The following is a 57,671-nucleotide window of genomic DNA, read 5'->3' as shown; positions in this document are numbered from 1 at the left end:
GCACGATTTTACCTTCGGGTTCTATCTCGTTGTCGCAGGGGACCAGCACATCGTATTTCCCGTTGAAGGAGGCAACTTTGCGGCACTGAAATTCGATAGCATCGGCATCGCCGCTACGCTCTATGGTCAGGCTCTTTTTGGAGTCGGTTTGTATGACGAGCTGTACACTCTCGTATTCGTTGCGCACCACATCCATGTCGTATCGGTTTTCGGGGGTTGTGGTGGTGTAGTTTTCCATGTTGTCGAGGCTGTTGAACAGCCACGTATTGGTTGCGATTGCCGGTATATCGTCGCCCGAGTTGCCCGGTGTTTCCGGTTCTTTGTCTTTGCAGGCGGTCGATAGAAGGGTAATCAGGAGGATAATATACAGTAAATGTGATGATTTCATAAATATTCTATTTGGTCAGTTTCATAAGTTTTACGCCATGAGCCGGGATATTGAACGTAACGGCATTGTTATGTATCTCTACCGGTATGTTTTTCCACAGGTCGGTGATGTGTCCGTCGCCTATGTAGTTGATGGCCTGTAGCGGGAAAGTGTAGTCTTCTATCGCCGTATCGGTTGTGTTGAATACCGCTATGTAATGGGCCGTTTCATCTTCGCTTTGAGCATACCAGGCGATTATCCCGTCAGTCTCGAACAATTCACGGTTCCCCTTTGAGCGTTGGTTGATGTCGATTACTTCCTGGTTGGTGATAAGGCTCAGCGTGAAGTCGTCGATTTCGGGCAGGTTGCATCCCACCATCAGAGGAGAGCGGAACATGGCCCACAAGGTAAACATGGTGTATTGCTCGTCGGGTGTGAAGTGGCTCATGCGTGGAGCACCTCGCATGGCTCGTTGGGCCATCGGACCGACAGGGAGCATGTCGGCATCGGGCCAGTGACCTTTGACAATATACTTTTGCCACTTGCGGCAGAGGGGGAATTGGGCTTTCAATGCTTCCCAGTTGTCCCAGAAATCCTCGGATATGCGCCAGAGTTGTGCCACGCTTTGCAGATGCCTTACGTTTTCGACAGGAGCCGGACCGGGAGAGAGACTCAGGACAATCGGGCGTTTTACCTTTCGGGCAGCTTGGGCAATGGCATCTATTTCGTCGCAAGCATAGACGGGCGACAGCAGATCGTCGGCTTTGACATAATCGATGCCCCACGATTCATAGAGTTCGAAAATCGAGTTGTAATACTCCTGAGCTCCGGGTTTGCTCATGTCTATCCCGTAGAAACCGAAATACCATTTGCACTGCGAGTCGATGTTGGCGATGTCGCGGGCCTTGTACGAAGTCCCTTTGATGGGCGTGTTGGCCTCGACTGCCTGAATGGGGATACCCCGCATGATGTGGATACCCAGTTTCAGCCCTTTGCCGTGCAGATAGTCGGCTATGGGTTTCAACCCTTCGCCGTTTCGGGATGAGGGGAATTTCTCGGGATCGACGATGAGCCGTCCGAATGAATCGATAAGCTGGTGTGGAGCCTTCGATTCGTAATCTTCCAGAGTCAGCATGCCGGGGGCATACCAACCGGCATCAATTACGATATATTCCCAGCCGAGTGGCTTCAAGTGTTCGGCCATGAAGTCGGCGTTGGCTTTGACCTCATTTTCGGTGACCGAGGTCCCGAAACAGATCCAACTGTTCCATCCCATCGGCGGCCGTTCGGCCAGTATGGGCGAGGTCTCGGGCTGTTTGGTCTGTGGGGTGTCGGTACAGCCCGTACCCAGTAGAGGTATAAATAGGCATGTGATAGCCAAAGTTTTGATGTTCATGATATTGTTTTCGAGGTTAATGGTAAAGAGTGCCTGTTATTGCCGGAGACCCCGGCAATAACAGGGATAAAAAGTTTAGTCGAGGACACAGCGTACGCAGTATCCACGAGTACGGTCGTAGGGGTAGAGGGCTGCCCCCGAGTCGTTGCTTGTGAAGCCGTAGGTCACGCCTTGATTGGGGAAGTTGGCGGGATCGGGATTCCACGGATAAACATCACCCTCTTTGGGGGCAGTAGCTGTCCAGTAGTAAGATGTGGCGAAAGCCTCGATAATATCGTTCTCGGGAATGCTCCAGATGTAGCCGGTCCCGGCCAGATTGAATCCGATGGAATTGAGTCCAACATCGCCGGCATTGGGATCCCAATAGTTTTTCTCTTTGAGTATGGTTCCCGGCATGGTGGGGTCGCCACAAGCGTTGATGAGGAAATCCCATTCGGCTTTGGTCGGGATGTGCCAACCTTTGGGAGCCAGACCTTGAATCTTTTCGCCCTCTTCGGCACCACGAGTCCCGCGCATGGTAGCTGTCCACGTGTAGTATCCGCCGAAGATTCTGGTCCACGATTCGTCTTCACCTTCTTGCGGAGTGTAGAACTTCACGTCGTTCTCGGTGAGGGGGGTACCATCGGAGTAGGTGGTAGCCCGCAGGTTGTCGGCCAACCATACGGCATAGTCTTCGGTGAGGGGATCGTAAACGCGGCAAACCCGGTATTCCTGGTTGTCACGTGGGTCGATAAACGGTTTGTAGAAGCGGAAGAGTTTCATGCTACGCACTTCGCTGCGCGACAAGGCGCCGTTGTTGTTGCTTTCGATCGCCCAATACAATTCGCCCCGTTTATATTCACCTACACCCAGTTCGGCCAGCAGGTCGTCAAGATCCTGATGGGTGAGGGTATATTCCATTTCGGTTCCCACTTCGATGCGTTTGAGTTCGTTCATCTCTTCGTCGAGGCTGAAAATGAGCGAATACGAAGCACCGGCTTGGTCACCTTCCCATTCGAAGTCGAGTTTCTTGGTAGGGTTCTCATACAGGAGGTCAAACTCTTCCAAGTCGTCGGGTGCATAAAGCACGATGTTGCTTTCTTGATTTTTACCTCCGCCTTCGTCGTCCTTTTCCGAGCAAGAGGTGCCTGCTACGAGCAGGATGGATGCCAGATAAAAAAGTGTCTTTTTCATTGTGTTATGTTTTTAGGGTTGATGAATTATTTGGTTACATGTAAGGTACCTATCTTCAACCAGCCGTTTGTGAACGAACCGTTTTTTACGGCCAGGTTGAGACCCGGTTTTTTCTCTTGAGTGTCGTCGGTGATGGCCACGGCCAAAATGTATTCGCCGGCGGGCAGGGACACGGTTTCGCTTGTCCTGTAGGTCTTGTCCTTTCCCTTGATCCAGGCCGAAGGCTCGGCATTGTCGTCGGTAATCATCTGTTCGATTTCCTGGCTCTCGGGATTGAGCAGGGCAAACGAGACTTTGTACTTATAGTTCCAGCGACGGTTGTTGTTGGGACATACTCCCACACCACTGTTTCGCCAGGTATGCTTTATCGTCAGCGATTGTCCGCTCTGGACCGACGGCTGAAACTCTATCTGTATCGGAGTGAGGCGATAGCCGCCGTAGCTGATAAAATCTTTTACCAACTCCTTGGCATGAGTTACCCATCCGCGGGTTTCGGTGGCTTCTCGCAAATCGAGGGTATTGGCATGGCCGCGGATAGCGTCTTTGTAGGCCTGAGCATAAAAATCGGCCCAAGACTTGAATTTGTCGGCGTACAGAGGGTCGGTGCTCCAAGGCTGATAGCTGTTTGAATTGCCTCCCCAGTAACAACCTTCGGCGATGAAGGCTTTTTGCGGGAATAGCGAATTGATGATTTCGACCTCGGTATCTTGGAACCAGTAGCTGCCGATTCCGTCGCGGCGGGTCAGGAAGTCGTGCTTGTCGATAGCCAGTTGTTTTTCATAGGCAAAGCCTATTTCGGTACCGAAGTTGACCACGAGCAGTACGTTCTTGAAATTCTCGGCATACAGGTCGGTAATCCATTGATACACGCTGTACTTGTTGCTGTTGTTGAGATATTGCACATGATGGCCTTCGCCCCACCAGCCCAGGTTGTAGGCGTCGATGAAGTCTACTCGTGCGGGGTCGTCGAACTCCTGGGCAAAGGCCCGGATAAAGTTACCGAACTTCTCCTGGAATACAGGGTCATCGGCATAGGGGGTCCAGTTGTTGTTCTCGTCGGCCGGATCCCACAACCGATGCACCGCATACCCCTGAGCTCCTGCTTCTCTTACAAAGTCGGGGGTACCGTTGTAGATATTGTCTTGCCCGTCGACATAGACTCGGAAGGCCAGTTTCAGCCCCCGGTCGAGAGCCCCTTGAATGAGGGCCTTGAAATTTTCGTCGTGCTCCCAGGCATATTTTCCCTCTTCGGGTTCGAGTTCCGACCATCGGGAGCGCCAGTAAAAAATCGAGGCATACTTTTCGGCGGCTGCATCTTGTTGCGACCAGTAGGTTTTGGCGTTGGATACGTAGTCGTTGGCATCGTCGTAGAGAGTCCAACCCGAGGCCGGATTCCGTATGAGCGAGGTCAAATCGGGGTCGAAAGAGACCGTTTGGTCTCCCGACTGTATTCCATCGTTGTCTTTGTCGGTGCATGCGACAAAAAGAGCGAGGGCGACGGGCAGTATCCAAGTGAGGTTTTTGTAGTGTGACATAGTTAGAAACCTTCGTTGTTTTTAAGATTAGGATTTTCGTAGATAACCGATTGAGGTATCGCATACAGAATGTGTTTGGGTTCGGCCATGAGTTTGCCGCGGGCGTGAGCGTTGGAAATGAGTTCGCCATGGCGAATCAGATCGGGACGACGCATGCCTTCCCAGCAGAACTCCCAACCCCTCTCTTTCAAGAGATGGCTGCGGAACGCATCTCTGTCGGTAATGTCGTTTATCTCTTTTTCGTATTTGCTCCCTTCGTAGTTGTCGAATGCCCGGCTCCTGATTTGGTGTACCAGGTCTTTGGCCTCCTGCGTGGGGCCGTGAAGCTCGTTCAAGGCTTCGGCCCGGGCCAGAATCACCTCGGCGTAGCGGTTTATTACATATTCGCTGGCATCCCATTGTCCGGTCGTATTGGGGTTTTCTTGATACTTCATGGGGATGGCTCCCGGTTTGCCGGTGTATTCGGTACGGCGGTCGACCATCTTTTTGCCGTTCCAGTAGGTTGCCAGTAGGGCATTACGGCGTTTGTCGTTGGGGTCGTAGGTGTCGTAGAAATCCCAAGGTACGAGGAATCCGCCCCATTTGGTCAGAGAGATGCCGTTCCGCGATACATAATCGGCGGGCAGGGCATGAGCCAGGAAGCAGTTGCCCAATCCGCCTTGCGGGAAATTGGGAATCGGGAAAATGACCTCTTTGTTTTGTTGGTTCGACGGCGACCATATCGACATGTAGTCTTTCTGCAACATGTATTCGCCGTCGTTGATTATTACGTTGGTAATCGAGTCGACCCGGCTCCACCACATCATGGCCTTGCCTTCGTTGTTGCGGTAATGACGCTCTTGACCGGCTTCGTGCATGTACAGTTTCAGCATGTACATTTGGGCAATGCCTTTGGTCATGCGGCCGTAGTCGCTGGCACTCAGTTCGCTGGCGGTCTGCAGGTTCTCTTCGGCGGTCTTCAGTTCGGTATCGATGAAGTTGACATACCACTCGACCGAGGGTCGCTCGGGCATATAGTCCTGTGCCCTTTCGGGATCGAGCGCAATATCGGGGTCGGTAATCAGGGGAACGGTGCCGTACAAATCGTAGAGGTCGTATGCCCACATGGCCCGGAGGCAACGTACTTCGGCCATGTAACGGCGTTTTACCGGTGCCGAAATCGAGATGGGGCGCATGCGTTCGAGCAGGGCGGTTGCTTTGGTGACAGCCGGAACCATGCCTAAGTAGAATGCACTGAGGTCGGTCGTCTCGGCAGTCCACAGAAAGTCGAGCTGTTTGTCCCAAACCCAGTTGCAGTCGCACTCGTCAGTACATCCTACTTGCATGGTCAGTAGAGATCCCCAAGCGCAGTTATAGCGATCCCAACCGCCACCGCGCAGTTCGTGGTAGATGCCTGTGACAGCAGCTTTTACATCGCTTTCGGTTGTCATTACGTTATCGGCGCTGAGTTGGTCGAAAGTTTCGTTCTCCAGTGAGCACGAACAAGTTGCTATGAGCAGCAACGATGAGAAAAATATATTCCTGGTTTTCATGATTCAAATAGTATTAAAAGGTTATGTCAACACCAAAAGAGTAGGTTCGTTGGTTGGGATACCCGGCTTTGAAATCGGTTTCGGGGTCGTTGCCCGAATAAGGTGTGATGACAAAGGGGTTGGATATGTCGGCAAAGATTCGTGCGCGGGAGAATACCTTGTGTATCCATTTCGAGGGGAGGGTGTATCCCAGCGTGATGTTCTTGCAGCGGATAAACCAGGCATCTTCCCACAGGTAATCCGAGGGTTGAGGATATTGGCTTACGAATCCCGAAGGGTATTTGCTGTGCGGGTTTTCGCTCGACCAGCGTTCCGAAATCTCTTTCATCATGTTTTGCCCGTTCAGGATGAAGCGGATATTGGGAATCGAGAATTTTCCGCGGGTGGCGTTGTTGACGATACGGTCGAACATGCCATAGAAGAAAATATTCAAGTCGAAACCCTTGTATTCGAAGGTATTGCCGAATCCAATCGAGAAGCCCGGGTCGTAGGTGCCCAGCAGCACGATGTCGGCTTCGTCGATAATACCGTCGGGCCCTCCGGTGTATTGTACGTTACCGTTTGCATCGGGAATCAGATTTCCGAACTCGTCGCGCAGATAACCGTTCACATCTTTGATCTTGTACTCGCCGGGCAGGAGGTTCGGCATGGAGGCAGGGGCGGCCTCGTCGATACCCAGCACACCGTCGGAGAGGTAGCCATAATGAGCCCGTATGGGGTCGTCGGCTTTTTGCCAGGGACTCAGTTCGTCTTCGGGATTTCGTTCTTTCCACCTATCGACATAGCGCGTGAAGTTAAACTCGGTATCCCATTTGAACTCGCCGGTGAAGTTGCGGCTCTTCAACGAAATTTCTATACCGGTACTTTGCGTCTTGCCGATATTGGCGGCTACGGTCGATACCTCCATAAACGATTTCAGGGTACGGTATCCCAAAAGGTCTTTTACCTCTTTCTTGAAGAACTCGAAAGTTCCGCTCAACCGTTGGTCGAAGAAGCCGAAATCCAAACCGAGGTTAAACTCGGTTGTCGTTTCCCATTTCAAGTCGGGATTGGCTATTTGCGACTTGGCCGTACCTGTGCTTACCGAGTTGCCGAAGACATATTGTTGCCAGGCTGCCGTATAGTATTCAAAGGCATTGTTGCCTATTTCGCTGTTACCGGTTTGCCCTAAGCTCAATCGCAATTTCAGGTCCGAGAGGAAGGTGACATCTTTCAGAAAATCTTCCTGCTTGATACGCCAGGCAACTGCCCCCGATGGGAATATACCATATCGGTTATTGGCACCGAAACGATTCGAACCGTCGACACGGGCCGTGAGGGTGAACAGGTATTTGTCGAACAAGTTGTAGTTGATACGTCCGAAGTAGGAGATGAACATGGTCTTCGACTTGTTGGAGGCAACCGTGGGACGAGCTGCTTCGCCCGAGGCCAGGGAGTTGTATTTGAATATGTCGGTGAAGAATTGCGAGTTGGCTGCCGAGAATCCTTCGTTGGTAAAGTCCTGATAAGAGTAGCCGGCCAGGATATTGAATTTGTGAGCCTTGGCTATCGAGAAATCGTAGTTGACCGTGGCTTCGAGCAATCGGTCGAATTGTTGAGCCATACTTTTGCTGGCTTTGCCTCCCTCTTGTTTCCCATACAGGGTAGTCGTGGGGATATAGGAGTTGCGCACACCGGTTTGGTCGTCGAATCCGATATTGACTTTGGCCACCAGCCCTTTGATGATTTCGGCCTGGAGATAGGCATTTACCAGTAAGCGTTTGGTTTGAGTGTAGTCGTCGATTTCGAGCATGGAGACGGGGTTGGGTACGGTTGTCATGCGCTCGCTTTGGGCATAGCTCCCGTCTTTGTTGTATACCGGAGTCGTGGGGTCGTACGACATGGCCGAGTTGATGAGGCCCGAGTTTTCGAAATCTTCGGTCCCCAGAGGTACGTTGGTCGATTTGATGTAACTCTGTGTGGCGTTGACACCGTATTTGAAGATTTTGTTGATTTGGTGTTCTACATTCAGACGGCCGGTATAGCGGGTGAAATCGCTGTTGCGTACCACACCGTTTTGGTCGAAGAAGTTGAACGAAGCCATGTATCTCAGGTTGGAGGTTCCGCCCGATACCGAGAGGTTGTGCTGATGGATCATTCCTTCGCGGGTGATGAGGTCGTACCAGTCGGTACCCTCACCGGCGTTGCGAATGGCAGAGTCGGTATAGGGATAGACAATGGGGTCTGTGATGGTCGAAGGGTCGGTATTCCCATAGGGATATATGCGGTTGTTGTAGAGCCATTGCTCTTTGGCAAACTTGTTGGCCTCGGTCATAAATTCCTGGGCATTCATCATTTCGGTCTTGTTGGCAATTTGCTGAACGCCGTAATTGGCACTGTAATTGACTACCGGTTTACCTTCTCGCCCTTTCTTGGTCGTGATGATAATGACACCGTTGGCAGCTCGTGCTCCATAGATAGCCGTCGAAGAGGCATCTTTCAGAATTTCGATAGACTCGATGTCGTTGGGGTTGATCGAGTTCAGCGGGTTACGCGAACCGAAGTCGGTATATCGGTTATCGGCCGCCGGTTCCACCTGAGAGCCGCCGATGGGAAATCCGTCGATAATGTACAGCGGCTCGTTGCCGGCACCGGTAGAGGCTTCGCCACGTATCCGCAGAGTTACGCCGCCTCCCGGTTGGGCGCTGTTTTGGACCGAAGTGATACCGGCGGCTCTACCCGAGAGCATGTGCGAAATCGAAGTGTTTGCCGACATGGGCAGGTCTTCGGTTTTTACGGTAGAGACAGCGCCGGTCAGGTCGCTCTTTTTCATACTGCCGTATCCGATGACTACTACCTCGTCGAGGTCGTTTATCTTTTCTTGCAGCGTGGCGTTGAGAATATCGCTTTTCCCGACTTTCAGTTCTTGCGTGTCGTAGCCGATATACGAGAATTGCAAAATCGATTTGTCGGGTACGCTCAACGAGTAGTATCCGTCGATATTGGTCATGGTACCTTTCTCGTTGGAACCTTTGGCGATAATGCTTACGCCGATAAGCGGTTCGCCCTGACGGTCGGTTACCCGTCCCGATATTTTCCGATTCTCGGTAGCGGTTTGCGATGCTTTCGTATCTCTATCCGATCCTTTGATGATTCGGACCATTTTGCCGTCGATTTCAAAAGATACGGGTTGTCCTTGAAATATGGTACTTAATACTTTTTCGATAGGTTGATTTTGGAGATTGGCATTTACTTTTTTCTGCAAGTTCACATCGTTTGTCTTGACCGAAAACGAGTAGCCTTCTTGATTGCGAAGAATTTCCAAAGCTCTTTCAACCGTTATGTTCGGGAAGTTGACCGAGATGTTTTGTCCATATCCTGTAAAGACAAAGCACAATAAAAACAGCATAATACATTTTTTACATTTCTTGGATATACCGATGAAATGCGGACTTTTGTGTTTTTCCATGGTAAGTGTGTTAGTTTGTTTGTCAATAAATTTCTATGATTTTACCATCGCGCTTGATTGTCAGGTAGCCGTCCAGGTTCATGGCTTGCAAAATATCGTCGAGTGTCTCGTTGTTGACGAAGGCCATGTGATAAGGAATGTTTTTGAGTGAGTCGTTCTTGATGACAATGTTGACGTTGAAGTTGCGTTCGAGTTGTTTCGCAATATCTGCCAAGGTCTCGTTCTTGAAATAGTATTTTCCGTCTTTCCACGACGAGTAGTCCGACAGGATAAAACGGCTCTTTTCCAGTTCGTGAGTCGTGCGGTTGTATTGTATCTGTTCGCCGGGAACCATGTTGCAGCGGTTTTCTCCGTCGGTTTTCCTAGGATAATAGAAAGCTACCGAACCGTCGAGCAATGTTATGTCTATGCGATTGTCGTTGCTGTACGATTTCAGGTTGAACTGGGTACCGAGTACCTCGATACTGCTTTCGTGTGACTTGATGATAAAGGGCTTTTCTTTGTTCCTGGCTACGGTGAAATGCCCCTCTCCGGTGAAAAATATCTGGCGGGTGTTCCCTATGAATTCTTCGGGATAGATAATCGTACTACCTGCATTTAGCCATACGGTGGTCTTGTCGGGGAGGGTAATCCGCTTGATGTCTCCGTAGGGAGTACTTTTTTCTATCCATACCATATTGGCCTCTTTCTGACTTTGGTAGAAGAGGTACCCCGAAACGAGGATGAGCGGCAGTATGAGAATGGCGGCAATACGTTGAACCCGGAAGAGCAATCGACTGGCCCAACTTTCCGATTCGTTCTCTTCCGGTTCGTTGTCGAGGAGCAGTTGCTCTTTGAACCGGATAAATGCCTGTTCGGTTTCCTCGGGCGATATCGTTGTAGTCTCCTCCAGCTCTTCCCATAAGGAGAATAACAGCTCTCGGGCTTCTTGGCTTTTGCCGTGAGCCAGGAACCATTGTTCTATTTTATGGCCCACTTCGGGGGTGCATCGGTTGAAGAAGTAGCCGGACAGTTCTTGTTGGGTAGGAATAGAGTTTTCCATGGGTTTGATTTTATATGGTTAATACGGATAAGCATAGATGTACACGTAATGGCCGGGTATATTTTTCTTAAAAAATACCGGAAACCGACTCTCGGAATAATTGATTGCGTGTGTTTATTGAATGAAAAACAGGAACAACCAGAAGAGAAAATCACCTAAATTTTTCTTGATGGTAGCCAATGCCAGACCGATGTGTTTTTCGACGGTTCGTTTCGACAGTCCCAGGGCCTGGGCAATCTCTTCGTTGCTGAGAAATTGTTCTCGGCTCATTTTGAAGATAGTCCTGCGCTGGGGAGGCATCTCTTTCAATGTACGGTTGACGATAGCCTTGATTTCCTTGATATTGTACTCCGAGTCTATTTCGTACTGCAGATTGGGAATATTTGACCGTATGTTTTGTTGGTATCCGAGTTGATAGTGTTTCTCACGAAAGAAGTCATATACTTCGTTGTGGACTATGGTGAAGATATAGCTGCTCAGAGAGTATGTCGATTTCAGCTTTTCCCGGTTGGTCCACACTTTCAGAAATACGTTTTGGGCTATCTCCTCGGCTTCGTATGGGTTTTTGATCATGCCCAAGGCGAAACTTTTGACCCGGGGATAGAAGGCTTTGAACAAAATCTCGAAGGCTTTGATTTTCCCAGCTTGAATCTCTTCTATTTGTAGATTGGTAATTTGCATGGAGTAATACTGTCGAGGAGCTGCTTGTTTTTTCGACATCAAATTACGGTAAAAAATGATAGAAAAACAATACTTACGAAATGAAAAGATGAGGCTTCGGCAATCTGTAGAGGATTGTAAGTCTTCCCCGGCAAGTTTCGGGAGAAGTATTTCCTTTTGATAGTGTTGGGACTATCTCTTGCGGGCTATATCGGGGACGGATATAGTCTTTTTTATCACTTTTGAATGGCTCGATGGAATATTCTTGGGTGATATTGTTTTTGCAAAGGGAGTTTCGTTCGTCTGCATTCCATTCGAAAAGGTTGGATAGGGCTATAGTGGCTGGCTGTTTCATGGTATTGTCTTTTGTTTAATACGGACAAGAATGCCGTATTACGTAATCGTGACATGCGATTTTTTCTATTCTGAACAAAATCGGAGAGCCGGTTGTATATAGCCTGTGGCTCTCTGTATTTGGATCGAGGGTGAAAAGTATGTGGCAACGGTATCTATTGTTGGGTTGTAGTCTGTGTGTCGTGGTGTGTGCCTGGTGTGCACAGACCTATTCGGTAAAGGGTCGAGTGGTTTCGCGCGAAACGGGTGAGGGGGTACCCTTCGTGAGTGTGGGTATCTGGAACTCCTCGCGGGGGACGACGACCGACTCGGTGGGCGGCTATCGCATCGGCAATCTGCCGCCGGGGGCTTATCGGGTGCAGGTGTCGTCGGTGGGGTACAAGACCTATGTGTCGCCCGAGTTCCGTATTACTTCGTATGACTATACGCTCGACATCGGGCTGGAGGAGTCGCAGGTGGCACTGGGCGAGGTGAGTGTGGTGGCGGCTCCGTTTCGTAGTTCGGTCGAGAGTCCCATTGCCCGGCGGGTCATCGGGGTGCAGGAGATTGAGAAGAGCCCGGGGGCCAATCGCGACATTTCGAAGGTGGTCAACTCCTTCCCCGGGGTGGCTACGGTGGCGGGGGGTGGCTATCGCAACGACCTGATGATACGGGGCGGCGGCCCGGCCGAAAACAAGTTTTATCTCGACGGGGTGGAGATTCCCAACATCAACCACTTCAGTACGCAGGGGGCTTCGGGCGGACCGGTGGGGATTATCGATGCCGACCTCATTCGCGAGGTCAATTTCTATACGGGGGCTTTCCCGGTGAACCGGGGTAATGCGCTGAGCTCGGTCTTCGACTTCAAGTTGCTCGACGGTACGCCCGACCGTTATACCTTCAAGGGTACGGTGGGGGCGTCGGAGCTGGCGGTGGGCTCGAAGGGGCACATCGGCAGCCGCACTACCTATGTGGTGTCGGTGCGGCAATCTTATCTGCAACTGCTCTTCTCGTTGCTCGACATGCCGTTTTTGCCCCGGTATACCGATGCGCAGTTCAAGATAAAGACCCGTTTCTCGCAGGCGCACGAGCTCACCGTGCTGGGGCTGGGGGCCATTGACGACATGAAGCTGAATACCGAGACCGACCCGGCCGACGAGTCGAAACAGTACCTGCTCAACTACCTGCCGACCATCAAGCAGAACACTTATACGCTGGGGGCAGTCTACAAGCACTATGCGGGAAACCACACTCAGACGGTGGTGTTGAGCCGCAGCTACATGAGCAACAGCAACGTGAAGTATCGCGACAACGACGAGTCGACCGACGAGAACCTGACCTTGCGCCTGAAGTCGGTCGAGACCGAGAACCACCTGCGGCTCGAGAATCGCTCGTTGCTGGGCCCGTTCGACGTGACGGCCGGTCTCAACGCCGACTATGCCGTCTATACCAACCGTACCTTTCAGCGGGCTTTTGCCGAGGTGCCTCGCGAGATTCGCTACTCGACCGACCTGGGGTTGTTCCGCTGGGGGCTTTTTGCCACGGCGGGCTACAAGTCGGCCGGCGAACGGTTCACGGCTTCGCTCGGTTTTCGTCTCGATGCCTGCGACTACTCGTCGCCGATGTCCAATCCGCTCAAACAGTTTTCGCCCCGGCTGGCTCTCTCCTACAATGTGGCGGGTAACATTTACCTGAACGGCAGCATAGGGCGCTACTATCAGTTGCCGGCCTATACGACCATGGGCTATCAGGAGGACGATGTGCTGGTGAACCGCTCGCGGCTCACCTACATCCGTTCCGACCAGGCGGTCGTGGAACTGGAGTATTATATCAACCGGTGGGCCCGCCTTACGGTCGAGGGCTTTTACAAGAAGTATACTCACTCGCCGCTTTCGCTCACCGACAGCATCCCGCTGGCCTGCAAGGGTACCGACTACGGTGTTTCGGGCAACGAGGCGGCCGCCTCGACCGCTCGGGGGCGGGCCTATGGCGTGGAGGTGATGCTTCGCTGGTTGGGGCTGGGACGCTTCACGGCCCTGGCTTCGTACACCTGGTACCGCAGCCAGTTTCAGAATCCCGCTACGGGGCGTTACCTGCCCTCGGCCTGGGACTACCGGCACCTCTTCACGCTATCGGGTACCTATAAACTGCCCAAGAACTGGGATATTGGCATGAAGGTGAGGCTGATGGGCGGGGCTCCCTATACACCTTACGACGAATATGTCTCGTCGCTCATCCCGGCCTGGGATGCCACGGCCCGGCCCTATTACGATTACAGCCGCTACAATACGGGGCGGCTCAAGACCTTCTACGAGGTAGACCTGCGGGTAGACAAGTCGTTCTATTTCAAAGGGGTGATGCTGGGATTCTATATCGATTTGCAGAATGTACTCAACTTCAAGTACGACAATCAGCCGCTCCTGATCAGTACGGGCGAAACCTATGTCGACGACAACGGCACGGAGCGTTACCGCACGAAGTATATCGCCCAGCAGAGCGGAACCATATTGCCTACCTTGGGCATTACGGTGGAGTTCTGACTATTTGCGGGGACGCTTGATGCGGCGGTTTTTGTAGATGGTATCGGTTATCTTCTCGTCGAACGAGATGCCGGCATGCTGCATGAACCGTACCCGGATGGGCAGGTAGTAGAGGGCCTGTTTCACGGAGTCGTCGAGAGCGGCCGAGCGTAATCGGGCGGCATCCTTTTCGGTTGTAACGATGTATTTTTTCGTTCCTTTCATCGACTCGAACCGTTGGGCTATATGAGCCAGGTCGCTGCTCGAGAAGTCGTGGTGGTCGGGGTATTGCAGTTCCTCTTGCGGGGCATGGCATCGAGCCAGATATTGCAGCATGGGCCGCGGGTTGGCTATGCCGGTGAGGACCATCAGTCCGGCCGTAGCGGGCAGATCTTTCAGAGTCAGTTCGCGAGCCGGGGCCTTCTCGGGGAATACCGCCTGCAACTTGCCGTAGTCGAGTGTGGTGAAGTAGAGGTGCTGATAGGGGAAGAGGTGCAGCCACCGCGAGATGATGTTGTATTCGATGGGCTTCATGTCGGCGGGGCATTTGGTCACAATCACGATGTCGGCCCGCGAAAGTTCGTGGCGCGACTCGCGCAGCCGACCGGCCGGCAACAGTTTGTCGAGGTGTAGGGCCCGGTTGTAGTCGGTGAGCACAATCGAGGCCAGCGGCGATACATAGCGGTGCTGGAAAGCATCGTCGAGCAGAATCACGTCGAGGTCGGGTTGCAGCTCTTTCAGTCGCTTGATAGCGCGTCGGCGATTGGCATCGACGGCTACTGCGATGCCGGGGAATTTCCGTTTTATCTGGTAAGGCTCGTCGCCTATTTCGCGGGCGGTCGACGAGGCGTCGGCCAGTACGAAGCCCCGGCTCTTGCGTTTGTAGCCCCGGCTGAGCACGGCCACCCGGTATTTGGGTTGCAGCAACTCGATTAAATATTCGATATGGGGAGTCTTGCCGGTGCCACCCACCGCCAGATTCCCCACGGATATGACAGGAATGTCGAACTCTTCGACCGGGAGAATACCCCAGTCGAAGAGTTTGTTCCTGAGACCGACCCCGAAGCCGTACAACCAGCTGAGCGGGATGAGCCAACGATTTATTTTAATCGATTTGCCATACATGAGAATCGGTATCAATAGAGTTCAATATCTTCCATACGATACTGTATGGGGTCGATATTCTTGCATTGTTCCAGAGCTTGTATATACTTGTAGTTTTCACCCAGGTACGAGGCGGCTATGCGAGTCCGCACGTTGGTGTTGAGTTCCGAGAGCAACTGCTCCATGGCTGTCTTTTGAGCCGGGTAGGCGTTGGTCTTGTATTTGTCGAGGTTGGCCTTTTGGGCAGCCCAGGCAATGGCTGCATCGAGGTCGCCCAACTCGTCGACCAATCCTATCTTGAGGGCCGTCTGTCCGTCCCAAACCCGACCTTCGGCAATCTTCTTGATGGCCTCGAGGCTCATGCCGCGGCCCTCGGCACAACGTGAGGTGAAGAGTTCGTAGCCCCGTTCGATGTAGCGTTGCATCTGGTTGCGCTCGTCGGGGGTCATGGCACGGTTGAAGGCACCGAAGTTGCCGTAGCGGTTGGTCTGCACACCGTCGAAGGTGACACCCAGTTTGCCGGTAACCAGTCCGCCGAAGTTGGGAATCATGCCGTAGATGCCAATCGAGCCGGTGAGGGTCGTGGGGTTGGCAAAGATGCGGTCGGCGTTGCACGAGATGTAGTATCCGCCCGAGGCAGCCAGGTCGCCCATCGATACGACAACCGGTTTGCCGGCAGCCTTGATCTCTTCGATGGCGGCCCATATCTGTTCCGATCCGTAGGCGCTACCGCCCGGCGAGTTCACCCGCAGTACCACGGCTTTTATGTTTTCGTCCTTTTGTATCTTGGTGAGCTCCTCTACCAGTTCATCCGAGTGGATGCCGGTAGTCGGGTCGAGGTCGATACCTCCCTCGGCATAGACGATGGCGATTTCGTCTTTGGCCTTGTTCTTTTTCTGTTTGATTGTGGCTACCTCGTTGGCCGAAGCAAAGATGAGGTCGTCGTCGGCATCTATCCCCACTTTGTTCTTGAGGAAGCTGTCCATCTGGGGGCGATACATGAGGGTGTCGACCAGTCCTTTGGCCACCAGCGTTTTGGCGTCGACCGTAATCAGCAGTGTGTCGGCCAGGTTGTTCAGTTGCTCGACGGTGAGGTTGCGGTCTTTCGACAGGTTCTCGAGCAGGTGGTTCCAGATGGGGGTCATGTAGGCCATGGTCTGCTCGCGGTTGGCGTCGCTCATCTGGGTGTTGATGTAGGGTTCTACGGCCGATTTGTAGGTACCTACTTTCAATACCTGCATCTCAATGCCCAGTTTGTCGTAGAGACCTTTCAGGAACATCACCTGGCTGGCCAGACCTCTGAAGTCGATGGCTCCCACGGGGTTCAGCATCACGCTGTCGGCAGCGGCGCTCAACAGGTATTCGCGTTGCGAGTAGGTGTCGGCATAGGCATAGACAAACTTGCCGCTCTCTTTGAAGTCGACCAGTGCACGGTGTATGCGGTCGAGGGTAGCGATGCCTACGTTCAAGCCGCCGGCATCGATGTAGATACCGTCGATATTCTTGTTCTCCTTGGCCGTTTCGATGGCTTTGAGTATGTTGTCGAGACCGTCGCTCTTCTGTTGGTTGCCCAGCAAGAGACCCATGATGTCTTCCTGGCTGCGTTCGGTCACGCTCCCCAGGTCGAGCTTCAGGATGGTATGCGGTTGGGGAGTATATGTCGTTTCGGTCGTAGCCACCATACCGGTGAGTGCTGCAATCGAAAGGAACATCAGCAAGATGCCTGCAATCAATACGCCCAGCACACAGGCGAAGGTTGTAGTGAAAAATTTTTTCATTGTCTTATCGCTTTGTTTAATGTTTTTGTTTCATTCGATTTGACAAAGATAAACTCTTTTTCGGAAGAAAAAGCTCATGAGTCGTTTATCTTCGTCGTTTATTCTATGCAAACATAGATATAAAAATTGAAATTGCAAAGAAAATCAATAAAAAATTATCGTTTTTCGATAAAAATAAATTCTCTTTTTACTCTTCCGGTTGGGTAAAGAATTATTTTTCGGTTCTGTAATGCTTATATATTAGTTTGATAATCAATGTTATGAGCCTGCTTTCTTCCGGCTTATCGCTTGCACAGCAACTTGAAGTCGCAATATTGGCAGTGCGACTCTTCGGTCGTCTGGGTGAAGGGGCGGTCGAGGTTGAAGATTTCGTCGAGGCAGGCCGTGAGGCACCGGTCGAACTCCTCTTCTACGTGAGCGAAGTCGGTGAACAGATCCTTCTCGTAGCGGATGTTCCATTCGAATTTGTCGAACAGGTTGCGTATGATGTAGATGGCCGGGTAGATGGGCGAGGCCGGCCGATAGTTCATCTTGTACAGTTTGCAGTAGAGCAGCACCTGCAGGATGGCTTTGCGGCGTTCGGTGGCCGAGCTGTCGAAGAGCTCTTCGACCGATTTGAAGTCGAGCCGCTCCTTGCCGGTCTTGTAGTCGACGATGCGGATGCGGCCGTTGCACTCGTCCACCCGGTCGATGAACCCCTTCAGTTGCACGGCGCGTTGGCCGCTGATGGGAGCTTCGCCCGTGATGCGCAACTCGGAAGCCCGGTAGACAAACGGGGTGAGCGAGCGGTCCTTCTCGAGGGTCTTGTCGATGAGCTTGAGAATGATTTCGCCCGTGAGGTAGTCGTATCCGGTGAGCGGCCGGGGGTGTTGCGGTGTTTTGTAGTAGTCGCGGGCAAAGCACTCCTCGAGGTAGTGGGTGAGCAGCGGCTTGTCTTTGCGGATGGCGTCGATGTGGTCGGCCGTGACGGTCACCTGCTCGCGGTCGCCCTCGATGCGTTCGTAGATGTGCTGCATCATGCCGTGGTAGATGCTGCCGAAGGTACCGCTGTCGACACTCTCGGCCACCTCGTCGGGACGTTCGAGCCCCTCGATATATTGCAGGTAGAACTGCAAGGGGCAGTTCAGGTAGCGGTTGATGGCACTGGCCGAGAGGGCACTGTCGCCGCCCGATAGGAAGGCCGCCAGCTTGCGGTCGATGCCGAAGCGGTGCTTGTCGACCGTGATGGTCGTGGGCGAGAAGGTGGCGATGTCGCAGTTGATCTGAATCTCCTGGATGGGCAGGCGATAGTGGTATTTCAGCTGATAGACATAGCGGCTCACCTCGCCGCTCTTGAGGCCGTCGGTACGGCTGTCGTAGAGCAGGAATACCCGTTTGGCCCGGCTTATCATGCGGTAGAAGTAGTAGGCATAGATACTGTCCTGATGCTCGGTGGTTGCCATGCCGAATCCCCGCCGCAGGTTATAGGGGATGAAAGAGGGGGCCACCTTTTTTACAGGGAAGATGCCTTCGTTCATCGACAGGATGATGAGGTTCTCGAAGTCGAGAGCCCGTGTCTCGAGCACACCCATCACCTGCAATCCCGAGAGCGGTTCGCCCCGGAAGGGAATCGAAATCGAGGCCGCCATCTTGCCCAGCAGGCGGAAGAAGGTGTCGACCCCCATGGCGATACGTTGCTCGGTCATCACGTCGCGCAACCGCTTGATGGTGATGTAGTAGTGATACATGAACTCCCGCTCCACGGCCGAGAATCCTACGGGCGAGTTCTCCTCGTCGGTCGCCTCGGCCGGTTCGTCGGCAGCGGTATCCTGTTGCAGATATTCGAGCAGGCGGGTCAGGTAGTCGGCTGCCTCGTCGGCCGTAGCCGGGATGCGGAACAGCAGCTCGACCAGCGGGTGACGGCCCAGCTCGCCGGGCGAAACGAAAGCCCGGTTGTTGCCGTTGATGAAGGCGGTGATGCGTTGCCCTTCGTCGCCCAGACGGGCGGCGATGAAGCGGTGTCCCAGCAGTTGCTTCACGTCGATGTGGTAGAAACGCGGTTCGCCCTTCGAGAAGCGCACGTGCCGCTGCATCTGGAATATCGAATCCATGAGAGCCGCCACGGTCGTGTGTTGCAACGTGTATCCCATGGTGATGTTGACCGTCGAGATTTCGGGCGGTATGGAGTAGAGCATGGGGAGCAGCAACTCCTCGTCGGGGAGGACGATGGCCGTGTCGATGGCCCGCTCGGGCGACAGCTGCTTTTCGTCGATGAGCCGTTGCAGAATGTCGGTCGCCTGCTTGGCTTGCCCCACGGCCGACGGCACCGAGATGAGCTCGATGCGGGGCACCTGCTCGATGCGTTCGTCGAGGTCGATTTTCGAGGGAAATCGCCGTTTGTTGTCGTTGAGGAAGAAAGCCGCCTTGTTGTACGGGTCGTGCAGGGTAGGGGCGTAGTAGTCCCAATAGAAATCGCCCAGCCCCGTGTCGCGCAGGTACTCCATGAATACCCGTTCGGCCTCGGTGATGGCGTTGAATCCCACGAAAACCACCTGCGTATAGGGCAGGTCGAGCGTCTCCTTGCGGCGGCAACGCTCGGCCACGTCGCGGAAAATCATTCCCTCGTAGGCCTTGTTCTGGCTGGCCAGGTCGTCTCGCAGCCGGTTATAGAGGTCGAAAAGAATCTGCCACAACTGGATGAACTGCTGCTTGTTCTCGCTCTCGGTCGAGGGGAAGAAAAGGTGCCCCCAGAAGCGTTTGATGATGGCAATCTGCTCGTCGGTGAGGTAAAACTCGTCGATCTCTTTCAAGTCGTGTATGTTGGTATAGAGCTGTCGGGCATCGACCATGTATTTGTCCACGTCGTCGAAGTCGCCCAGCAGCATGTCGCCCCAAAAGACAAAGTTGTCGAAGGTCTCGTCGCTCTGCCGCAGTTCGATGTACCGTTTGTAGAGCATCACCAGCAGGCTGATGCGGTCGATGGTCGTGTAGGGCGAGAGCTCGGCCATAAGGTCGTTGATGGTCGTTACCCGGGGCGAGAAGAGCGGTTTGCCCGCCACTTCGGCCAGATACTTCTGAAAGAAGATGCCGCTCCGCCGGTTGGGAAAGACGAAGGCCAGTTGCGAAATGTCGTGCCCGTAACGCTCGTAGAAGGATTGGGCTATGCGGTATAGAAAAGGAGTCATAAAGGAAAGTGCGATTTACGCTTACAAGTTTACGGCTTTTTATCCAGATTCCGAAATCTGGGCGGTAAAATGAGATTGATTTCGGCATTTTCATCGTATCCGATGGATGGTGATGTTAAAGGATTAACAAAAAAACTCAAGTAAGCTGGGCTTTTTTGCTTATATTTGCCGACCGATAAAACGAGAAATATGATATCGATAGAAGGACTTTCGGTTGCATTTGGTGGAAATACGCTGTTCGACAACATTACTTATGTCATCAACAAGAGGGACCGCATCGCCCTGGTCGGGAAGAACGGGGCGGGCAAATCGACTATGCTGAAAATCATAGCCGGGTTGCAGGCGCCTACCTCGGGCTGCGTGAATATGCCGAAGGACCTCACCATAGGTTATCTGCCTCAGCAGATGAACCTGACCGATACCCGCACGGTGATGCAGGAGGCCGAGCAGGCTTTCTCGCACATCTTTGAGCTGCAGGCGCGCATCGAGCGCATGAACAACGAGCTGGCCGAGCGTACCGACTACGAGTCGGCCGACTATCAGGAGCTCATCGAGCGGGTCTCCAATGCCAACGAGCAACTCTCGCTCATCGGGGCTTCCAACTATCAGGCCGAGATTGAGAAGACTTTGATCGGTCTGGGCTTTACCCGCGACGATTTCAATCGCGACACGTCGGAGTTCAGCGGCGGTTGGCGCATGCGTATCGAGCTGGCCAAACTGCTGTTGCAGCGTCCCGACGTGCTGCTGCTCGACGAGCCCACCAACCACCTCGACATCGAGTCGATACAGTGGCTCGAGAACTTTCTGGCCACGCGGGCCAATGCCGTGGTGCTGGTCTCGCACGACCGCGCCTTTATCGACAACGTGACGACCCGTACCATCGAGATTTCGATGGGTCGCATCTACGACTATCAGGTCAACTACTCGCACTATGTGGTGCTGCGGCAAGAGCGTCTGGAGCAACAGCGGCGGGCCTATGAAAACCAGCAGAAACAGATACAGGATACCGAGGCCTTCATCGAGCGGTTCCGCTACAAGGCCACCAAGTCGGTGCAGGTGCAGTCGCGCATCAAGCAACTGGCCAAGCTCGAGCGGGTCGAGGTCGACGAGGTGGATACCTCGCACCTGAACCTGAAGTTCCCGCCGGCTCCCCGGTCGGGCGACTATCCCGTCATTGCCGAGGGGGTGGGCAAGAGCTACGGCGACCATCTGGTCTTTGCCGATGCCACCTTTACCATCAAGCGGGGCGAGAAGGTGGCCTTTGTGGGAAAGAACGGCGAGGGTAAGTCGACCATGGTCAAGTGTATCATGGGCGAGATTTCCCACACCGGTACCCTCAAGATAGGGCACAATGTGAAGATCGGCTACTTTGCCCAGAACCAGGCGAGCCTGCTCGACGAGTCGCTCACCGTGTTCGAGACGATAGACCGCGTGGCGGTGGGCGATATCCGCACCAAGATACGCGACATCCTGGGTGCCTTCATGTTTGGCGGCGAAGCGTCTGACAAGAAGGTGAAGGTGCTCTCGGGTGGCGAGCGCACGCGGTTGGCCATGATACAGCTGTTGCTCGAGCCGGTCAATCTGCTCATCCTCGACGAGCCTACCAACCACCTCGACATGCGCACCAAGGATGTACTGAAACAGGCCATCCGCGATTTCAACGGCACGGTCATCGTCGTGTCGCACGACCGCGAGTTTCTCGACGGGCTGGTGTCGAAGGTTTACGAGTTCGGTGGCGGACGGGTGCGCGAGCATCTGGGCGGCATCTACGACTTCCTCGAGAGCCGCAAGCTCGAATCGCTGCGGGAGCTCGAGCAGCGCAACCCGGCTACGGCGGTGACCGATAAGAAGGTAGCTTCGCCGAAGGCCGAGTCTGCACCTGCCATTTCGGCCGCACCCGAGGGGTCGAAACTCTCGTATGAGGAACAAAAGGAATTGGCACGGCGTTTGCGGAAGGCAGAGAAGGAGGTGGCCGATACCGAAAAGCGGGTGGCCGACCTCGAGGCGCAGATTGCTTCGCTCGAGGAGAAACTCTCTACTCCCGAAGGGGCTGCCGATACCTCGCTCTACGAGCAGCACGGGCAGTTGAAAAAGCAGCTCGACGATGCCATGTGGCAGTGGTCCGAGGCTTCGGAGACGCTGGAGCATTTGCAGAAACAGGGTAAATGAAACACATAAATATATATTGTAAAATGAAAAGAGTAATGATTTTATCGTTTGCAGCAGCTTTGATAGCCACAGGCTGTACAAACAAATCGGTCACCAAGACTCCGGGTATCGACCTGACCAACCTCGATACGACGGTGGCTTGCGGCGACGATTTCTATGAGTATGCGTGCGGCGGATGGATGCAGAAAAATCCGTTGAAACCCGAGTATGCCCGCTATGGCTCTTTCGACCAACTGCGGGAGAACAACCAGGAGCAAATCCGTCTGCTCTTCGATGAGTTGGGCAAACAGAAAGCCGAGCCGGGCAGCGTGGCCCAGAAGATTGGCGACCTCTACAACATGGGGCTAGACAGCGTGCGCCTGAACCAAGAGGGGGCCGCTCCTATTGCCGACGAGCTCAAACGCATCCAGTCGCTTTCGGGCAAAGAGGCCGTGAGTGCCATGATCGGTGAGATGCACCGTACCATGTCGGCTCCGTTCTTCGCCATCTATGTCGATGCCGATGCCAAGAACAGTTCGATGAATATCGCCGGTTGGTACCAGGCCGGTATGAACATGGGCGACCGCGACTACTACGTATCCGACGACGAGAACAGCCGCAAGATTCGCGACAGTTACACCAACTATATCAAGACCCTCTTCACCCTTTCGGGTTATACGCAAGAGGCTGCCGAGCAGGCTGCCGCTACGGTGCTGAAGGTCGAGACGGCTATTGCCAAGGCCGCTTTCACGCGTGAAGAGCTGCGCGACCCGCAAGCCGGTTACAACGTGATGACGGTTGCCGACCTGAAGAAACAGTACGACGGTCTCGACTGGGATGTTTACTTCAAGACCGTAGGTCTCGACAGCATCCAGAAAATCAACATCGGCCAGCCCCGTACGCTCAAGGCCGTGAACGAACTGCTCAAGACGCTGAGCGAGCAGGAGATGCGCGACTATCTGGCCTTCAACTGCATCGACGGTGCCGCTCCCTACCTGAGCGACGATTTCGTAAACGCCCGCTTCGACTTCTATTCCAAGACGCTGTCGGGTAAAGAGCAGATCGAACCCCGCTGGAAACGGGCTCTCAACGTGCCCAACAGCCTGCTCTCCGAAGCCGTCGGCGAAATGTATGTAGCCAAATACTTCCCCCCCGAAGCCAAAGAGCGCATGGTACAGCTCGTAGCCAACTTGCAGACGGCTCTGGGCCAGCACATCGACAGCCTCGAATGGATGAGCGATGCCACCAAAGCCAAGGCTCACGAGAAACTGAATACCTTCTACGTAAAAATCGGTTACCCCGACAAATGGCGCGATTACAGCGGCCTGACCATCGACCCGAAAGAGAGCTACTACGCCAACGTGCGTCGTGCTGCCGAGTTTGAAACGCTCTACTCGCTCAAAGACGAGGGCAAACCTGTCGACAAGACCAAATGGTACATGAGCCCGCAAACGGTGAATGCCTACTACAACCCCACCTCGAACGAGATTTGCTTCCCCGCCGGTATTCTGCAACCGCCCTTCTTTAACTTCGATGCCGACGATGCCGTGAACTACGGTGCTATCGGTGTGGTTATCGGTCACGAGATGACTCACGGATTCGACGACCAGGGCCGTCAATACGACAAGGATGGTAACCTGAACGACTGGTGGACGCCCGAAGATGCCGAGCAGTTCAACCAACGGGCCGAGATTCTGGCCAAACAGTACGACAATATCATCGTGCTCGATACGGTTCATGCCAACGGTCACTTCACGCTGGGCGAGAATATCGCCGACCACGGTGGTCTGCGTGTAGCCTACACGGCATTCCGCAATTCGCTCAACGGGGTAGAGCCTGCCTTGATCGATGGCTTCACTGCCGACCAACGCTTCTACCTGTCGTATGCCAACCTGTGGGCCGGCAACATTCGCGATGCCGAGATTCTGCGTCTGACCAAAATCGACCCCCACTCGCTGGGCCGCTGGCGTGTAAACGCTGCCCTGCGTAATATCGATACCTTCTTCAAGGCATTCAATATCAAAGAGGGCGATCCCATGTATCTGGCTCCTGCCGATCGGGTAATCATCTGGTAATCATCCGAGATTGAGATATGGCAAAGGGCCTGCCGATTGTCGGCAGGCCCTTTGTGTTTTGTGATGGGGCTTTATCGGGAGAGTTGATTCGCGGTGGCGGTGTCGTAGACGATGCGGGCAATTCGGGCAATGAGGGCGGCGTTGGTGGTTTCGCTTTCGCGGGAGTCCTTCACCAAGACGACCAGGAAACAGAGGCGGCCGTCGGGCAGGCAGAAGAAGCTGGCGTCGTTGTCGGCAATCGTCAGGCCATCGGGCAACTGTCCCGAGCTGCCGGTCTTGTGCCCCAGAACAATCTCCGGGGGAAGGCCTGCCCTGATTTTATTGAGCCCTGTCGAGGTCTCGACGAGGGTCGTGCGCATGAAGCGGGTATGCTCCTCGTTCAGCAACGAGCCGTCGAGAATCTTTTGCAGCAGTTGTACCACCGACGAGGGGTGGGCCCAGTTGCGATAGCAGGCGGGTATATCGGCGTGCATCGAGGCCTCGGTCTCGGCGAGGTCGTACCCTGTGATGCCCGCCCGGTCGATACAATGTTTTATCGCCCCGATGCCGCCGGCATAGTCGATGAGGATGTCGCAGGCATTGTTGTCGCTCAAGGCTAGGGCATAGTGCAACAGGTCGGTATACGAGATGCGAAAGTTGCCCGAGGGATAGAGTCCGAGCAGCGGGCTGTAGGTGTCGCGGTGCATTTGGGTAGAGTCGATGGTCAAAGCTTCGTCGAGCCGGGTCCCCTCGGCCTCCATGCGTTGCAGGGCAGCCACGGCCACATGCAGTTTGAATACACTCATGAGCGGGTAGCGCACCGTGTCGTTGAGGGCAAAGTCGTCTCCGTCGATTGAGCAGGCTACACCCACCGTCGCCTTTTTGTCTTGCAAGAGCGTTTCTATTTGTTGCCGGGCAGCCGTAGCCGCCTCGGGCGAGAAGGTTCGGGCCGATACTCCGGCACTCCAGAGGGCTGCTGTTGTGATGAGAATTACAGTTTTTTTGAACATGAAGCGGTATCGATTATTGAGAGGCATAAAGATAGGTCAAACTCGCCTGTCACTGGGGGTGGGTTAGCCATATTTAACAAAAGCAGGCGATGGAATTTTTAATACCACAGCGGCGGTTGAGGCCGAACTTTTTGCCTGTCGTCGGGCAAACGGGTGTCGCGGGAGGAAGAGCGGGGGTGTCTGTATTATGGGAGTTCTGTCTTTTTTGAAGATGAAAAGCAAATTTTTTTCACACTTATATACTTTAATGTACCAACACTAAAAATCAGTTCAAAGTTATAAGTATTCTCCCACATTCCATGCAAATGGTTTGTGGGATTTTCCGTTCAAGTCATTGGATTTTTCTAATAATTTCTCTTGCATACTCCTCTGCAATGTTCTCTGCTGTGGCTCCAATCTCCTCTAATCTTGGGAATTTTCTCACAATAGCACCACGAGCGGTTCCAGACAAATGTGGCAATGCCAAAATGTTCCACAGTCCCATTTTTTTGCACATCCTTTCGGCACTCCTGCCAAGGCACACGATTACAGTAGGTTTTACAATCTCTATCTCTTGTCTCATAATTTCTGCATACTCGTCTATATGAGCACCGGAGAACTCATCGGTTATCTTATGGTCATAGATAAAGAACTTGTTGGCATCAGTCAGATAAATGCCATATCCATTGGCTACTAGTCTCTTTACGAGCAAATCCATCATTTTGCCACCTCTCGCATTCTGTCTATGCTCCAATGAGTGCAAGCCAAATGGACTTGAAATAACCGCATCATAGCATTCTCCATAATACTTGTTGTTCCTCAATGGGTCTTGTGCAACAATCATTATATGCTTGTTGTCTTGAACATTGAACCAAGTGGGCAAGTCCACTCCGATTGCCCCCTTATGCAGTGTCTTGGTGTCAGCGCCTAATTGGGAGTTGCCAATCGGAATGGTCACGGAGGTGGTGTCGTCATATCCACCAAATGGTTTCAAATCCTCTGTAAACACTCCTTGCCATTCTACACAAGTACAGTCATAGTACTTGCGCATCTGTTCATAGCGGTTTTCTATCCTATGCAGATATTCCACACCAAGCAACCTTTCGGCAACAAGGTGTGGAATATCATAGGACAGACCGCATTCGTTACAGAATAGGTCTCGCATAGGCATTTACTTCACTTGTTCCCATTTGAAAAAATGTGGTCTGGCATTTGGCTCATTTATACCGAATTGAGCCCTTATTGCAGTAAGGATTTCTTGTTGACTTGGACAAGAACCAGATTGACTAATTACTTGAATCGTTGCACCTCTTGGAATTTTACCGATTTGGGTTTGTGCAGTACCCTTGAGCAAAAAACTTGGCATAATACTTATGTTATTAGTTTTGCCTACTCTTTGATAAGGTTTTCGGCATCCCCTTGTGGCTGATTGGGGAACAAAAGAAAGTGCAGAGAGCCATTGCTATTTCTTCAGACAGGCTCTGGTAAAGCCTTTGGACTAAATAAGCAACAGCCTCTGCACCATATAGCATAGTGAGAGGTGGCACTTATTCCCGTCCAAGAAAAATTTACCAGATTCGTCTGAAAGGAATAAGGTTCAAACACTTTCGTGTTCTATCCAATATTTAGGTACAAATATATACCTTATTTCTCACCCACGCAAACGGGCAGGGCTGTTGCGAGAACAAAAGTACGAATTAGAAAGCAAACATCTCTTGATGTGTTCTGTCAAACATTGTCTTGGTTGTGACTGTGAAACGCTTTCGGCAATGCTTGCATTTGTATAGACCTTTGAATTCTCCATTGGTCTTCAACTTGTAATGCTCTGCTGATATGCAGCCGCAATGAGGACATACTGGTGTGCCTCTCCATTTTGCCTGTTCAAGAAACTCTCTAAATCCAGTCTCATCTTTTAGAGCATCTCTCATATCATCGAATGATTTGTAAATCTTCATTCTATAGTCTTCGCCTTTGAAATTGTAATTTGATAACATTATTTTGTTATATAAATATAATATGTTTATTTAACATATTAACTATCAATGAGTTATAATTTGATAACATTTTCAAATTATTTTTTCATTGAGTCTATACTAAAAATGGCTGCCTTGTTCGGGCAGCCATTGGCGTATCTGTTACGATGTTGCTAATTATACAAGAAAACGGCGAAATGTTATCAATTTCAAGAAAAAATTTTCAGAAATTTTCAGTTTTCAGGATTTAATCCTCGTAACGGGAGGATATTGGGATAATAAATACCATTATTTGGTACCATTCCCGCCACGAGGGGAAACAAGAAGTATCAAGGATTTAATTCTTGGATTTGGGTTTATTAGAAATATGGCAAAGGAGGCGTTTATTGAAAACTTGTACCACCAAGGCTAAATGATATTTGGCCATTTGGATTATAATCCAGTTCGGCATTAACCATATCACCATTCCAATAAAACATGTGTCTCAACATATAATTATAGTTGTCAATGCAGAACAGAGTAATGGGAATTGTAATGGTTTCACCAATATCTTGAGCGGTAAATTGGAATAGTATTGACTGACCAACAGAAAGTTTAGGTATCAATTGGTAATTTTGGAGGTCATTGGTTGTCATGTGGTCAACATAGGCACCCCATTTCCCTCCACTACCACCTCCACCCCATTGACCATCAATTGGATTAAGAACTAATATCTCGGGGGGGGACATTTCACTACTCGCTCCGCCAAACCGAGAACAGATTTCGTTGTCAGAAAGTTATCTGTTGCCATTGTATCAAAGTTTAATATCTTTGTATATGTATCAAGGCAATGATTTTAGTGTTGGTACATTAAAGTATATAAGTGTGACCCAAAGCTCGTTTCCGCAATGCCAACACGCAGATTAACGAAACATTGACCGAAGAGACCGACAAGAACCTGGTGTTCTGGGTTCCCATAGGTACCGCTTCGGGTGGTAACCCGAATGCACGGCCTAACGGCAAGTTCGATTCCGAAGTATTCAGTATGTGGTCGTATGTTACCCACTATGGCAACTGGACCGCTCCGCAAGGCTGGGTGCCCGGTGGTTTTGCCGATGCCGCCCATAAAAACGGTGTAGGAGTATCGGGTGTGGCCTCTATTCCCTGGGGCAGTTTGTCTTCCGATTGGGCTACCGCTTTGGATAACATGTCCAAGAATGCGACCATTCGTGAGAAGGTAGCCAAATTCCTTCACTATCACGGTGTAGATGGTCTCGGTTACAACTCGGAGTTCAACACTTCGAATACGACGATGCTGTCTAATGTGCGCGCTCTGAACGAAGAGGTACACAAATATTTGACCGAACAAGGAAACCCCGTAGCCGAGAACTTCTGGTATGATGGTACGAACGATAATGGTCAGATCAATTTTGACCAGGGTCTCGGTTCTCACAACAACGAAACCTTTGGCGATGGAGAGCACATCCGTACGTCACTGTTCTTGAACTACAACTGGTGGGGAATTCCGTTGAGCACGTTCAATGAGGCTACAATCAATAGCCAGGCTCCCGGCCGTAGCTTGCTCGACTTGTATGCCGGTTTCAACATGCAGGGTGGCGACCCCTCGACTTGGACGTTACTCGAGGACTACAATGTTTCTATCGGTTTGTGGGGCGCTCACGATTTCAACATGTTGTGGGCCGACCGTGCCAACTATGGCAGTACCGATATGTCGAAACAGTTGGGTTATCAAAATGTAATCGAGCAATTCTTCTCGAACGGCCGTCGTAACCCGATTGACAAGATTGCGGTATTCGATCGTGGCAGCCACCACCCCAACGAAGGCTGGTTCGGTATGTCGGCCTTTATGACCGCTCGCAGCTCGCTCAGCTGGGATTTGGCCACCGAGCCGTTCATCACCTATTTCAATCTGGGTAACGGTCAGTTCTTCAACTGGATGGGCGAACGTCAGAACGACAACGAGTGGTACAACATTGGTGTACAAGACTATCTGCCTACCTGGCGTTTCTGGTTTGCTTCCGAGTTCTTGGGCAAAACGGCCGACAAGGTGGTTGCCAATGGTCTGGATGCCAAGTTTACCTTCGACGATGCTTATGTAGGCGGTTCGTGTCTGCGCATCTTCGGTTCGACAGCCGATGAATATCTGCACCTCTTCAAGACGGCTTTCACGCTGGCTTCGGGCGATAAGATTACGGTTCGTTACAAATTGATCCGTGGTCAGGCCGACATCAATCTGGCTCTCTCTGCCGTTGGTGACGAGACCACAATTCTGCGTGAGTCTGGTTTCAAGGTATTGACGGTTGCCGATAGCGAGGCCGACGACGAAATGTGGGTAGAGAAGACCTTTACAATCAGTGGTACTTTGGCTTCGCTGGCCAACCGGAATATTGCCATGGTTGCTCTCCACTTTGAGAACGCCGAGAATCTGGAACTCTACTTGGGCGAATTCTCGATTACGCGTAACGAGATGACTACACCTGCCGCTCCTGTCATCAAGATAGCCAAAGTGCTGGCTTCTCACTACAAGGGCGTAGATGCCAAGGTCATCTTCGAAATGAACAATACCAAGCCTCTGGGCGAGCCGGTTTACAACCTCGATGTAAACGCTTCGATGTTCAAGCTCTATGCTCAACAAGAGAATGAAGAGCCTATCTTTATGGGTATCACTACGTCGTGGGCCGGTATGTACTATTCGATTCCTACCAACTTGCAGGGTTCTGACCGCATCCGTCTGGGTGTTGCTGCCGTTTCGGTCGACATGAAGAGCGATTCCGAAATCTCCTGGAGCGAGTATATGGATATGGGTGAGTACACGACGACCGACGACATTCAAATCGACAAGACGACAATCAAACCGAACGAGAGCTTCGAAATCTCTTACGTCGATCCTCGTCACGACCCTGCCGACTGGAAACTGCTCAACAGCGACGGCGAGACTGTAAAACAAGCTACCAATACGACGGTATTCTCGGTAGAAGACGGTATCTCTGAGATTGGTGGTTATGACCTGCAGGTAACTTGCAACGGTCAAACATCTACTTTCGGCTACTATGTACAGATTACGAGCGAGTCCGTAGGTGCTCTGCCCGAAATCTATACGCTGACGGTTGACGGCGAAGAGACTTCGGCTGCCGAAGTGAAGGTAGACCTCGACCAAACGCTCACACTGGGTTATACCGGTAGAAAAGCCGATGGTGCCTCGTCGCGCGGTATCGAAATCAACGACAGCTGGATTGGCGGTAACCTGAATGAAGCAGGTATCGTAGGTGGTAAATCCTTCTCGGTATCGGCTTGGGTTCGCTTTACTACGTTGCCCGAGTCTTCTGCCTTCTTCAGCATCGAGAACCGTGCGGGTGGATGGCCTGTAAACAACTGGGGCTGGATGTGGTCTAACATTACCAGCGAAGGCCGGGTTACCGCCTATACGGTTCGTGGTGACGGTAATGCTTCTCCGGTTGCCGTGAACTATACCTTCCCCAATACGATTGTATCGCCCAATGCTTGGAACCATGTAGTTCTTACCTTCGAGTATAACGATCAAGGTCAATTCCGCTCGCTCTTCTACCTGAATGGTGTTCTGCAAGAGTCTACCTGGACCTACGGTTCTTCTGCAAGTGGAAAAACCGAGGATTGGGTTCCCAAGGCAAGTTACGATGTTTCGGCTTCCGACTGGTTCTGCTTCGCCGGTGGTCGTGGTGAACAACCGGTTACCAACAACGGTATCGTTGACGACCTGTTGATTTGGGACGGTGGCATGACTCAAGAAGAGGTGAATCAAGTGAAAGCCGGTCTCGATGCTTCTGACCTGCCCGACAAGGTAATCGCTTACTGGGATTTTGAAACCGATGCCAACGACCAGAATTATTTCTTGTCGAAAGGTTCGAAAGAGGGTGCAAAAGCCTGCTCGTTCAAACTGGTAGCTTCGACGGCTCAAGGTTCGGGTGTGCAAACTCCGCAAAGACCGCTCTACATCTCGGGTTGTCCGTTTATTGCCGGTACTGCTTTCCAGGTAGAAACTCTCCCGACGTGGACTGCCAAACGTGGCGAGCTCTCCGAATCGACCGGTACCGATACCGAAGGTTCTACGAAGCTGACTTACAGCAAGAGCGGTGATTATACCGTTACCTTGACGCTTGAGAATACGCTCGGCTCAGACACGAAGTCCTATCCGGTATTCCTGGTCGATCAGAAAGATGCCGTAGAAGATGGCGTAGCCGATGAGATGCGCACCTATACGGTTGAAGATCTCCTCTTTGTAGAGTTTGCCGAAGCCGGTGCTTATCAAGTAGGCGTATACAATGTTTCGGGTATGCTTGTGGCTCAGGAAGAGGCTACGGTAGCTGCCGGCCAGCACATGAGCATTACGCTCGGGGCCAAGGGCGTTTACGTGGTTAAGGTGATGAAAGAGGGTAAAGTGGTTCGCACGGTTAAGGTGCTGAATCGCTAAGCCGATAATGCCTTTTCCCCGACGGGTGTCCTGGCTTCGGAGCCGGGTTGCCGCGGGATAAGGCCATAAAGTCCAAGCGGGGGCTGTGTCGTCGTAGACGATGCAGCCCTCTCTTTTTGTATCCGGGTGCATGGGGCGGGAGATGTGAGCGGGCCGCTCGATAAGTGTGCCGTATAATTTTGATTTCTATTCGGCTTGTACTACTTTTGTCCATCATGTCATTGCCCGTCTGTTTTGCCCCGTTGCAAGGGTATACCGATGCGGTGTACCGTTGTGCCCACGCCTCGCTTTTCGGTGGGGTGGCTGCCTTTTACACGCCGTTTGTCCGCATCGAGAAAGATGATTTTCGCCGGAAGGATTTGCGCGATATTGCTCCCGAAAATAACCGGGGTATGACGGTGGTGCCGCAGTTGATAGCCTCGCAGCCCGACGAGTTGTGCCGGTTGGTCGACGGTATAGCGGCCTGCGGGTATCGGCGTATCGACCTCAATCTGGGGTGCCCGTTTCCCATCCTGGCGAAGCGGCACAAAGGGTCGGGCATCTTGCCTTTCCCCGACGAGGTGGAGCGGCTGTTGCGCCCGCTCGAGGGGTATGGCGGGATAGATTTCTCGGTGAAGATGCGGCTGGGGTGGGAGAGCCCCGACGTGTCGTTGCGCCTGTTGCCGCTGCTCAAGAGCTCGCCGGTGCGACAGATTACGCTCCACGCCCGGGTGGGGCGGCAGCAGTATAAGGGCGAGCCCGACCTCGACGGCTTTGCCCGGTTCTACGAGGCGTGTCACCTTCCGCTGGTCTATAATGGCGACTTGACTACGGTCGAGGCGATGAGGAGCATCGAGCAGCGCTTCCCCCGGCTCTCTGGCCTGATGGTGGGGCGGGGATTGCTGGCTCGTCCCTGGTTGGCCGAGGCCTATGCCGGCGACGGAGCGATGCCGCCCGATGGTTACGCCCGGGTGGCCCGGCTGCACGACCAGGTGTTCACCCGCTATGCCGGGGTGTTGCAGGGGGTGCATCAGTTGCTCGCCCGCATGGCTACGTTTTGGGAGTATCTGTTGCCCGACGTGGACCGGCGGTTGAAGAAGCGGGTGTTGAAGGCGCGGTCGGTCGAGGAGTATACCGGGGCGGTGCAGAATCTGTGGCACTCGTTGGAAGAAAACCGGTAGGCGGGTAGGGATTTTTGTGCGGAGGGGCGTTATATCTTCAAAATCATCAGGCAGGTGTCGAGGCGTTGTTCCGGCGAAATTCCCGGCTTTTATTTGCTTTTGCGTTTTTCTTTCACTATCTTAGCCAAAAAGGAAGCCGTTTGGGCTTGTCGCTTTGTATGCCGCCTATTTGTAACACTACCTAAAACGCTCCATTATGGAAAAAGAGATTGTGTTGTATCGTACGTTCGACTCGTCGGTCGAAGCGAATATCGTGAAAGATGTGTTGGAGACAAACGGTGTGCCTTGTTTCCTGTCGAACGAGATTTTCTCGAGTGTGCTGCCGCTGACCAATTCGTCGGTGGGGGCCATCCGGCTCAATGTCTTTGCCGAAGATGTGGACAAGGCCGACATGATTTTGAGCAGCACGACACTCCCCGAGAGTAAAGAGTAACTGTTTTTTCCCGAATTCTTTCTGCTTGTTTTGGACGCCGCGTGCTTACCCCACGAGCACATGGCCGGCATCGGGTGCACCCTTGACCGTTTCGCTCGCTTTGGGGGCGAATTGGGCCGCAATACCCTGTTTTATCTTGAAGCCGGTGATTGCTACGAGTATCGACATGAGGGGGCTCAGCAGGTTGAAGAAACAGTAGGGCAGGTAGGTGAGCGTGCCTACACCCAGCACGGTAGCCTGGGTCATGCCGCACGAGTTCCAGGGGATGAGCACCGAGGTGACCGTCACCGAGTCTTCCACCGTGCGGCTGAGCAGCCGGCTCTCCAGCCCGCGGTTGTGATACAGATCCTTGAACAGATTGCCCGTGAGGATAATCGACAGATACTGGTCGGCCGTGCAGGCGTTGAAGAAGAGGCCGGCCCCAACGGTCGAGCATACGGCGCTCTTGGGCTTGTGTACGAACCGCACGAAGAGGTTGGTGATGCTGCTTATCATGTGGCTGGCCGACATCACTCCCCCGAAGCACATGGCGCAGATGATGAGCCAGATGGTGTCCATCATGCCCCGCATGCCCCGGGTAGCCACCAGCGCGTCGATTTCGGGGTGGCCCGTCGAGAGGGCGGTGCTGCCGAAGACCGACGTCATCAGGGCCTTGAAGCCGGTGGCGAAGTCGAGGGTATCGCTCTGGGCGATTTGCAGCAGAACGTGGGGCTGGAAAATGAGTATGCAGATACCGGCCACAACCGACGAGATGAAGAGGGTGATGATGGTCGGTAGCTTGACTACGATCAGGATTCCGGTGATGAGAGGCACCAGCAACAGCCAGGGCGAGAGGTTGAACTTCTGGGCCAGTGTGTCGGCAAAGAGGGCACTCTGGGCGCTGTCGGTGTGGCTCATCGTCAGTCCGGCCACCGTGAAGATAACGAGGGTAATGACTATCGACGGCACGGTGGTAACCAGCATGTAGCGTATGTGGGTGAAGAGTTTGGTACCCGTGGTCGACGAGGCGAGCACGGTGGTGTCGGAGAGCGGCGAAATCTTGTCGCCGAAGTAGGCCCCCGAGATGATGGCGCCGGCAATCCATCCGGTGTCGAATCCCATGGCCTTGCCTATGCCCAGCAGAGCCACACCTATGGTGGCGATGGTGGTCCAGGAGCTGCCCGTGATGACCGAGACTATGGCGCAGATGATGCAGCACGAAGCCAGGAAGAAGCGCGGCGAGAGGATGTGCAGGCCGTAGGAGATGAGCGTAGGCACCACGCCGCTGAGCATCCAGGTGCCCGAGATGGCCCCGATGAGCAGCAGGATGATGATGGCCGGGGTCACCTTCTTGATGTTTTTGGCCATGCCCTCCTCGAGTACGCTCCATTTGTAGTTATACAGTCCCATGGCCAGGGCCACGCATACGGCCGAGGCGACGAGCAGCGACACTTGGCTGCCGCCCATCAGGGCATCGCTCCCGAAGATGGGGATGACCATGGCCAGCAGGGCCACCAGTACAACCAGCGGGATGATAGCGATGAGGGGCGCAGGTATTTTGGTTTTCTCGTTCATGTCGGTTTTATTCTGATTTCGTTTGCAAATGTAATAATAATGCAAATATTAGCGGCTGTTTTTCGGGAATATTTGAATATATACACGTATTTTTATCGTATTATATAATAAATATACATTTATATGTAGAAAAAAGACCGAACAGAAACTGACGGTTTCTATCCGGTCGGGGTCGTATGAGTATGAATGTCGTGTATCAGAAGTGGAGCATCACGCCGGCTGAGAAGCTGCGCATCTGGGGACCACGGCTCTGCTGCAAGACGTTGAAGGGCGAGAGCTTCACGTAGAAGCCGAAGGTACCGTATCCGCCCTGGGCCATGATGTCGAGGTTGATGGGGTTGGGCTTGATGCCCTTTTCGAAGAGTTGTATCTTCTGGCCGTCGGCGGTGGTATATTTGGTTTTGGTGCTGCTGTAAGTCTTGATGCCAATGACGGGACCCAGCGAGAAGAAGATGGGGCCGTGCAGGAATTTGTGGGTTTGCCACTCGAAGAGCAGAGGCACGGTGAGGTCGACGGTCTTCAATCGCGAGAAGTCGAGGTCGGCACCCTCGGGGCAGGGCACGACGCTTATTTTCCCCTCCTGTTTGACGAAGTAGCGGTTTTCGTTCATGACGTAGTTGCGCCAGTCGATACCCAAGCCGGTGACGAATCCCCAGTTGTTGCCGCTGATGGGAGTATAGACGGTGATGAAGTTCCAGAAAATTTCGAACGAACCCGAGAAGTCGAGCGAGATGCCGTTGGGGTTGTTGAGGAAACGCATGCCGTTACCCATGCCGTTGCAGAAGCCGAAGCCTACGCCCGACCAGTGCGGGTCGAAGCGCTTGCGTTTCTTCGCCTTGTTGCCTGTGATGAGGTCGGAGAAGGGGAACGCTACCGACTCGGAGAGTTCCCACGAGGTTTGCCGTTTGCCGTCGGCGTAGCGCGACTCGTAGAATTTCTGGTAGGGTGTATCCCCTTCGAAAACCTTGACCGATACGATGTCGGCCGAGTCTTTGATTTGAATCTCTTTTTGGTTGAAGTAGACGGTGGTGTCGCGTTCGATGTCGGCCGCCACGACAGGCAGGGCGAGCAGGAGCGCAGGCAAGAGCGTAAGAATAGGTTTCATATCGATATTGTTTTTTTATTGTTTCTTGTTGATAAAGAGTTTGATGAGTCGGTCGAGCTGCGTGTGGCCCTCGAGGTAGATGAGGGTGGCATCGTCGGGCGACAGCTTGCGGAAGAGGATAAACCGGTTCTCTCCGCCCGGTGAGGCCGGGGGCAGTTGGTAGTAGCCGGCTATGGTGTTGTTGCCCGATTTCACCGTTTCGCTGTTGTTGGCCTTGGAGCTGTCGGCTCGCACGGCCGCTTCGAAGAGGGCCACGTCGTCGGGGCGGTCGGTAATGGCGATGCTGCGGAAGAGCGAGAGGTGGTACTCCTTCAGTTTATCCCCCTTGATGAGGACGACAACCGCCTGCTTGTCGTGGTTGTACTGCCCCGCGAAGAGGGGGGCGATGGCCAGACCTTCCTGAGCCTGTGCAACCGATGTGCCGACGAGCAGCAGGCTTGTGATGAGTATTTTGTATAACCGTTTCATAACGAGCATGTTTAAGGTATGGATTCGAGGGGTGAGAAGATGGCGTCGAGCTGACTCTCTACGGCGACATCGGTCGAGGCAAACTGCGATACCGACTGTTGCATCTGCGAGATTACCGCTTCGGGGTCGGTCTGTTTTTCGCCATAGACATAGGCTACACAGGTATCGCGTGGTGCCGTGGTGTAGTAGACGATTCCGCCTCCCAGCATCAGGGCTATGCAGGCGGCAGCCGCCCAGACCCGCAGCGCGTGGTGCCGGGTGGCATGCACGCGGGGAGCCGTCTGACGCCGGCCCATCTGGGTGTAGGCGAGTACGGCCCGGGTGTCGTCGTAGCGGTCGTCGGCCTCTCCCGAGAAGAGGAACTTTCGCAACTCCTCCTCTTCGTGCAGCGAGGTTTCGCCGGCGTAGTATCGCTCGATGAGCTGCTCCCAGTCGTGAGGGGTGCGGGTGCTGTGTGTCGATGATTTACCGGTCATGGTCGTATTGTTTTTTATATTGTTCGCGTATGGTCTTGCGGGCTCTCGACAGATTCATGCGTACGGCTGTCGGCTGCATCTGCAGCTCTTGGGCAATCTCTTCGATTTCGAGTCCGCGGAAGTCGCGCATCTCGAGTATGGTCCGCTGGTTCTCGGTCAGGGCACTGTCGATGAGTTGCCGTACTGCCTTGAACCGCTCGGCTACGGCGTCGCTCTCGGCAGTCGTTTCGTCGTCGCAGCTATCGCACTGGTCGGGGTCGTACTCGGTGAAACGGGACTTTTGCCGGGCCCGGTCGATGCAGAGGTTGCGGGTGGTGGTGACCGTCAGGGCCGAGGCCTCCTGTTCGTTCCGAATCTTGTCCCGCAGGGGCCACAGGCGGCAAAAGGCATCCTGTATGGCATCGGAGGCGTCGTCTTCGTCTTGAAGAATGCGGCGCGACATCGACAGCAGATTGTCTCGCAAACGCGTGAAAGCCGATAGCAGCGGTTCCTGTTTCATTGTCGGGGTTTGAACGACTTGGGTTTCTCTTTTTGTTTTCTGTAAATGTAACGAACGGCAATCGGCTTTGTAACAGAAAAAGCGGAAAAATTTTTATCGGTCGGGCGATGACAGGGCACAACGGGGTCGGGCGCTATGACGCCGGATAGAGGTTCGCCGTTGACGAACAGTTGGTTAGAAGTCGAATCGCAGACCGGCCTGCAGATTGAGGTTGAAGGGCTTTTCCTTGCGGATGGTCGAGACCTGCGACCCGTCGTCGAAGTAGTAGGCCACGCCCGGTTCGGCGTAGAGGTTGACGTGAGGCGCCAGCTTGAGGGTGATGCCGATGGCTGCCGATACCGACCATTGCAGCGGGTCGATGCTCAGCCGCTCGTCCTGATTGAGCGACGGGCGATCGTTGGCTTCGTAGTGCGACGACAGGCTGCCATAGATGCACTTCTCGGCCATGCCGCCCCCGATGACATAGAGGTTGAAATAGCGCTTGCGCAGAAAATTCCATTGCAGCTTCAGGGGGATACCCAGGTAGTGCAACTGCTGTTTCTGGGTGTAGTAGGCGGCATCGCCGGCCATGAGGTCGGAGGCGAGGTAGGTATATACCAGTCCCGTTTCGAGAGCGAGAGCCGGGTTGAGCGACTTTTGCACCGTGACGCCTACCGAGATGGGGAAGTGGTGCTTCACGTCGGTGGTAGGTTGGGCGTTGATATTTTGCAGCATGATTTGCTGGTAGGGTGATGCCGATGCCTCCTTGCCGTTGGGCGTCACGCCCGTTTCGGGCGAAGGAAGGCTGGCCATCTCGGCCGTAGCGTAGGGGGCCAGGTTGCCGAATCCGTTGCGGTTGTCTGCGGCGGTAATGAGGCTGTTGCCCAGCGAGAGCCCCACGGTCCAGCCACCGCTTGTGCGGGTTTGCGTGCGGGCCGGGCGGTAGGCGGTCTGTTCGCTCTCGCCCGAGCGGGGGTAGAGCGTGTAGCCCTCGCGCGTACGCGGCGAAGGTGTTGCCGGTTGTGCCGGCTGCTCATGAGCTTCTGCCTCGTAGCCCGGTGCCGGTTGGCCGGTTGTGGAGGTGGTGTCGGGTATGACCCGTTGTAGTTCGACTGTCGGTTCGCTCTCCGCAGTTGGCAGGGAAGCGGCTGGGGTAACAGTCCGACGGGCTGCTCGAGCCGTATGGCCGTTTACAGACGATTGGGTCTGGGCATAGAGCGGGGGTTCCGGGTCGGGGTTAATCGCCTCGATGGAGTGGTCGGGATTGGGCTGGCCCGTTGTCGGTCGGTTGTCCTGAGCCGTTTGTAGCGGAGTCTCGTGGGCGGGTATTCCCGGCGAGAGATATTGCAGCCCGACGAAGCATCCTATCAGAATGGCTGCACAGGCCGCGGCAGCCCACAGCACGGCCCGCCGGCCCACGCGCACCCGGGGAGCCAGCTCTTCACTCAGCTCCTCCCAGACCTCGGGCGGGGGCGTGACCGAATAGTGGTCGAGCTGTTCTTGCCAGCTCTTTCGCCAGTCGTTGCTGTTTTTATTCGTCTCCATGTTGTGCCAAATATCTTTTTATTCGACTCATCAATAAGGTGCGTGCCCGGTATAGCTGCGACGAGGAGCTTTTCTCGTTGATGTGCAGCAGGCGGGCAATCTCCTTGTGCGACTTGTTCTCGAACGTGTAGAGGTTGAATATCGTACGGTAGCCGTCGGGCAGCTCGGCAATGAAGCGGAGCAAGACCTCGGGGGCGATTTGTTGCACCAGACCGTCGTCGGTCGAGTCGGGGTCGGCCACCTCGGGAGCCTCGTCGAGGTCGACATCGAGGTGCTGCGCCTGTTTCCGCGCCTCTTCCAGCGCCGTGTTTACCATGATGCGGCTCAACCACGCTTTCAAAGAACCCTCACCCCGGTAGTCGAACTTGTCGAGCGAGGTGAATGCCTTGAGGAATCCGTCGTGAAGCAGGTCTTTGGCTGTCTCGCGGTTGCCGGCGTATCGGATGCAGAGGGCAAACATCTCGCCGGCATACCGTCGGTAGAGTTCGGCTTGCGCCGAGGGCTCCTTCTGCTTGCAACGCGCTACCAGCTCTGCTTCGTTCATGGTGAGAATCCTGTTATTGAATAAATGCAACGATGTAAAAATACTGCATGGCGGGCGATAGAAAAATTGTTTTTCACTCTTTAACAGTAGCCGGTGCAGTATTTGGGGATAGGGCCCGTTTATCCCATAAAAAGCGAATAAAATTAAATACGAGAAGATATGAAAATGAAACACATGTTGTGGACCGGATTACTGGGTGTAATCCTGTCGTGCGGGTTGACCTCCTGCGGCGATGACGAAGATGGTTATTACGTGCCCTATTCCTATGCTGTGGGCGATATGGTGGTCGAGGAGGGACACTCTCCCTATATACAGCTCGATGATAAAAAGACCATGTTCCCCTCGAACGGCGACCGGTTGCCGAGTTACCTGACCAAGAACGGCAAGCGGGTGATTGTCAACTTCACCTTTCTCGACGGGCAGCGCGAGGGGTACGACTACTACATTGTGGTTAACGACATCGATTCGGTACTGGTGAAGAATGTGATACCTATTACTCCCGAAACGACCGACAGCATAGGCAACGACCCGATGAACATATTGAGCATGTGGACGAGCGAAAAGTACCTGACGGTACAATTCGAAACGCGCGGTCTCGGTAGGGAGAAGCACATGATTAATCTGGTGCGCGACTATTCCGAAGCCGCCGCGCTCGACGAGGAGGGCTACCTGCACCTCAACTTGCGGCACAACCGCATGGACGATCCCGACCTGGACCATTTCCTGTGGGGGGTAGCTTCGTTCCGCATGGACGATATAAAGCGTGAATTCCCCGACATAAAGGGGTTGAAAATCGAGGTTCGCACGCTGCATGACGGTACCCGCGACTACACCTGCGACTTCGACTATACCGTAGGTTCCGGCTCTACAACCACCGGGACCAGCGAGCGAAGTCTGACCGCCACCTCGGTACGATAGACAGAGAGTAAGTAAGAAGATAGTGTGGCACGAGGGGTTGTGACGGAACGCAAGTTCACGTACACAACCCCTCGTTGTATCTATTCTGCGCTATCTGGGATAACAGGGGGGAATCCGATTCTCCCCAAATTATTTCATATGCAGCGCCTCCATGAACCGGGCAATCACCTCGGCATTACCCGTGTGCTTGCCGTCGTCTTCGCTTATCTTGCAGGTGTCGTTGTAGAACGACCACGATTCGGTGATTTTGGCCGCAATGAGCTTGATGACGATGTTCATCGGTTTTATGCCGTCGAAGTCGTTGGTAAAGTGGGTGCCTATCCCGAACGAGGGTTGGCAGTAGTCCCGGGCATACTGTTGTATCTCGATGGCCTGCTGGGTATTCAGGGCGTTGCTGAAGATGATTTGCTTGCTCTTGGGGTCGATGCCCAGCGAGCGGTATTTCTCCACAATCTTCATCAGCTGCTCGTAGTTGTCGCCGCTGTCGATGCGCAGTCCTTTGAAGAGGTTGGCAAAGTCTTCCGAGAAGTTCATGCTGAAGATGTTCCACCCGAAGCTGTCGTAGAGGAAGGTACCCAACGCCCCGCGGAAGGTGTTGCGCCAGTAGTCCATGGCCATGTGGTTGGCCATCTGCGGACCGAACATGCCCCCTATGGCACAGATAAATTCGTGAGCCATGGTGCCCACCGGCAGCAGGTCGTGCTTCATGGCCAGGTATACGTTGCTGGTACCGACAAACCGGCCCGGCCATTGCTGGCTGTGGTCGCACGCTTTCAAGGCACGCACCACGGTATCTTCGCTCTCGAACGAGGCCCGGCGGCGGGTACCGAAGTCGCTGAATACACACCCGGCCTCCAGGAGCCGTTTGCCCTTTTCGCAGGTCTTCGTGTAGTACGCGTCGTAGTCGAAGTGCTGGCTCTGGCCGGTCATGGCGTAGTAGAGTTCCGAGATGATAGCCAGCAGTTTTACCTCCAGCAGAATGGTGTTGGCCCAACTGCCTTCGATGTCGACATGCAGGTGCCCCTCCTCGTCCTGACGCACCTTCACCCACTCGTGGTTGTAGCGGAAGCCCTTCAGGTAGGTGTAGAACCAGGTGGGGATATAGCGGCACTGCCGTTTCATAAACTCGATTTCTTCGTCGGTGATGATGACCGAGTCGAGCATCTCTATCTGTTCGCTCAGAGCCTGGGCAAATCCGGCCGGATAGACGGTATTGTCGCGGTCGGTAAAGGTATATTTCACCTGTGCTCGCGGGAAGTTGTCGATTACGGCACAGCACATGGTAAACTTATACAGGTCATCGTCGGTAAAGTGGGTGATGATTTGTCGCATGACGAAAAGATTTTAGCGTTGTATTCAACCAATGTCTGTTACAAATATAGTGAAAGATGAGAGCAGAGGCAAATGGAAAACGCAGTTTTCAACATTTGACCATGCGGAGCCGCCTCCTGTATTCTGTAAATATAGTGAAAGGCGAGGAACGAATAAGATAGGAAACCTTATTTTTCTCCGTAATGCCCTTTGAGCGAAACCACAAATACGGTAACGATGTCGTCGTCGATTCGATAAATGAGTCGGGAACCTTTGTCGATGCGTCTGCTCCAAAACCCTTGCAGGTTACCTTTCAGAGCCTCGTCCTGCCCGGTACCGGTTGTGGGGTGCTGTTGCAACTCTTCGAAGAGGGAGACTATTTTCTGGAGTGTTTTCTTTTGCCCCGATTTTTTCCACGCAAGCAAATGTTGTTCGGCTTCGGGAGTAAGTATCAATCGGTAATTCATAACTCTAGGAGTTTCTTTATCTCCTCTGTCGTGCAGGTTCTACCTTTGCCGGCTTTCATTTCGTTTATTCCTCGCTTTACCGATTCCATGTTTTCGGGGTTGTCGAACCACGTGTCGCCCGAGGGTGATGGGTTTTCGCTCACCTCTATGTTTATGCTGTTGGCTTTTGAAATGAGCAGTTGTTCGATATAGGCTTTCAAACTCTTCCCTTGAGCTACGGCCATTATCGACAATTTTTTCAATGTATCCACGGGGAGGTCTATGTTTTTTCTCTTTAATGTAGTCTCCATGTCTTTTCTCCTTTCTGTATGTAGCAAAGATATATCATATATATCATATATATCATATATATCATATATATCATATATATCATATATACAATATATCGTAGTGTATACAAAAAAACCACCTTCGAGAAAGAAGGTGGTTTTTTGTTGTCCGGGAAGGATTCGAACCCTCACAGGCGGAACCAGAATCCGAAGTGCTACCATTACACCACCGGACAAGCTTTGTTTTTGTTTTGCGACTGCAAAGTTGCAATTTTATTTTTATATGGCCATCATTAGAGGCACAAATTTTCTCGTGTTTAATATTTTTTTTACACTTCATCCTCTCAACGGGAGAGCCGATTCGATTACCTGATACGACTCTTTCATCAGCCGGTCGAGGTCATGTCCTTGATTCTTATCGGGATAGATGGGCGGATGTATGGTGAGGATGATTTTTCCCGGTTTGAAGTTGTAGGTGGTGCGGGGCATCACGGCGAAGGCTCCGTCGATGGTGAGGGGTACCACGGGGAGCGAAAACTCTACGGCCAGCTGGAAGGCTCCGCGTTTGAAGGGACGCATGGCACCGGTCCAGGTGCGGGCTCCCTCGGGGAATACGACGAGCGACATGCCGCCCTGCAGGGTGGCTTCGGCCTGTTGCAGGGTCTCTTTCACACCGCTGGGGGTGGAGTTGTCGACAAAGATATGGCCGGCGGCGGCGCAGGCGCTCCCCACGAAGGGGATGTGGCGCAGGCTCTTTTTCATCATCCACTTGAAATTGTGGTTGAGGTAGCCGTAGATGAGAAATATGTCGTAGGCTCCCTGGTGGTTGGCCACGAATACATAGGAGGTATTTTTGTCGATGTTTTCGCGCCCGCGTACTTCGATACGTACCAGCGAGAAGATGCAGAAGAGCCGCGACCAGATGTGGGCGGGGTAGTAGCCCCAGACGTTGCCTTTGCCCAGGCGGCACCCGATGAGGGTGATGATGGCGGTGAGCAGGGTGAGTACGAGCAGGATAGGCATGGCGATGAGCCACTGGTATAGGAATGTAAGGATACGTAACATGGACTGTTTCTTTTTCGTTTGATGTGGTTTGGTTGCAAAGATAGTGTACCCCCGAGGTAGAAACAAATTTTAAGACGATGAATTGATGGCCGGGGTGTGTCGTGTCGGCTCCGGACCAGGTTGTCGGACATAAGAAAAGGCGGCTTTGCGGGCCGCCTTTTCAGGAGTTTGTGCAGACGAGGTTTATTTCGTTTTGGCTTCTACATCGGGGGCAATGAGTTTGTAGCCCTTGCCGTGGATGTTGATGATTTCGATCGACGGGTCGTCTTTGAGGTGTTTACGCAGTTTGGTGATGTAGACATCCATGCTTCGTGCGTTGAAGTAGTTGTCGTCGATCCAGATGGTCTTGAGGGCGAAGTTCCGCTCGAGAATCTCGTTGACGTGAGCGCACAGGAGGCTGAGCAGCTCCGACTCCTTGGTGGTGAGTTTGGTGCTTTTGTCGTCGATGGCGAGAACCTGTTTCTGGGTATCGAAGGTGAAGCGTCCGATCTTGTACATGGTCACCTCTTTGCCCTTCTTGCCCTTTACGCGGCGCAGGATGGCTTCGATACGGAACACGAGCTCTTCCATGCTGAAGGGCTTGGTGATATAGTCGTCGGCACCGATTTTGAAACCTTCGAGGATGTCTTCTTTAAGCGACTTGGCAGTCAAGAATATGATGGGGACTTCGCTGTTTACGGTACGAATCTCTTGGGCCAGTGTGAATCCGTCTTTTTTAGGCATCATCACGTCGAGCACGCACAGGTCATATTTGCCTTTGAGGAATGCCTTGTATCCGCTTTCACCGTCGGAGAAGAGGTCGGCGGCATAGCCTTTGGCTTGCAGATACTCTCTTAACAGCATGCCCAGATTCTCATCATCTTCGCAGAGTAGAATACGCAATCTTTCTTCCATAATCATTTGTTTTTTATTAGTGGTAGTGTAATTATAAATGTCGAACCTTGGTTAATCTCGCTCTCTACGCGGATGTCGCCCTTGAGGTCGGTGATGATTTTGTGGACGTAGGCGAGGCCCAGTCCGAAACCTTTCACGTCGTGGCGGTTGCCGGTAGATACGCGATAGAACTTGTCGAATATCTTTTTCAGGTCTTCCCGTTTGATGCCTATACCGTTGTCGCGAATCGAAATCTCGACCTTGTCGCCGATGGTGCGGGTGCGGATGAAGAGCGAGAGGGGCTCCTCTTCGCGGCGGTATTTCACGGCGTTGTCGAGCAGGTTGAAGATGACGTTGGTAAAGTGCATCTCATCGACCGATACGATGGCATCTTCGGCTTCGAGGTCGGCGTCGATTACGCCGCCATACTTCTCGACCTTCAGTTTGAAGGTGCTCATTACGCTGGTCACGATGTCGTTCACGTCGACGTTGTGCAGTTTCATCAGCGTCTTCTGCCGGTCAAACATCGACATCTGCAGCACCTTCTCGACCTGGAAGCGCAGCCGCTTGGTCTCGTCGTTGATGACGCCCGAGATGTGCTGGAACAGGGCCGGGCTCTTGGCCACCGAGGGGTCGTTGAGCATCTGGGCCGCCAGCGATATGGTCGAGATAGGGGTCTTGAACTCGTGGGTCATGTTGTTGATAAAGTCGTTTTTCATCTCGGTGAGCTTCTTCTGGCGGAAGGCTACGATGATGGTAAACAGGAAGGTTACCAACAGGATGAAGGTGAAGGCAAACGAGGGTATCATGAACTTGACCGAGCTCGATATGTAGTTCCGCTTGGTGGGGAAGTAGACCTTCAGGTAGTTGATACGGGCCGGCGGATCGTTGGGGAAGATGGCCTGGGTGAAGAGGTTTCCTTCGATCTTGGGATCGTACTGGTTGGAACTGTAAAGAATCTTTTCGTTCTTGTTGTAGATGGCAAACTGGAACGGCAGGTTGAGCCCGTTGTTCTCAAACTCCGATTTCAGGTAGGTCTCGAGTTTCTTGATGTCGATACGCTCCATCACGGGCCGCGTGCTGGCCTTGCTGAGCATGTTGAGTATCACCTCGTTGAGCAGCCCCTTCTGGTAGAGGTATTGTCCCTTGCGGGCCTCTTGCATGTTGCGGTAGGTGCTGATGAGGGTGTTGTGGTCCTTGGGCTGCGGAGCTGCCGGGGTGATGATGGTGCTCGTCTGCTCGCGGAAAGAGAAGCTCGCCACCGAACCGTCGGGCGACACGATGGAGAACTGATGGTGCGTAGTGATGTCTTGCTGGTCGTTTCTCTGTTCGTAAGAGGAGAGCATTTTCTTTTCCTCTTCTTCCAGGTACTCGTCCAGATAGCGTTGCGTTTCGTCCAGTTCGAGGCTTGTCGATACCGCATACAGGCTCCGTTTAACGGCTTCGGTAAATTGCTCGTTCCTCATTTTTATCATGTTCTCCATATACATGATTTGTATATAGAGCAACCCGATAAACGTGAGTGCCATAATGATGGCCAGTAGCCAGATTGTTGACTTTTTCATTGCGTTTGCCTCTTTGTTTTTTCCGGTTGAACGGGTGCGGTGCTTGTGTTTTTTACATCATTTGCACAAATTTATTACATAAACACCGAATCCGCTATTTTTGTTTTATTTTATGAAAACCTATAAAAGCTTATTGTTTAACACTTTCCCGCAAATTTAACAAATAAGTGTTTATATGCAAAAAAGCCACTGGGAAAAACCAGTGGCTTTTTAATTATTTAACAAAACGGGGCTTTATTCGTCGGTTTGTTCAGCTTCGTAGGCCTTGAGCAGCTTCTCTTGAACGTCGGAAGGAACGAGTTCGTACGAGGCGAATTTCATCGAGAACGACGAGCGGCCGCCGGTAATCGAGCTGAGTGCGGTCGAGTAGGACGACATCTCTTTCAAGGGTACCTTGGCGGTAATCTTTTCGAAACCCTTTTCGCTGGCCATACCCATGATGATGGCGCGGCGCCCTTGCAGGTCGCTCATCACATCGCCCATGACATCCGACGGGGTGAGCACCTCTACGTCGTAAACGGGCTCGAGAATCTTGGGCCCGGCGTTGCGGAAGGCTTCGCTGAAGGCGTTGCGGCCGGCCAGGCGGAAGGAGATTTCGTTCGAGTCTACCGGGTGCATCTTACCGTCGTAGATACATACACGCACGTCGCGGGCATACGAGCCGGTGAGGGGGCCTTGCTCCATGCGGTCCATCAATCCCTTGACGATGGCCGGGATAAAGCGGGCATCGATGGCACCGCCCACGATACAGTTGCAAACCACCAGCTTGCCGCCCCACTCGAGGTCGATGGTCTGGGTGTCGCGCACGTTCATGCGGTACTCCTGGTTGTTGAACTTGTAGGTGTCGGGAGCCGGCATACCTTCGTAGTAGGGCTCGACGATGAGGTGAACCTCGCCGAACTGTCCGGCACCACCCGACTGTTTCTTGTGGCGGTAGTCGGCACGGGCAGCCTTGGTAATGGTTTCGCGATAGGGGATGCGCGGCTCGATGAATTCGACAGCGAGTTTGTCGTTGTTTTCGATACGCCATTTGAGGGTGCGCAGGTGGAATTCGCCCTGTCCCGAGACGATGGTCTGTTTCAGCTCTTTCGATTGCTCGATTTGCCAGGTGGGGTCCTCTTCGTGCATGCGGGTGAGGATTTCGCTCAGCTTCTCGGCATCGGCCTCGTTGACCGGCTTGATGGCCCGCTGGTATTTGGGAGCCGGGTATTTGATGAAGTCGAAGTGATATTCACAGCCTTTGGCATTGAGGGTGTTGCCCGTGCGCACGTCTTTGAGCTTGACCGAAGCGCCTATGTCGCCGGCCTGGAGTTCTTCGACCGGGGTGCGTATCTGGCCGCACACGCAGAAGAGCTGGGCCAACCGCTCGCGGCCGTCGCCACGATCTACGTTCACGAGGTCGTCGCCCTGATGTACCGTACCCGACATGACTTTGAAGTAGGAGACTTCGCCGATGTGGGGCTCGACTGTTGTCTTGAAGCAGAAGAGGCTCGTGGGGCCGTTGGCGTCGGGGGCTACCTCTTCGCCTGCGGTGTTCACGGGTTTTGGCATCTCCGATACGAAGGGAACCACGTTGCCGAGGAACTCCATCATACGACGCACACCCATGTCGCGCAGGGCGCTCACACAGAATACGGGGTAGATGCTGCGCGTTACCAATCCCTTGCGGATACCTTCGCGCATCTCGTCTTCGGTCAAGGAGCCTTGTTCGAAGAATTTCTCCATCAGGGTCTCGTCGTTTTCGGCAGCGGCTTCGACCAGTTTTTGATTCAGTTCCCGAGCTTTTTCCATTTCGCTTTCGGGAATGTCCGATATGGTGGGCTTGCCGCCTTCGGGCGACCAGCTATACATTTTCATAAGCAGTACGTCGATCATGGCGTTGAACGACGGTCCGCAACTGAGCGGGTATTGCACTTGAACGATTCGGTTGCCGAATGTCTCGCGCATCTGGTGGATTACGTTTTCGTAATCGGCCTTTTCGCCGTCGAGTTGGTTCATGGCGAAAAGAATGGGTTTATTCAGGCTTTCGGCTGTACGGAAGATGTTTTGAGTTCCTACCTCGACACCGTATTGCGAGTCGATGACGATGACTCCCGTATCCGTTACATTGAGGGCGGTGATGGCGCTACCCACGAAGTCGTCGGCTCCCGGGCAGTCGATCACGTTTAGTTTCTTTCCTAAAAATTCGGCATAAAAAACTGTGGAAAATACCGAGTATCCATACTCTTTTTCCACAGGGAAATAGTCCGATACGGTGTTCTTACCTTCGACGGTCCCGCGGCGTTTTATTACACCACACTCGTAGAGCATAGCTTCTGCGAGGGTGGTCTTACCCGAGCCTTTACTTCCCAAGAGGGAGATGTTTTTGATTTCGTGAGATTGGTAAACTTTCATGATATTAAAGTTTTTTGATAAAACAAGAACGCTTGTGGCGCGTTTGAAACAAAGCGTTCGCAAATTAGAAATTATATTCCGAAAAAGCAACGGTGCAAACTATGTTACAAAACATTGTTTGTGAATCGAAGTTTTGTACTTTTGCACCTTGATGGCTGGTATCTATATACATATTCCGTTTTGTACGAGTCGCTGTGTCTATTGCGACTTCTTTTCGTCGACCGACTCGTCGTGGCGCGGGCGCTATGTCGAGGCGGTGTGCCGCGAACTGCAGTTGCGTCGCGACGAGCTGGGGGGAGAGCCGGTGTCGACCGTCTATCTGGGCGGGGGGACACCCTCGACGCTCACGGTGGCCGAGCGGGCCCGACTGTTCGACGCCCTCTCGACGGTGGTCGACTGGGGGGCGTGCAGCGAGGTGACCCTCGAGGCGAATCCCGATGATGTGACTCCCGAGTTTGTCGCGTCGCTGGCCGATACGCCGGTCAACCGCTTGAGTATGGGTGTGCAGAGTTTCTCCGATGCCGACCTGGCCTTCCTGCGCCGGCGCCATACGGCCCGGGGGGCTGTCGAGGCGGTGGAGCTTTGCCAGGCGACCGGCTACGACAACCTCAGCATCGACCTCATCTATGGACTGCCGGGCCAGACCCTCGAGGGATGGCAGGCCAATCTGCAACAGGCGGTATCGCTGGGCGTGCCGCATATCTCGGCTTACAGTCTTATTTATGAGGTGGGCACGGCCCTGTGGTGCATGCGCGAGCGGGGCGAGGTGAAGGAGTGTGACGAGGAGTTGTCGCTGCGGATGTTCGACGAACTGATAGACCGGCTGGCCGCTGCCGGATATGAGCACTACGAGATTTCCAATTTTGCCCGCGACCGGCGGTATGCCCGGCACAATACCTCGTACTGGACCGGGGTGCCCTACCTGGGGCTTGGTGCGGCGGCTCACAGCTACGACGGTCGGGTGCGGCGCATCAATCCCGCTTCGTTGCGCAGGTATGTCGAGGCTGTCGAGTCGGGGCGAACGGCCTGCGACGAGGAGTGCGAGAGCCGCGACAGCCTCTACAACGAGCGTATCCTTACCTCGCTGCGCACCTGCTGGGGTCTCGATTTGGAACGGTTGCGGGCCGACTTCGGCGAGGAGCGTCTGCAATATTGTCTCGAGCAGGCACAGCCGCACTTGCGGGGCGGACGGCTCGCTATCGACAACGGTGTGATGCGTATTACCCGCCAGGGTATCTTCACCTCCGACGATGTGATGAGCGACCTCTTCTGGGTCGATTAAGGGGTGATGTCTCTTTCTCTCTGCTTACAGCTTCAGCTTATAGCCAAATGAAATAAAGGTGTTGAGTTGCTGGGGAGCCGTGCTGATGAGGTGCTCCTCACGCACCTTGCACTCGATGGCGTTTTTGTTGTCGATGCGGTATTCGACTCCGGCGTCGTACCATACCCGGTCGAACTCACCGGCGTGGCTGCCGTTGAGCATGAGGAATATGTCGGCGTGGAAGAAGGGGGTCCAGCGACTGTCGGGGATGGCGTAGCTGAAGAGCAACTTGTTCCGCCACTTGTTCACCGGTTTGCTGGTGCCCACCGTGTAGGTCGACTCGAATCGCGAGCTGAGCGACATGGACCACCGGTTCACCGGGTAGGAGAAGGTAGCCCCCAGGTGGTACCGGTTGCGGTTCTTGTAGGTGCCCGGGGGAGTCTGCTGGTTCATGTAATAGTAGAGCACGTTCAATTTCAAATACTTGGGTATGGCGGTATACGATACCGTGAAGATGGGCATGTAGCGCTCGTAGTATTTGCCCAGAGTCCATACGTTTTGCTGCAGTTGCAGGTTCACCCGGCCGAACTGTTTCGACACGGTGAAGTTCCACAACGAGCCCACCTGACTGCTGTATTCCCGGGCATGGGCCTCCGGGGCGGTGCAGGCCAGCAACAGGGCTGCGGTGAGGATTGATTGGTAGAAAAACCGTTTCATGCTTATTCGTGATGATAAGGTTCGTTGTTGAGAATAGTCATGGCCCGGTAGAGTTGTTCGGTGAAGATGAGGCGAATCATCTGGTGCGAATAGGTCATCTTCGAGAGCGAAATCTTTTCGTGAGCCGTCTGGTAGATACGGTCGGAAAATCCGTAGGGGCCCCCCACGACGAAGACCAGCCGTCTGGCCACGTTGGCCATCTTCTTTTCGAGATAGGCGGCAAACTGCATCGAGGTGAACTCCTTGCCGTGCTCGTCGAGCAGCACGATGTAGTCGCCGGGCTGCAGCGCCTTCAGGATGAGGTCGGCCTCCCGTTCCTTTTGCTGGTCGGTGCTGAGGCTTTTGGTGTTGCGCAGTTCGGGGATGACAATCGTCTCGAACGGCACATAGTGCGCGAGCCGTTTGCTGTACTCCTCGATGCCTGCGACAAAGTACGGTTCCACCGTTTTTCCTACGACCAGTAGCGATATTTTCATGCCGTTTTGTAAATTTTCTGCAAAATTACTATAAACAAAGAGTAAAATCAAACTTGTTTTGCTCTTTCCCTTGTGTTATCTTTGCGGTTGTTTAAAAAATATAAAAACAGAAAGATATGAAAACTACCGAGCAGTTGGTCGACGAGTTGATCGACCTGGCATTTGCCGAGGATATAGGCGACGGAGACCACACGACCTTGTGTTGTATACCCGCAACGGCCATGGGAAAATCGAAATTGCTGATTAAGGAGCCCGGCGTATTGGCCGGTGTAGAGGTAGCCCGCGAGATATTCCACCGCTTCGACCCCGAGTTGAAGATGACCGTCTATATCGAAGACGGTGCCGAGGTAAAACCCGGCGATGTGGCTTTTGTAGTCGAGGGGCGCATCCAGTCGCTGTTGCAGACCGAGCGCCTCATGCTCAACGTGATGCAGCGCATGAGCGGTATCGCCACCATGACCCGCCGCTATGTGAAGCGGCTCGAGGGGCTGCACACCCGCATACTCGACACCCGCAAGACTACCCCGGGCATGCGCATGCTCGAGAAGGCTGCCGTGAAGATAGGCGGCGGGGTGAACCACCGCATCGGACTCTTCGACATGATTCTGTTGAAAGACAATCACGTCGACTTTGCCGGCGGTATCGAGAATGCCATCACCCGCTGTCACCACTATCTGAAAGAGAAAGGCAAAGACCTGAAAATCGAAATCGAGGTGCGCAACCTCGATGAGCTGCGCGAAGTGATGCGCGTGGGCGGCGTCGACCGCATCATGCTCGACAACTTTTCGCCCGAGCTCACCCGCGAAGCGGTGAAGATTGTCGGCGGCAAATACGAAACCGAGTCGTCGGGCGGTATCACCTACGACACCATCCGCGACTACGCCGAGTGCGGCGTCGACTTCATCTCGGTGGGTGCGCTCACCCACTCGGTGAAAGGGCTCGACATGAGCTTCAAGGCTTGTTAAGCAAATAATCGTTTTATCAATAGGCAGCGCCCTGAAAGTTACAACACTTTCAGGGCGCTTTTGTTTTCTGTCTCGTGCCGCGCGGTAGGCGATGCGTGGCACTGCATCCAGAGGAAGGTCCTGCATGTTCCCGGGATAGGACTATGTATTTGGATGTATTTATTGTTGAAAATGAGGTAGATATATTCCTAAGTCCTAAAACTAGGCCCAAAAAGGGCTATGGTTTTTTAAGGGTGAATATAGATATTTGCAGAAAAATCAACATTTATTAGTATTCACCTTAAATATTAAAAACTATGTATTGTCAAAAATGTGGAGCTAACCTTGAAGAAGGTTCGGTAGCTTGCCCCAAATGTGGAACACCTACGGGAATCAATAGCGATGTAAAGTCGGGAGCCAGTGAGAAGAGCCGTTTGGTCGCTTTCCTCTTCTGTTTCTTTTTAGGTAGTCTGGGTGCACACCGTTTCTATGTAGGGAAAACGGGAACGGCCATAGCCATGTTGTTCACGCTCGGTGGATTGGGTATCTGGACCTTCATCGACTGGATTATGATCTTGGCCGGCAAGTTCACCGACAAAGAGGGTCGTACCTTGCTGAATTGGTAAAACGATCGGAACCTTGTTTGAACCGTGAAATGCTTGATGACGTGTCACGGGTAATTTATCCCCAATCTGTAATATAAAGACAGTAAAGACAAAATCTAAACAACCATTTAAATTAAACAAAACTATTATGAAAAAGACTCTTTTTGTATTTGGACTTGCCGCTATTGTGGCTATGATGGCATCTTGTTCGGGATCTGGAAAAGAAACCAAAACCATTACTCCAACATTTACCGAGTTTTCTTCCGGAGAGATTGCAAAATATGTGGAGGTAGTAGATCAACCTGCCGAGTTGACATTTATGGATGATAAGGGTATTTATCTCAAGGTTACCTTAAGACTGGTACAAGACGGAATTAAAGGTGTGGATGCTCGTGATATTAACTTTGAAAACTTTATAGGTTGTGCTGATATTGATCTTCTTAATGAAGAAGAAGGTAATATGTCAACAGTGTCGATGAAGAGTGAAGATGAACTTAAGTTTAAGAAATTCCTTACGGGAAATGTGGGTGACACGGCTGTATTCGTGTTTGAACGCCCGGGCTATTCACAAGAATATTTCAAAGAAACAATTAAGTTTATGCCTGCTGCTACTGCCGATATTACTGTGGAAGCGGGAGACAATACTTCTGTATCGGATAGCGATTCCAGCGACACAGCAGTTTCCAGCGATAGCGGTTCAGAAGATTGGGATTCCCTGCTGGATTCGTATGAAGAGTATGTCGATATGTACATCTCGTTACTGAAAAAGGCCAGTGCCGGCGATTTGAGTGCCGTGTCGGAGTATACGAGTTATATGAGCAAGGCTCAGGAGGTCAGCCAGAAAATGGCGGATGCTACGAGCAAATTGTCTCCTGCTCAATTAAGCCGGTTCAATAAGATTAACCAGAAGATGCTTCAGGCTGCACAAAACATGAACTAACTTTTTTCATCGCATCTCGAGGAGTGAGACCCGGCAGACAATTTCGTGGATGCCGGGTGCTCATGCCTCGGCGGGCGATGGGGTACCGGAGAGCTACGCAGATTGATATATACACACATAAAATATTCGGTTATGAAAAAAATTTTGTTTTTGCTGGTGGGGCTGTTAACTTCGGTAAGCCTGTTCGCATACGACGATTTTGATATTATTGAAGGGACAACTCCTATCAGTTTGCCCACAGACGCTCTTATCGTTAACGGCCAACCGATACTCTGCGATAGAATGACTTGGGAAATCGATGATTTTGGCGAGTTGGGTAAGACGGTGCGGCTGATACCTACTTTTTCGGGGGAGACCTTGCAATATTTGAAATCACAAAATGTGCTCCAGTCTTTTAATTTTTTTGTCTCGGGGAAAATCTTTTTGGTTCGTATGAAGGACATGGATGCATATGGTATTTGTCGGGGAAGTGTGAACAAGCCCATTATATGTGCCGTGTTGGCTACGAAGGACGGTAAAACCAGATGTATCATTAACAAAACAGCGGAGTCTATGGTTTTCAACGACTTCTATAAGGGCATGCCGAAATCGGCCGTGGAAGAGTATGCCTCCAAAATCGGTACGAGCCGGTTCGTCTTTATGGGTAATAAAGGTGGACTCAAATGCTACTCCTTGAAGTTCCTGGACATGAAGAAAGAGTATAACATCTTTGGCGATTACCACTATGAGGTCAATAACAACAAAGATTATTGCTACTTCTATTTCGATGCCAATAACAAGCTGGTGAAGTGGATACAATTCATGTAGCCGATTGTTGTCTGGTTCAGAAAAGATACAGGTGCTAAAAGTTTCGGCTTTTAGTGGGTCTAATACTATGCTTGTAGAGGGGATTGCTGTATAATCTAATATCAACGTTGTGAAAAGAGGAACGGGCTCCGATTGTAAAGTCGGGGCTCGTTTTGTTTGCGAGTGGTCAGAATCCCAGCTCCTTGCCCAATCGGGCCATTATGCGTACGAGCGAGTCGTGCTGCGCGGGTGGGAGGGTGTTGACGGTGGGTAGCGAGGAGCACAGCGAGTCGATGGTGTGATGTTGGCGGGTGTATACCGCAAAGGCCACATCGGTCTCTTCGGCCACTGTGCCGTCGGGGTGTGGCGGATATTTCAGAGCAATCGATTTCAGGTAGGGCGTCATGAATCTGTAATAGGGACCGGCGTGCATGATAGCCATTTCCTTGTATTTCTGTTTTTTTATCTGGGCAATTGCAGGTTCGTAATAGGGGGCGAATTCTTTTTCGAAACGCTTGCGGAGCACTTCCCGGCGTTGCAGCTTTTGGGCGAGTCGGTCCTGCTCGGTCTCCTGGGTATAGGAGGCTACTTTTTCGACAATCTGCTTTTCGGTTTGGATAGAGTCCTGCAGGGTCTGTGCCTTGATTTTATTGGCCGTTTTCTGATATACCGAGTCGATGCCTTGGGTAATGCGTTGCTCGATTTGCATCGTTTCGTTGTGCCGATGGATAAGGGATGCCGTGACCGATGCGGCCACGATGAGCACGGCGGCGACCGATGCAATGATGAGCGGCTGGCGGTCCCGGCGTTTGATCAGGGCACGCAGGGCCTGTATGTTCCGGGGCCGTTCCGACGGGTCTGTCTGGCTGCACCGGCGGGCTATATGCACATATTTGCGGCCTCCGAAAATCAGGTTTATCAGGCGGCCGAGCGTGAAGATGTCGGAGGTCGTCCCGGCCGACCCGGTGCCATTGAGAATCTCGGGGGCGGTGTATCCGTCGGAGCCGCCGATGTAGCCTTTGTAGGCGCTGTCGGCGCTGGCCGAGAACCCGAAATCGATGATGCGGGCCGCCTTGTTGCCGTTGACAATGATGTTGTCGGGCTTCAGGTCGTTGTGTATGATGCCGCGGTGGTGCAGGTAGTCCATCCCATCGAGAATGTCGTTGAGCACCGATTTGCGCTCATCCAGAGTGGGATTGGTCGCCACAAATTCGTCGAGCGTCAGGCCGTCGATATATTCCATGACAATGGCCGGCCCCACGGGGGTGCTGGGGTTGAACTCCAGGGTGTTGACAATGCAGGGGTGATTCAGGTTACAGGACAGCTCGTATTCCCGGCGAAGAATCTCGAGCAGCATCGAATCGTCGGCAATCGGTGTCTTGAGGATAATATACTTGGTCCCTTTCTGCGCCTTGTAGATGCGGAACATGCGCCCTTCGCTGATTGTCCCCAGAATGGTGATGGACGTATCGGACGGCGCCGTTTCCAGGTATGTGGGCTTGGAATATATCCTCATGATTCGCTATTTGTAGTTCGGGGAGTAAATATAGCGATTATAATGAGAGTCTGAAAAAAATATGGTAATAGAAATTGGCGGACAGGCAATAATCGGTGAGCGGTGCGATGCCGTTACCGGGTGGTAAACCCGGATTACAGTTTCTCGAGAATGGTCAGCCCGTTGTCGAGGCCCATGGCATATCGCTGGCACAGTTCGCCCCCATGTACCAGATTGTCGACAAAGAGCGGATAGTGTTTCATCAGTATGCTGCACTCGAAGCTGTCGCCGTTTTGCAAGGTAGAGTTTTTGCAGTCGATGGCCTTGAAGGTGCGACCGCCCTGAAATTCGATGATGCACACGCGGTCGGGCAGCCACCCGATGCGTAGCCGGTCGCCCGGGGCGAGTTCCTCGACCCGGATGGAGTGATGGCTTTGCAGAATGTCCGATTCGGTTTTGGAGTCCTGTTTCAGATGGCTGCAGAATGCCTCCCAGTGGTTGAACCCGATGTAACGGCATAGCACGTCGAGCGTGCGGGTATAGGTGGTGCTATACCCTTTGATGCACCCCCAAAGGCGGCGCAGGGTGTTGTCGGCCAGATGTTCGTTGGTGACACGTTCAATCTCTGCACCGAAAAGGGTAAAGTCGGATCGGCTCTCGATCTTGTGACCGAAACGCTTTTCTGCAGCCATCTTCAGGGCTGCTATTTGGGGTAAATCTGTTTGTACTGCCATATCAATAGCGAAGATAGATAATAATCTTTACAGAAACCAAACAGATGCAAACAAAGAACCAAAAAGGACCGCGAATTTGCAAAGTTTCTCAAAATGTGGTGGCTGCAGCCGTTTTATTGGGGTGGATGTTTATTGTCTTGATTATCTGGGTTATCCTTTTGGTCGTATGGCCGGATGGGAGTGGATATTCCCCTTTTTATTGGCCGGTGTGGGTCCTTCTATGTCCGGCTTCGATAGCCGGCCAAAAACGAGAGACTGATTTTGAATTGAGCCGGGGAGGAAGTAATATAAGGAGTGGCAGGGCCCATATACACTTCGAGGCCGCACTCGTTTGCCGGGTACAGCCTCGAAATGAGATTTATTTGTCTTTGTTTTACAGGATTCCTAATTGTTGAGCACCAGGCGGAATACCATATCCTCGGGGCGCTGTTGGGCAAAGTCGCTGTATTGCACATAGAAGGCCACGCTGCCCGGCATGTAGTCGTAGGTGTAGGTCTCGGTCCAGAGCATCTCCTGGCCGCTCTGGGTGTCGGTGCTGCCCCGGTGTATGGTGTAGGGCAGGGGGGTGATGACCTCGTCGTTGGTGCCCGGCGATTGTACCAGGTAGCCCAGCACGTAGCCGTTGAGGTAGAGGTCGTCGGTGATGTCGGCATTTTGGAATACATACATGTAGTAGGTGTTGAGCCCGTCTTCGGTGGTGACGAGTTCCCAGTCTTGCGACTTCACGGTGTAGGTGTAGTATTTCCAGTACATGCCTTCGCCCGGTACTCCCTGCGGACCTTGCGGACCCATGGGACCCTCGCAGGAGAACAGAGCTAAACTTATGATAACCAATAATAAAAGCTTTTTCATTGTCTCTTTTCGAATTAACGGTTTGGATAACAGATTGGAACGGAGGCTCTTGCGGGTTGTCGCCGCGTGCCGTACGTGACCGAGACTCCCTGTTCCTTTCGCAAATATAACAAGGAGTTGCAAAAAACAGTTCTGTTTTCGGAGAATTTAATTTTTTTAATGAACCGCGATGGTGCGTGGGGTGTATGCGAGAGGGATAATGTCGTAGACGAGTGTGTCATGTGCGGTTTGCGAACAACTGTTGCACTCTGTGTGTTTTATTAAAAATACCGATTTGTTATAAAATACTTATGTTCATGCCAAGGGTGCCGAATAATTTGTACCTTTGTCGCGGAGAGACAAAGATAGAACGGGGCCTGCAACAGGGCTTTGCTCATCGGGTTCTGTTTTTGTTGGCATAATTGCGAAATTAGGAAAAACTATGACAGATCGTACTTCCCCATTGATTCTCGGTTCCGAGCCTATCGGTAAACTGTTGGTACAGTATTCGGTGCCGGCTATTATCGCGATGACTGTTACATCGCTCTACAACATCATCGACAGTATCTTTATCGGCCATGGAGTAGGGGCGTTG

Annotated in this window: 47 protein-coding genes, 1 tRNA gene and 1 pseudogene (2 of these 49 cut by a window edge); 13 read left to right on the top strand and 36 right to left on the bottom strand. The window is 52.8% G+C overall.

Annotated elements, in window-relative coordinates; all coding sequences use genetic code 11:
• From B5F38_RS07020 to B5F38_RS06985, 8 genes are all read right to left on the bottom strand, one after another.
• Window positions 1–388: the 5' portion of a glycoside hydrolase domain-containing protein gene (locus tag B5F38_RS07020; protein WP_087408577.1), read on the bottom strand. Its footprint begins 1,157 nt before the window's first position; 388 of the gene's 1,545 nt are visible here — the first part of the coding sequence; its start codon is at window positions 386–388; its stop codon lies off the left edge, out of view.
• A 7-nt stretch (window positions 389–395) separates the two neighbouring features.
• On the bottom strand, window positions 396–1,763 hold the full coding sequence (locus tag B5F38_RS07015; RefSeq protein ID WP_087408576.1) for a glycoside hydrolase family 27 protein: 1,368 nt from the start codon (window positions 1,761–1,763) through the stop codon (window positions 396–398).
• Window positions 1,764–1,838: 75 nt separating this feature from the next.
• Window positions 1,839–2,936, bottom strand: coding sequence for an FISUMP domain-containing protein (locus tag B5F38_RS07010; RefSeq protein ID WP_087408575.1), 1,098 nt, complete (start codon window positions 2,934–2,936; stop codon window positions 1,839–1,841).
• Window positions 2,937–2,962: 26 nt separating this feature from the next.
• Window positions 2,963–4,471, bottom strand: coding sequence for a DUF4832 domain-containing protein (locus B5F38_RS07005; RefSeq protein ID WP_158096853.1), 1,509 nt, complete (start codon window positions 4,469–4,471; stop codon window positions 2,963–2,965).
• A gap of 2 nt (window positions 4,472–4,473) precedes the next feature.
• On the bottom strand, window positions 4,474–6,003 hold the full coding sequence (locus B5F38_RS07000) for a RagB/SusD family nutrient uptake outer membrane protein (RefSeq protein ID WP_087408574.1): 1,530 nt from the start codon (window positions 6,001–6,003) through the stop codon (window positions 4,474–4,476).
• A 13-nt stretch (window positions 6,004–6,016) separates the two neighbouring features.
• The gene (locus B5F38_RS06995; protein ID WP_241147824.1) at window positions 6,017–9,391 is read right to left on the bottom strand and encodes a TonB-dependent receptor; all 3,375 of its coding nucleotides are present in this window, start codon (window positions 9,389–9,391) and stop codon (window positions 6,017–6,019) included.
• Window positions 9,392–9,473: 82 nt separating this feature from the next.
• Window positions 9,474–10,493, bottom strand: a complete 1,020-nt coding sequence (locus tag B5F38_RS06990; RefSeq protein ID WP_087408572.1) for a FecR family protein — start codon at window positions 10,491–10,493, stop codon at window positions 9,474–9,476.
• Window positions 10,494–10,607: 114 nt separating this feature from the next.
• Window positions 10,608–11,174 (bottom strand): RNA polymerase sigma-70 factor, encoded by a 567-nt coding sequence (locus tag B5F38_RS06985; RefSeq protein ID WP_158096852.1) that lies wholly within the window; start codon window positions 11,172–11,174, stop codon window positions 10,608–10,610.
• Between the two features lie 473 nt (window positions 11,175–11,647).
• Here B5F38_RS06985 and B5F38_RS06980 point away from each other — a divergent pair, with 473 nt between their 5' ends.
• Window positions 11,648–14,026, top strand: coding sequence for a TonB-dependent receptor (locus B5F38_RS06980; RefSeq protein ID WP_087408570.1), 2,379 nt, complete (start codon window positions 11,648–11,650; stop codon window positions 14,024–14,026).
• On the opposite strand, the gene lpxK is transcribed toward B5F38_RS06980, so the two are convergent.
• The 3 genes from lpxK to B5F38_RS06965 all read right to left on the bottom strand — a co-directional run bounded on the left by lpxK (window position 14,027) and on the right by B5F38_RS06965 (window position 20,051).
• A complete protein-coding gene (gene lpxK, locus B5F38_RS06975) occupies window positions 14,027–15,130 on the bottom strand; it encodes a tetraacyldisaccharide 4'-kinase (RefSeq protein ID WP_087408569.1) in 1,104 nt (367 codons plus the stop codon). It lies immediately after the preceding gene.
• An 11-nt stretch (window positions 15,131–15,141) separates the two neighbouring features.
• Window positions 15,142–16,887 carry a signal peptide peptidase SppA gene (gene sppA, locus B5F38_RS06970; RefSeq protein ID WP_087408568.1) on the bottom strand — a complete coding sequence of 582 codons (1,746 nt, stop codon included), beginning with the start codon at window positions 16,885–16,887 and terminating at the stop codon, window positions 15,142–15,144.
• Window positions 16,888–17,168: 281 nt separating this feature from the next.
• Window positions 17,169–20,051 (bottom strand): PD-(D/E)XK nuclease family protein, encoded by a 2,883-nt coding sequence (locus B5F38_RS06965; RefSeq protein WP_087408567.1) that lies wholly within the window; start codon window positions 20,049–20,051, stop codon window positions 17,169–17,171.
• Between the two features lie 189 nt (window positions 20,052–20,240).
• Here B5F38_RS06965 and B5F38_RS06960 point away from each other — a divergent pair, with 189 nt between their 5' ends.
• Both B5F38_RS06960 and B5F38_RS06955 read left to right on the top strand, forming a co-directional pair.
• Window positions 20,241–22,220 carry an ABC-F family ATP-binding cassette domain-containing protein gene (locus tag B5F38_RS06960; RefSeq protein ID WP_087408566.1) on the top strand — a complete coding sequence of 660 codons (1,980 nt, stop codon included), beginning with the start codon at window positions 20,241–20,243 and terminating at the stop codon, window positions 22,218–22,220.
• Between the two features lie 23 nt (window positions 22,221–22,243).
• Window positions 22,244–24,274 (top strand): M13 family metallopeptidase, encoded by a 2,031-nt coding sequence (locus B5F38_RS06955; protein ID WP_087408565.1) that lies wholly within the window; start codon window positions 22,244–22,246, stop codon window positions 24,272–24,274.
• 71 nt (window positions 24,275–24,345) lie between these two features.
• Here B5F38_RS06955 and bla read toward each other — a convergent pair whose 3' ends face one another.
• The 5 genes and pseudogenes from bla to B5F38_RS06935 form a co-directional block, all read right to left on the bottom strand.
• On the bottom strand, window positions 24,346–25,263 hold the full coding sequence (gene bla, locus B5F38_RS06950; protein WP_087408564.1) for a class A beta-lactamase: 918 nt from the start codon (window positions 25,261–25,263) through the stop codon (window positions 24,346–24,348).
• A 331-nt stretch (window positions 25,264–25,594) separates the two neighbouring features.
• Window positions 25,595–26,413: a uracil-DNA glycosylase family protein gene (locus tag B5F38_RS06945; protein ID WP_087408563.1), complete on the bottom strand. Its 819-nt coding sequence runs from the start codon at window positions 26,411–26,413 to the stop codon at window positions 25,595–25,597.
• Window positions 26,414–26,608, bottom strand: coding sequence for a hypothetical protein (locus tag B5F38_RS14265; protein WP_143240929.1), 195 nt, complete (start codon window positions 26,606–26,608; stop codon window positions 26,414–26,416).
• A 352-nt stretch (window positions 26,609–26,960) separates the two neighbouring features.
• A pseudogene (locus B5F38_RS06940) lies at window positions 26,961–27,236 on the bottom strand (transposase); the annotation flags it as partial.
• 362 nt (window positions 27,237–27,598) lie between these two features.
• Entirely contained in the window at window positions 27,599–27,943 is a 345-nt protein-coding gene (locus B5F38_RS06935) for a hypothetical protein (RefSeq protein WP_087408561.1), read from the bottom strand.
• Between the two features lie 185 nt (window positions 27,944–28,128).
• On the opposite strand from B5F38_RS06935, the gene B5F38_RS06930 reads away from it, so the two are divergent.
• From B5F38_RS06930 to B5F38_RS06920, 3 genes are all read left to right on the top strand, one after another.
• Window positions 28,129–31,662, top strand: a complete 3,534-nt coding sequence (locus B5F38_RS06930) for a LamG-like jellyroll fold domain-containing protein (RefSeq protein ID WP_241147822.1) — start codon at window positions 28,129–28,131, stop codon at window positions 31,660–31,662.
• Window positions 31,663–31,877: 215 nt separating this feature from the next.
• Entirely contained in the window at window positions 31,878–32,822 is a 945-nt protein-coding gene (locus B5F38_RS06925) for a tRNA-dihydrouridine synthase family protein (protein ID WP_087408661.1), read from the top strand.
• Between the two features lie 196 nt (window positions 32,823–33,018).
• Entirely contained in the window at window positions 33,019–33,255 is a 237-nt protein-coding gene (locus B5F38_RS06920; protein WP_087408559.1) for a DUF2007 domain-containing protein, read from the top strand.
• Window positions 33,256–33,300: 45 nt separating this feature from the next.
• Here B5F38_RS06920 and B5F38_RS06915 read toward each other — a convergent pair whose 3' ends face one another.
• The 7 genes from B5F38_RS06915 to B5F38_RS06885 all read right to left on the bottom strand — a co-directional run bounded on the left by B5F38_RS06915 (window position 33,301) and on the right by B5F38_RS06885 (window position 39,425).
• Window positions 33,301–34,839, bottom strand: coding sequence for a Na+/H+ antiporter NhaC family protein (locus B5F38_RS06915; protein WP_255376497.1), 1,539 nt, complete (start codon window positions 34,837–34,839; stop codon window positions 33,301–33,303).
• Between the two features lie 166 nt (window positions 34,840–35,005).
• Window positions 35,006–35,914 (bottom strand): hypothetical protein, encoded by a 909-nt coding sequence (locus B5F38_RS06910; RefSeq protein ID WP_087408558.1) that lies wholly within the window; start codon window positions 35,912–35,914, stop codon window positions 35,006–35,008.
• Between the two features lie 15 nt (window positions 35,915–35,929).
• Window positions 35,930–36,382: a DUF6108 family protein gene (locus B5F38_RS06905; RefSeq protein ID WP_143240928.1), complete on the bottom strand. Its 453-nt coding sequence runs from the start codon at window positions 36,380–36,382 to the stop codon at window positions 35,930–35,932.
• Between the two features lie 11 nt (window positions 36,383–36,393).
• Window positions 36,394–36,858 (bottom strand): hypothetical protein, encoded by a 465-nt coding sequence (locus B5F38_RS06900; protein WP_087408556.1) that lies wholly within the window; start codon window positions 36,856–36,858, stop codon window positions 36,394–36,396.
• Window positions 36,848–37,357, bottom strand: a complete 510-nt coding sequence (locus B5F38_RS06895) for a sigma-70 family RNA polymerase sigma factor (protein ID WP_087408555.1) — start codon at window positions 37,355–37,357, stop codon at window positions 36,848–36,850. Before B5F38_RS06895 ends, B5F38_RS06900 begins: the two co-directional genes overlap by 11 nt.
• Window positions 37,358–37,531: 174 nt before the next feature.
• A complete protein-coding gene (locus B5F38_RS06890) occupies window positions 37,532–38,881 on the bottom strand; it encodes an outer membrane beta-barrel protein (RefSeq protein ID WP_087408554.1) in 1,350 nt (449 codons plus the stop codon).
• Window positions 38,868–39,425, bottom strand: coding sequence for a sigma-70 family RNA polymerase sigma factor (locus B5F38_RS06885; RefSeq protein ID WP_087408553.1), 558 nt, complete (start codon window positions 39,423–39,425; stop codon window positions 38,868–38,870). Before B5F38_RS06885 ends, B5F38_RS06890 begins: the two co-directional genes overlap by 14 nt.
• 159 nt (window positions 39,426–39,584) lie before the next feature.
• Here B5F38_RS06885 and B5F38_RS06880 point away from each other — a divergent pair, with 159 nt between their 5' ends.
• Window positions 39,585–40,343 carry a NigD-like protein gene (locus tag B5F38_RS06880; protein WP_087408552.1) on the top strand — a complete coding sequence of 253 codons (759 nt, stop codon included), beginning with the start codon at window positions 39,585–39,587 and terminating at the stop codon, window positions 40,341–40,343.
• Between the two features lie 129 nt (window positions 40,344–40,472).
• On the opposite strand, the gene pncB is transcribed toward B5F38_RS06880, so the two are convergent.
• The 8 genes from pncB to B5F38_RS06840 all read right to left on the bottom strand — a co-directional run bounded on the left by pncB (window position 40,473) and on the right by B5F38_RS06840 (window position 48,287).
• On the bottom strand, window positions 40,473–41,675 hold the full coding sequence (pncB, locus tag B5F38_RS06875; RefSeq protein ID WP_087408551.1) for a nicotinate phosphoribosyltransferase: 1,203 nt from the start codon (window positions 41,673–41,675) through the stop codon (window positions 40,473–40,475).
• A gap of 167 nt (window positions 41,676–41,842) precedes the next feature.
• Window positions 41,843–42,121, bottom strand: a complete 279-nt coding sequence (locus B5F38_RS06870; RefSeq protein WP_087408550.1) for a Txe/YoeB family addiction module toxin — start codon at window positions 42,119–42,121, stop codon at window positions 41,843–41,845.
• Window positions 42,118–42,411, bottom strand: coding sequence for a hypothetical protein (locus tag B5F38_RS06865; protein WP_087408549.1), 294 nt, complete (start codon window positions 42,409–42,411; stop codon window positions 42,118–42,120). Before B5F38_RS06865 ends, B5F38_RS06870 begins: the two co-directional genes overlap by 4 nt.
• Window positions 42,412–42,555: 144 nt before the next feature.
• Window positions 42,556–42,626, bottom strand: a tRNA-Gln gene (locus tag B5F38_RS06860).
• Window positions 42,627–42,726: 100 nt separating this feature from the next.
• On the bottom strand, window positions 42,727–43,455 hold the full coding sequence (locus tag B5F38_RS06855) for a lysophospholipid acyltransferase family protein (RefSeq protein WP_087408548.1): 729 nt from the start codon (window positions 43,453–43,455) through the stop codon (window positions 42,727–42,729).
• Window positions 43,456–43,638: 183 nt separating this feature from the next.
• On the bottom strand, window positions 43,639–44,349 hold the full coding sequence (locus B5F38_RS06850) for a response regulator transcription factor (RefSeq protein ID WP_087408547.1): 711 nt from the start codon (window positions 44,347–44,349) through the stop codon (window positions 43,639–43,641).
• A 2-nt stretch (window positions 44,350–44,351) separates the two neighbouring features.
• On the bottom strand, window positions 44,352–45,893 hold the full coding sequence (locus B5F38_RS06845) for a HAMP domain-containing sensor histidine kinase (protein ID WP_087408546.1): 1,542 nt from the start codon (window positions 45,891–45,893) through the stop codon (window positions 44,352–44,354).
• Between the two features lie 234 nt (window positions 45,894–46,127).
• Entirely contained in the window at window positions 46,128–48,287 is a 2,160-nt protein-coding gene (locus B5F38_RS06840) for an elongation factor G (RefSeq protein ID WP_087408545.1), read from the bottom strand.
• A gap of 151 nt (window positions 48,288–48,438) precedes the next feature.
• Between B5F38_RS06840 and hemW the strand changes: the two genes are divergently transcribed.
• Complete coding sequence (hemW, locus tag B5F38_RS06835) at window positions 48,439–49,569, top strand: radical SAM family heme chaperone HemW (RefSeq protein WP_087408659.1); 1,131 nt, start codon at window positions 48,439–48,441, stop codon at window positions 49,567–49,569.
• Between the two features lie 24 nt (window positions 49,570–49,593).
• Here the strand turns inward: hemW and B5F38_RS06830 are convergent, their stop codons facing one another.
• Both B5F38_RS06830 and rlmH read right to left on the bottom strand, forming a co-directional pair.
• Window positions 49,594–50,265: a DUF2490 domain-containing protein gene (locus tag B5F38_RS06830; RefSeq protein WP_087408544.1), complete on the bottom strand. Its 672-nt coding sequence runs from the start codon at window positions 50,263–50,265 to the stop codon at window positions 49,594–49,596.
• Between the two features lie 2 nt (window positions 50,266–50,267).
• Complete coding sequence (rlmH, locus tag B5F38_RS06825) at window positions 50,268–50,741, bottom strand: 23S rRNA (pseudouridine(1915)-N(3))-methyltransferase RlmH (protein WP_087408543.1); 474 nt, start codon at window positions 50,739–50,741, stop codon at window positions 50,268–50,270.
• Window positions 50,742–50,857: 116 nt separating this feature from the next.
• Between rlmH and nadC the strand changes: the two genes are divergently transcribed.
• From nadC to B5F38_RS14260, 4 genes are all read left to right on the top strand, one after another.
• Window positions 50,858–51,706, top strand: coding sequence for a carboxylating nicotinate-nucleotide diphosphorylase (gene nadC / locus B5F38_RS06820; RefSeq protein ID WP_087408542.1), 849 nt, complete (start codon window positions 50,858–50,860; stop codon window positions 51,704–51,706).
• A gap of 296 nt (window positions 51,707–52,002) precedes the next feature.
• Entirely contained in the window at window positions 52,003–52,311 is a 309-nt protein-coding gene (locus B5F38_RS06815; protein WP_087408541.1) for a TM2 domain-containing protein, read from the top strand.
• A 127-nt stretch (window positions 52,312–52,438) separates the two neighbouring features.
• Window positions 52,439–53,230: a DUF6591 domain-containing protein gene (locus B5F38_RS06810; RefSeq protein ID WP_087408540.1), complete on the top strand. Its 792-nt coding sequence runs from the start codon at window positions 52,439–52,441 to the stop codon at window positions 53,228–53,230.
• A 552-nt stretch (window positions 53,231–53,782) separates the two neighbouring features.
• Window positions 53,783–54,037, top strand: a complete 255-nt coding sequence (locus B5F38_RS14260) for a hypothetical protein (protein ID WP_143240927.1) — start codon at window positions 53,783–53,785, stop codon at window positions 54,035–54,037.
• 166 nt (window positions 54,038–54,203) lie between these two features.
• On the opposite strand, the gene B5F38_RS06800 is transcribed toward B5F38_RS14260, so the two are convergent.
• The 3 genes from B5F38_RS06800 to B5F38_RS06790 form a co-directional block, all read right to left on the bottom strand.
• The gene (locus B5F38_RS06800; RefSeq protein ID WP_087408538.1) at window positions 54,204–55,532 is read right to left on the bottom strand and encodes a protein kinase; all 1,329 of its coding nucleotides are present in this window, start codon (window positions 55,530–55,532) and stop codon (window positions 54,204–54,206) included.
• A gap of 134 nt (window positions 55,533–55,666) precedes the next feature.
• Window positions 55,667–56,203, bottom strand: coding sequence for a hypothetical protein (locus B5F38_RS06795; RefSeq protein ID WP_087408537.1), 537 nt, complete (start codon window positions 56,201–56,203; stop codon window positions 55,667–55,669).
• A gap of 426 nt (window positions 56,204–56,629) precedes the next feature.
• Entirely contained in the window at window positions 56,630–57,097 is a 468-nt protein-coding gene (locus B5F38_RS06790) for a hypothetical protein (RefSeq protein ID WP_143240926.1), read from the bottom strand.
• A 421-nt stretch (window positions 57,098–57,518) separates the two neighbouring features.
• On the opposite strand from B5F38_RS06790, the gene B5F38_RS06785 reads away from it, so the two are divergent.
• Window positions 57,519–57,671, top strand: the start of a protein-coding gene (locus B5F38_RS06785) for an MATE family efflux transporter (protein WP_087408535.1). The gene runs 1,212 nt beyond the window's last position; 153 of the gene's 1,365 nt are visible here — the first part of the coding sequence; the start codon lies at window positions 57,519–57,521; its stop codon lies off the right edge, out of view.

The organism is Barnesiella sp. An22, assembly GCF_002159975.1.
Classification (GTDB): Bacteria; Bacteroidota; Bacteroidia; order Bacteroidales; family Barnesiellaceae; genus Barnesiella; species Barnesiella merdigallinarum.
The sequence above is the reverse complement of the archived record's forward strand: the minus strand, read 5'-3'. Positions and strand labels throughout refer to the sequence as shown.

Coding starts and splice junctions, on each gene's coding strand:
- B5F38_RS07015 (WP_087408576.1), bottom strand. CDS start 1,763: ATGAACATCAAAACTTTGGCTATCACATGCCTATTTATACCTCTACTG.
- B5F38_RS07010 (WP_087408575.1), bottom strand. CDS start 2,936: ATGAAAAAGACACTTTTTTATCTGGCATCCATCCTGCTCGTAGCAGGC.
- B5F38_RS07005 (WP_158096853.1), bottom strand. CDS start 4,471: ATGTCACACTACAAAAACCTCACTTGGATACTGCCCGTCGCCCTCGCT.
- B5F38_RS07000 (WP_087408574.1), bottom strand. CDS start 6,003: ATGAAAACCAGGAATATATTTTTCTCATCGTTGCTGCTCATAGCAACT.
- B5F38_RS06995 (WP_241147824.1), bottom strand. CDS start 9,391: ATGCTGTTTTTATTGTGCTTTGTCTTTACAGGATATGGACAAAACATC.
- B5F38_RS06990 (WP_087408572.1), bottom strand. CDS start 10,493: ATGGAAAACTCTATTCCTACCCAACAAGAACTGTCCGGCTACTTCTTC.
- B5F38_RS06985 (WP_158096852.1), bottom strand. CDS start 11,174: ATGCAAATTACCAATCTACAAATAGAAGAGATTCAAGCTGGGAAAATC.
- B5F38_RS06980 (WP_087408570.1), top strand. CDS start 11,648: ATGTGGCAACGGTATCTATTGTTGGGTTGTAGTCTGTGTGTCGTGGTG.
- lpxK (WP_087408569.1), bottom strand. CDS start 15,130: ATGTATGGCAAATCGATTAAAATAAATCGTTGGCTCATCCCGCTCAGC.
- sppA (WP_087408568.1), bottom strand. CDS start 16,887: ATGAAAAAATTTTTCACTACAACCTTCGCCTGTGTGCTGGGCGTATTG.
- B5F38_RS06965 (WP_087408567.1), bottom strand. CDS start 20,051: ATGACTCCTTTTCTATACCGCATAGCCCAATCCTTCTACGAGCGTTAC.
- B5F38_RS06960 (WP_087408566.1), top strand. CDS start 20,241: ATGATATCGATAGAAGGACTTTCGGTTGCATTTGGTGGAAATACGCTG.
- B5F38_RS06955 (WP_087408565.1), top strand. CDS start 22,244: ATGAAAAGAGTAATGATTTTATCGTTTGCAGCAGCTTTGATAGCCACA.
- bla (WP_087408564.1), bottom strand. CDS start 25,263: ATGTTCAAAAAAACTGTAATTCTCATCACAACAGCAGCCCTCTGGAGT.
- B5F38_RS06945 (WP_087408563.1), bottom strand. CDS start 26,413: ATGCCTATGCGAGACCTATTCTGTAACGAATGCGGTCTGTCCTATGAT.
- B5F38_RS14265 (WP_143240929.1), bottom strand. CDS start 26,608: ATGCCAAGTTTTTTGCTCAAGGGTACTGCACAAACCCAAATCGGTAAA.
- B5F38_RS06935 (WP_087408561.1), bottom strand. CDS start 27,943: ATGTCCCCCCCCGAGATATTAGTTCTTAATCCAATTGATGGTCAATGG.
- B5F38_RS06925 (WP_087408661.1), top strand. CDS start 31,878: ATGTCATTGCCCGTCTGTTTTGCCCCGTTGCAAGGGTATACCGATGCG.
- B5F38_RS06920 (WP_087408559.1), top strand. CDS start 33,019: ATGGAAAAAGAGATTGTGTTGTATCGTACGTTCGACTCGTCGGTCGAA.
- B5F38_RS06910 (WP_087408558.1), bottom strand. CDS start 35,914: ATGAAACCTATTCTTACGCTCTTGCCTGCGCTCCTGCTCGCCCTGCCT.
- B5F38_RS06905 (WP_143240928.1), bottom strand. CDS start 36,382: ATGAAACGGTTATACAAAATACTCATCACAAGCCTGCTGCTCGTCGGC.
- B5F38_RS06900 (WP_087408556.1), bottom strand. CDS start 36,858: ATGACCGGTAAATCATCGACACACAGCACCCGCACCCCTCACGACTGG.
- B5F38_RS06895 (WP_087408555.1), bottom strand. CDS start 37,357: ATGAAACAGGAACCGCTGCTATCGGCTTTCACGCGTTTGCGAGACAAT.
- B5F38_RS06890 (WP_087408554.1), bottom strand. CDS start 38,881: ATGGAGACGAATAAAAACAGCAACGACTGGCGAAAGAGCTGGCAAGAA.
- B5F38_RS06885 (WP_087408553.1), bottom strand. CDS start 39,425: ATGAACGAAGCAGAGCTGGTAGCGCGTTGCAAGCAGAAGGAGCCCTCG.
- B5F38_RS06880 (WP_087408552.1), top strand. CDS start 39,585: ATGAAAATGAAACACATGTTGTGGACCGGATTACTGGGTGTAATCCTG.
- pncB (WP_087408551.1), bottom strand. CDS start 41,675: ATGCGACAAATCATCACCCACTTTACCGACGATGACCTGTATAAGTTT.
- B5F38_RS06870 (WP_087408550.1), bottom strand. CDS start 42,121: ATGAATTACCGATTGATACTTACTCCCGAAGCCGAACAACATTTGCTT.
- B5F38_RS06865 (WP_087408549.1), bottom strand. CDS start 42,411: ATGGAGACTACATTAAAGAGAAAAAACATAGACCTCCCCGTGGATACA.
- B5F38_RS06855 (WP_087408548.1), bottom strand. CDS start 43,455: ATGTTACGTATCCTTACATTCCTATACCAGTGGCTCATCGCCATGCCT.
- B5F38_RS06850 (WP_087408547.1), bottom strand. CDS start 44,349: ATGGAAGAAAGATTGCGTATTCTACTCTGCGAAGATGATGAGAATCTG.
- B5F38_RS06845 (WP_087408546.1), bottom strand. CDS start 45,893: ATGAAAAAGTCAACAATCTGGCTACTGGCCATCATTATGGCACTCACG.
- B5F38_RS06840 (WP_087408545.1), bottom strand. CDS start 48,287: ATGAAAGTTTACCAATCTCACGAAATCAAAAACATCTCCCTCTTGGGA.
- hemW (WP_087408659.1), top strand. CDS start 48,439: ATGGCTGGTATCTATATACATATTCCGTTTTGTACGAGTCGCTGTGTC.
- B5F38_RS06830 (WP_087408544.1), bottom strand. CDS start 50,265: ATGAAACGGTTTTTCTACCAATCAATCCTCACCGCAGCCCTGTTGCTG.
- rlmH (WP_087408543.1), bottom strand. CDS start 50,741: ATGAAAATATCGCTACTGGTCGTAGGAAAAACGGTGGAACCGTACTTT.
- nadC (WP_087408542.1), top strand. CDS start 50,858: ATGAAAACTACCGAGCAGTTGGTCGACGAGTTGATCGACCTGGCATTT.
- B5F38_RS06815 (WP_087408541.1), top strand. CDS start 52,003: ATGTATTGTCAAAAATGTGGAGCTAACCTTGAAGAAGGTTCGGTAGCT.
- B5F38_RS06810 (WP_087408540.1), top strand. CDS start 52,439: ATGAAAAAGACTCTTTTTGTATTTGGACTTGCCGCTATTGTGGCTATG.
- B5F38_RS14260 (WP_143240927.1), top strand. CDS start 53,783: ATGGTTTTCAACGACTTCTATAAGGGCATGCCGAAATCGGCCGTGGAA.
- B5F38_RS06800 (WP_087408538.1), bottom strand. CDS start 55,532: ATGAGGATATATTCCAAGCCCACATACCTGGAAACGGCGCCGTCCGAT.
- B5F38_RS06795 (WP_087408537.1), bottom strand. CDS start 56,203: ATGGCTGCAGAAAAGCGTTTCGGTCACAAGATCGAGAGCCGATCCGAC.
- B5F38_RS06790 (WP_143240926.1), bottom strand. CDS start 57,097: ATGAAAAAGCTTTTATTATTGGTTATCATAAGTTTAGCTCTGTTCTCC.